The organism is Vibrio genomosp. F10 str. ZF-129, assembly GCF_000287055.2.
GTDB lineage: Bacteria > Pseudomonadota > Gammaproteobacteria > Enterobacterales > Vibrionaceae > Vibrio.
In genome coordinates, this window is record NZ_AJYQ02000094.1 from 1 (window position 1) to 57,671 (window position 57,671).

The 57,671-nt window shown below is 44.6% G+C and carries 42 protein-coding genes (1 of these 42 running past the window's edge); 15 read left to right on the plus strand and 27 right to left on the minus strand.

Annotated elements, in window-relative coordinates; all coding sequences use genetic code 11:
* The 7 genes from panC to sfsA all read right to left on the minus strand — a co-directional run.
* Window positions 1-643, minus strand: a 643-nt coding sequence (panC, locus tag A1QO_RS10780) for a pantoate--beta-alanine ligase (RefSeq protein WP_017041696.1), incomplete at its 3' end; no start/stop codon positions are given.
* Window positions 644-654: 11 nt separating this feature from the next.
* Window positions 655-1,449 carry a 3-methyl-2-oxobutanoate hydroxymethyltransferase gene (gene panB, locus A1QO_RS10785; RefSeq protein WP_017036674.1) on the minus strand — a complete coding sequence of 265 codons (795 nt, stop codon included), beginning with the start codon at window positions 1,447-1,449 and terminating at the stop codon, window positions 655-657.
* 23 nt (window positions 1,450-1,472) lie between these two features.
* Window positions 1,473-1,958 (minus strand): 2-amino-4-hydroxy-6-hydroxymethyldihydropteridine diphosphokinase, encoded by a 486-nt coding sequence (folK, locus tag A1QO_RS10790; protein ID WP_017037187.1) that lies wholly within the window; start codon window positions 1,956-1,958, stop codon window positions 1,473-1,475.
* Window positions 1,958-3,304, minus strand: a complete 1,347-nt coding sequence (gene pcnB / locus A1QO_RS10795; RefSeq protein ID WP_017036676.1) for a polynucleotide adenylyltransferase PcnB — start codon at window positions 3,302-3,304, stop codon at window positions 1,958-1,960. Before pcnB ends, folK begins: the two co-directional genes overlap by 1 nt.
* A gap of 87 nt (window positions 3,305-3,391) precedes the next feature.
* Entirely contained in the window at window positions 3,392-4,282 is an 891-nt protein-coding gene (gluQRS, locus tag A1QO_RS10800; RefSeq protein WP_017040808.1) for a tRNA glutamyl-Q(34) synthetase GluQRS, read from the minus strand.
* An 82-nt stretch (window positions 4,283-4,364) separates the two neighbouring features.
* The gene (gene dksA / locus A1QO_RS10805) at window positions 4,365-4,811 is read right to left on the minus strand and encodes an RNA polymerase-binding protein DksA (RefSeq protein WP_017036678.1); all 447 of its coding nucleotides are present in this window, start codon (window positions 4,809-4,811) and stop codon (window positions 4,365-4,367) included.
* 133 nt (window positions 4,812-4,944) lie between these two features.
* A complete protein-coding gene (gene sfsA, locus A1QO_RS10810; RefSeq protein ID WP_026027014.1) occupies window positions 4,945-5,664 on the minus strand; it encodes a DNA/RNA nuclease SfsA in 720 nt (239 codons plus the stop codon).
* Between the two features lie 20 nt (window positions 5,665-5,684).
* On the opposite strand from sfsA, the gene hrpB reads away from it, so the two are divergent.
* From hrpB to A1QO_RS10860, 10 genes are all read left to right on the plus strand, one after another.
* Complete coding sequence (gene hrpB / locus A1QO_RS10815; RefSeq protein ID WP_050990373.1) at window positions 5,685-8,192, plus strand: ATP-dependent helicase HrpB; 2,508 nt, start codon at window positions 5,685-5,687, stop codon at window positions 8,190-8,192.
* Between the two features lie 50 nt (window positions 8,193-8,242).
* Window positions 8,243-10,624, plus strand: coding sequence for a penicillin-binding protein 1B (mrcB, locus tag A1QO_RS10820; RefSeq protein WP_017040805.1), 2,382 nt, complete (start codon window positions 8,243-8,245; stop codon window positions 10,622-10,624).
* 75 nt (window positions 10,625-10,699) lie between these two features.
* Window positions 10,700-13,012 carry a patatin-like phospholipase family protein gene (locus A1QO_RS10825; protein WP_017040804.1) on the plus strand — a complete coding sequence of 771 codons (2,313 nt, stop codon included), beginning with the start codon at window positions 10,700-10,702 and terminating at the stop codon, window positions 13,010-13,012.
* A gap of 282 nt (window positions 13,013-13,294) precedes the next feature.
* The gene (gene acnB, locus A1QO_RS10830; RefSeq protein ID WP_017036683.1) at window positions 13,295-15,883 is read left to right on the plus strand and encodes a bifunctional aconitate hydratase 2/2-methylisocitrate dehydratase; all 2,589 of its coding nucleotides are present in this window, start codon (window positions 13,295-13,297) and stop codon (window positions 15,881-15,883) included.
* A 193-nt stretch (window positions 15,884-16,076) separates the two neighbouring features.
* On the plus strand, window positions 16,077-16,445 hold the full coding sequence (locus A1QO_RS10835; RefSeq protein ID WP_017040803.1) for a YacL family protein: 369 nt from the start codon (window positions 16,077-16,079) through the stop codon (window positions 16,443-16,445).
* A 220-nt stretch (window positions 16,446-16,665) separates the two neighbouring features.
* The gene (locus A1QO_RS10840; protein WP_017036685.1) at window positions 16,666-17,004 is read left to right on the plus strand and encodes a P-II family nitrogen regulator; all 339 of its coding nucleotides are present in this window, start codon (window positions 16,666-16,668) and stop codon (window positions 17,002-17,004) included.
* A 27-nt stretch (window positions 17,005-17,031) separates the two neighbouring features.
* Window positions 17,032-18,261, plus strand: coding sequence for an ammonium transporter (locus tag A1QO_RS10845; protein WP_017036686.1), 1,230 nt, complete (start codon window positions 17,032-17,034; stop codon window positions 18,259-18,261).
* Between the two features lie 267 nt (window positions 18,262-18,528).
* Window positions 18,529-19,542: a Fe(3+) ABC transporter substrate-binding protein gene (locus A1QO_RS10850; protein WP_017036688.1), complete on the plus strand. Its 1,014-nt coding sequence runs from the start codon at window positions 18,529-18,531 to the stop codon at window positions 19,540-19,542.
* A 98-nt stretch (window positions 19,543-19,640) separates the two neighbouring features.
* Window positions 19,641-21,266: an ABC transporter permease gene (locus tag A1QO_RS10855; RefSeq protein ID WP_017040801.1), complete on the plus strand. Its 1,626-nt coding sequence runs from the start codon at window positions 19,641-19,643 to the stop codon at window positions 21,264-21,266.
* Entirely contained in the window at window positions 21,266-22,294 is a 1,029-nt protein-coding gene (locus tag A1QO_RS10860) for an ABC transporter ATP-binding protein (protein ID WP_017040800.1), read from the plus strand. Before A1QO_RS10855 ends, A1QO_RS10860 begins: the two co-directional genes overlap by 1 nt.
* Before the next feature lie 19 nt (window positions 22,295-22,313).
* Here A1QO_RS10860 and A1QO_RS10865 read toward each other — a convergent pair whose 3' ends face one another.
* From A1QO_RS10865 to hemL, 16 genes are all read right to left on the minus strand, one after another.
* Window positions 22,314-22,589, minus strand: a complete 276-nt coding sequence (locus A1QO_RS10865; protein ID WP_017036691.1) for a ribbon-helix-helix domain-containing protein — start codon at window positions 22,587-22,589, stop codon at window positions 22,314-22,316.
* Window positions 22,590-22,659: 70 nt separating this feature from the next.
* Complete coding sequence (locus tag A1QO_RS10870) at window positions 22,660-23,220, minus strand: DJ-1/PfpI family protein (protein ID WP_017036692.1); 561 nt, start codon at window positions 23,218-23,220, stop codon at window positions 22,660-22,662.
* Between the two features lie 182 nt (window positions 23,221-23,402).
* Entirely contained in the window at window positions 23,403-24,815 is a 1,413-nt protein-coding gene (locus tag A1QO_RS10875; RefSeq protein ID WP_017036693.1) for a phosphoglucomutase/phosphomannomutase family protein, read from the minus strand.
* A gap of 83 nt (window positions 24,816-24,898) precedes the next feature.
* Window positions 24,899-27,304 carry a GH36-type glycosyl hydrolase domain-containing protein gene (locus tag A1QO_RS10880; protein ID WP_017037199.1) on the minus strand — a complete coding sequence of 802 codons (2,406 nt, stop codon included), beginning with the start codon at window positions 27,302-27,304 and terminating at the stop codon, window positions 24,899-24,901.
* An 86-nt stretch (window positions 27,305-27,390) separates the two neighbouring features.
* Window positions 27,391-29,310, minus strand: coding sequence for a beta-N-acetylhexosaminidase (locus tag A1QO_RS10885; protein WP_026027089.1), 1,920 nt, complete (start codon window positions 29,308-29,310; stop codon window positions 27,391-27,393).
* A gap of 11 nt (window positions 29,311-29,321) precedes the next feature.
* Window positions 29,322-30,197: an N-acetylglucosamine kinase gene (locus A1QO_RS10890; protein ID WP_017040798.1), complete on the minus strand. Its 876-nt coding sequence runs from the start codon at window positions 30,195-30,197 to the stop codon at window positions 29,322-29,324.
* 1 nt (window position 30,198) lies between these two features.
* The gene (locus A1QO_RS10895) at window positions 30,199-31,923 is read right to left on the minus strand and encodes a glycoside hydrolase family 9 protein (RefSeq protein ID WP_017040797.1); all 1,725 of its coding nucleotides are present in this window, start codon (window positions 31,921-31,923) and stop codon (window positions 30,199-30,201) included.
* 74 nt (window positions 31,924-31,997) lie between these two features.
* Window positions 31,998-32,993, minus strand: a complete 996-nt coding sequence (locus tag A1QO_RS10900) for an ABC transporter ATP-binding protein (protein ID WP_017036698.1) — start codon at window positions 32,991-32,993, stop codon at window positions 31,998-32,000.
* 39 nt (window positions 32,994-33,032) lie between these two features.
* Complete coding sequence (locus tag A1QO_RS10905) at window positions 33,033-34,016, minus strand: ABC transporter ATP-binding protein (protein WP_017036699.1); 984 nt, start codon at window positions 34,014-34,016, stop codon at window positions 33,033-33,035.
* A 2-nt stretch (window positions 34,017-34,018) separates the two neighbouring features.
* On the minus strand, window positions 34,019-35,044 hold the full coding sequence (locus A1QO_RS10910; RefSeq protein ID WP_017040796.1) for an ABC transporter permease: 1,026 nt from the start codon (window positions 35,042-35,044) through the stop codon (window positions 34,019-34,021).
* 2 nt (window positions 35,045-35,046) lie between these two features.
* The gene (locus A1QO_RS10915) at window positions 35,047-36,033 is read right to left on the minus strand and encodes an ABC transporter permease (protein WP_017036701.1); all 987 of its coding nucleotides are present in this window, start codon (window positions 36,031-36,033) and stop codon (window positions 35,047-35,049) included.
* A gap of 170 nt (window positions 36,034-36,203) precedes the next feature.
* Complete coding sequence (locus A1QO_RS10920) at window positions 36,204-37,886, minus strand: ABC transporter substrate-binding protein (RefSeq protein ID WP_017041698.1); 1,683 nt, start codon at window positions 37,884-37,886, stop codon at window positions 36,204-36,206.
* A 952-nt stretch (window positions 37,887-38,838) separates the two neighbouring features.
* Complete coding sequence (locus A1QO_RS10925) at window positions 38,839-42,225, minus strand: ATP-binding protein (protein WP_017040795.1); 3,387 nt, start codon at window positions 42,223-42,225, stop codon at window positions 38,839-38,841.
* A gap of 183 nt (window positions 42,226-42,408) precedes the next feature.
* Window positions 42,409-43,434: a 16S rRNA (guanine(1207)-N(2))-methyltransferase RsmC gene (gene rsmC, locus A1QO_RS10930; RefSeq protein ID WP_017036704.1), complete on the minus strand. Its 1,026-nt coding sequence runs from the start codon at window positions 43,432-43,434 to the stop codon at window positions 42,409-42,411.
* A gap of 79 nt (window positions 43,435-43,513) precedes the next feature.
* Window positions 43,514-44,599 (minus strand): AI-2E family transporter, encoded by a 1,086-nt coding sequence (locus A1QO_RS10935; protein WP_017040794.1) that lies wholly within the window; start codon window positions 44,597-44,599, stop codon window positions 43,514-43,516.
* 260 nt (window positions 44,600-44,859) lie between these two features.
* A complete protein-coding gene (gene hemL / locus A1QO_RS10940; RefSeq protein WP_017040793.1) occupies window positions 44,860-46,152 on the minus strand; it encodes a glutamate-1-semialdehyde 2,1-aminomutase in 1,293 nt (430 codons plus the stop codon).
* Between the two features lie 281 nt (window positions 46,153-46,433).
* On the opposite strand from hemL, the gene erpA reads away from it, so the two are divergent.
* The 3 genes from erpA to A1QO_RS10955 all read left to right on the plus strand — a co-directional run bounded on the left by erpA (window position 46,434) and on the right by A1QO_RS10955 (window position 51,125).
* The gene (gene erpA, locus A1QO_RS10945; protein WP_017041699.1) at window positions 46,434-46,775 is read left to right on the plus strand and encodes an iron-sulfur cluster insertion protein ErpA; all 342 of its coding nucleotides are present in this window, start codon (window positions 46,434-46,436) and stop codon (window positions 46,773-46,775) included.
* Window positions 46,776-46,875: 100 nt separating this feature from the next.
* Window positions 46,876-48,006 carry an efflux RND transporter periplasmic adaptor subunit gene (locus tag A1QO_RS10950; RefSeq protein WP_017040792.1) on the plus strand — a complete coding sequence of 377 codons (1,131 nt, stop codon included), beginning with the start codon at window positions 46,876-46,878 and terminating at the stop codon, window positions 48,004-48,006.
* A gap of 8 nt (window positions 48,007-48,014) precedes the next feature.
* Complete coding sequence (locus A1QO_RS10955; protein ID WP_017038644.1) at window positions 48,015-51,125, plus strand: efflux RND transporter permease subunit; 3,111 nt, start codon at window positions 48,015-48,017, stop codon at window positions 51,123-51,125.
* A gap of 204 nt (window positions 51,126-51,329) precedes the next feature.
* Here A1QO_RS10955 and A1QO_RS10960 read toward each other — a convergent pair whose 3' ends face one another.
* Window positions 51,330-52,625 (minus strand): peptidoglycan DD-metalloendopeptidase family protein, encoded by a 1,296-nt coding sequence (locus A1QO_RS10960; RefSeq protein ID WP_017036711.1) that lies wholly within the window; start codon window positions 52,623-52,625, stop codon window positions 51,330-51,332.
* 129 nt (window positions 52,626-52,754) lie between these two features.
* Between A1QO_RS10960 and tyrS the strand changes: the two genes are divergently transcribed.
* Window positions 52,755-53,942 (plus strand): tyrosine--tRNA ligase, encoded by a 1,188-nt coding sequence (gene tyrS / locus A1QO_RS10965; RefSeq protein ID WP_017040791.1) that lies wholly within the window; start codon window positions 52,755-52,757, stop codon window positions 53,940-53,942.
* Window positions 53,943-53,983: 41 nt separating this feature from the next.
* Here tyrS and A1QO_RS10970 read toward each other — a convergent pair whose 3' ends face one another.
* A complete protein-coding gene (locus A1QO_RS10970) occupies window positions 53,984-54,400 on the minus strand; it encodes a YbaN family protein (RefSeq protein WP_017036713.1) in 417 nt (138 codons plus the stop codon).
* Window positions 54,401-54,828: 428 nt separating this feature from the next.
* Between A1QO_RS10970 and A1QO_RS10975 the strand changes: the two genes are divergently transcribed.
* Window positions 54,829-55,674 carry a magnesium transporter gene (locus tag A1QO_RS10975; protein ID WP_017040790.1) on the plus strand — a complete coding sequence of 282 codons (846 nt, stop codon included), beginning with the start codon at window positions 54,829-54,831 and terminating at the stop codon, window positions 55,672-55,674.
* A gap of 117 nt (window positions 55,675-55,791) precedes the next feature.
* Here A1QO_RS10975 and dacB read toward each other — a convergent pair whose 3' ends face one another.
* Complete coding sequence (dacB, locus tag A1QO_RS10980) at window positions 55,792-57,231, minus strand: serine-type D-Ala-D-Ala carboxypeptidase (protein ID WP_017040789.1); 1,440 nt, start codon at window positions 57,229-57,231, stop codon at window positions 55,792-55,794.
* A 120-nt stretch (window positions 57,232-57,351) separates the two neighbouring features.
* Window positions 57,352-57,671: the 3' portion of a porin gene (locus A1QO_RS10985; RefSeq protein WP_017036716.1), read on the minus strand. 688 nt of this gene lie beyond the right edge of the window; the window shows 320 of its 1,008 coding nt (coding positions 689-1,008); its start codon lies off the right edge, out of view; it ends in the stop codon at window positions 57,352-57,354.

Here is a 57,671-nt window from a genome sequence, read left to right on the forward strand (position 1 = left end):
TCGCGCTACTTACCCAGCGCATCGTACGCGCCACGACAGGTGCACGTTGGCGCTCATCAATGGTCAATAGACCGTTACGGGAACTCATCGCCAAGCCATCCATTTCACGAACCGTAGGGACGCCGATGATTTGTGTATCTATGGCGAGATCGGTCGTCATTTGACGAATGACCGCCAACTGTTGGAAGTCTTTTTCGCCAAAACAAGCGAAGTCAGGCTGAACAATATTAAACAGCTTAGTCACGATGGTTGCTACGCCACGAAAATGCCCAGGGCGAGATGCACCTTCTAGCATGGTTGAGAGAGTCGGCACTTCAACAGAGGTTTGCTTGTCTAAGCCTTGTGGATACATCACTTCAGGCGTTGGGGTAAAGACCAGTTCAACGCCTTCTGCAGCAAGTTTAGCCACATCGTCTTCGAGTGTTCTTGGGTAGTTAGCCAGATCATCGGCGCGTTCAAATTGCATCGGGTTGACAAAAATACTGACGACCACAATATCGGCATGCTCACGAGCGTTTTTAACCAGTGTGATGTGTCCTTCATGCAGGTTTCCCATTGTAGGGACAAAAGCGACGCTCCGACCATCGCGTTTGTATTGCTTTATCTGTTCTCTAACGTGTGCGATTTCAGAAAAAATATTCATAGTAGAACTCCCTAGGCGATAGTATGCGCTTCATCAGGGAAAGCGCCACTTTCCACGTCACGGATATATTTTGCTACCGCTGAACGCATGTCACCAGTTTCAGCAAGGAAGTTTTTCGAGAACCTAGGCATGTAATTGGCTGAAATACCGAACATATCGTGCATCACTAGAATTTGTCCGTCAGTCACATTACCAGCACCAATACCGATAACAGGAACGTCAAGAACTTGAGTGATACGCTCAGCAAGCCCTGCGGGAACACACTCAAGCAGGACAATTTGAGCACCAGCCTGTTGCAAGGCTAGGGCATCTTTGACCATACGATCGGCATGTTCTTGATCGCGACCTTGAACTTTATAACCACCAAAAATATTCACAGACTGAGGGGTGAGGCCTAAGTGAGCACAAACAGGCACCGCACGCTCTGTCAGCATCTTAACGGTATCGACTAACCAGTCGCCACCTTCAATCTTCACCATGTTGGCACCGGCTTGCATAAGCTTTGCTGCGCTCTCACAAGCCTGTTCTGGAGTGGCATAACTCATGAATGGCATATCAGCCATTAACAAGCTGTTTGGGCTACCAGCGCGAACACAGCGCGTGTGGTAAGCAATATCTTCAACTGTGACGGGTAACGTATCACTTTTACCTTGTAAAACCATGCCCAGTGAATCACCAACCAGCAGTACGGGCATCTCTTGGCTTTCAAATAGCTGTGCAAAACTGGCGTCATATGCGGTAGAGGTTGCGAATTTACGACCTTCTTGTTTGCATTTAATTAGGTCGTTGATTGTGATTTTTTTCATCAGTTTTCCTTACAAGGCGTTGGCTATGATTGCCAAGTTCTGAGCCCGTTAAGATCCACTTTATTCAGTAGTTCTTGCAGCTCTGTCCCATCTGGGAGGGTTAAATTTGGTGCGATTTCTGCGAGCGGGTAGAGAACAAACTCACGCTCTTTCATTCCATAATGAGGAACGACAAGACGCTCGGAATCGATCACTTCATTGCCATAAAGAATGATGTCTAGATCTAAAGTTCGCGGACCCCAACGATCATCTTTACGGACGCGCCCTTGCTCTTGCTCGATTGCTTGTGTGCAATCGAGTAATTCAAATGGCGTTAATTGTGTTTCTATTGCAACCACAGCGTTGATATAGTCAGGTTGATCTTGAGGCCCCATCGGGCTGCTGCTATAAAGTTGTGATGCGCTCAGTTTTGATGAATTAGGCAGGTGCTTTAACGCCTCGATGGCGTCGTTCGCTTGGCCTACAGGGTCGGCAAGATTACTGCCGACCGCAATGTACGCGATCACCATTATTCAGGTTTGCTCTTTTTCTTACGATTATTTTTACGACGGCGATAAGGCGTTTTGGACCCTGTTTCTTCAAGTTCAGCTGCCATCGTTTGGCGGGTATTGCGACTTGCACTTTGGAAGGTTGCCCACCAAGTCGCGAGTTCTTTGGTTTGTCCTCCTTCCACTTCCCCACGCATTTCTAGGAAATCGTAACCCGCACGGAACTTATTTAATTCTGTTAATCTAAATGCTCGTTTTCCGTTGCGACGAGGCAGGCGAAGTTGCAACTGCCAAATCTCACGAATTGTTGCAGTGTGGCGTCTTGGTATCGCAATGGTTTTCACCTGAGCATCCAAGATGATATTGCTGGCTTCCATGATCGCATCATAGTGGCCCAGTTTACGCTCGCTCATCAATTGATCTGCCAAGGTATTGAGTGGATACCAAAGCATGGCCGCAAACATAAAGGCTGGGTTGATTCGTTTACCATCTTCAATTCGAAGATCGGTTGAGTCAAAGACCAGATCCAACATCTGCTCTGTTGGTGAAGAATAATCCTCAGTAAAGTGATCGGCAATAACAGGGAACATTTGCTGAAATAGGTTGTACTCACGCATCAGGTGATAGGTTTCAAGCCCATTACCAGATTGCAGTAATTTGAGTGATTCTTCATAAAGGCGAGCAGAAGGGATACCTTGTAGCAAGGGAGCCAGATCTTCGATTGGCGCTGCAGTATCTTCTTCAATATCAAAATCAAGTTTTGCGGCAAAGCGAATCGCTCGCAGCATACGCACAGGATCTTCGCGGTAGCGAACTTCAGGGTCGCCAATCAGTCGGATCAGCTTATCTTCCAGATCTTCTACACCACCCGCATAGTCATGAATGCTGTAGTCGCTGATGTTGTAATACATCGCGTTGATAGAAAAATCGCGTCGTTCAGCATCTTCATCAATGCTGCCATAGACATTGTCACGCAGCAGCATGCCTTCGTCTGACTGAGCTGATACGTTCTTGCTTGGCTCTTGGTGGTGACCTCGAAACGTCGCCACTTCAATAATATCTCGGCCGAACATGATGTGTGCTAATCGGAAACGGCGACCAATCAGACGACAGTTTCTAAATAGATGCTTAATTTGCTCAGGAGTCGCATTTGTCGCGATATCGAAATCTTTTGGTGCAAGATCCAATAGTAAGTCGCGAACGCCACCTCCAACGAGGTAAGCTTCAAAACCAGCGCCATTGAGTCGGTATAGCACCTTTAGAGCGTTGTCACTGATTTGCTTGCGTGAAATATTGTGCTCTTGTCGAGTAAGAACATTCAATGCAAGGTCTGGAAATTGGCTTGGTGTATATTCGTTATTATTCATGTGCTTCTGGCAATATTGGCTTAAACCAAGGTTGCTTTAGTTGGTGATAATTTGCCTAGTAAGGCCTAATTTGGGGCTAATAATAGCCTAAGACGCGCCGTTTGAGAATCTTGCTGTGCTTGCCATAGTCTTTGGCAGTTGCTGCAAGGACCAATTTTGGCATCCCCATGTTAATAATTCGTCTATCGTTGCTTGACGAATATGTACATCAATATCGAACCCCAAAAAGGACATTGCCTCGAGCAACGTCTCTAGTGGTTGTTGATTATTCAACGCTGGAGCATGGTTTTGCTTGGATAACTTATTACCGTGTTGATCGACGACGAGAGGTAAATGTACATAGCTGACCTCTGACTTTCCCAAAGCACGATACAGGTTGATTTGTCGACCTGTTGGCTCGATAAGATCCGCACCTCTAACGACTTCGGTCACACCTTGCTGAATATCGTCTAATACGACGGCAAGGTTGTAAGCGTACAATCCATCACGTCGCTTAATAATGAAATCTTCATCAGCCAGAGCTTGAGGAATATCAATATGACCATAGTTTACGTCAACAAAGTGATTGATGGCATGATGAACTTTAAATCGTACTGAGCACGGTTTATCGGGAGTGCGCGCTTTATCTCGACAAGTTCCAAGATAAAAGCCTCCGGATTGCTTAATCTGTTTGCGTGTGCATTGGCAATAGTAAGCCTCTTTTGAACTTAACCATTGCTCGATTTGCTGTTGATAATATGGGTGGCGCTCACTTTGATAAACAACGGTATCATCCCAATGAAGATGATAAGCCTCTAAGGTGTTTAAAATGAGATCGGAGGCGCCTGCCATTTCTCTAGGTGGGTCGAGATCTTCCATTCTCACTAGCCATTTTCCATGATGAGATTTTGCTTGAAAATAACTCCCCAGAGCAGCGACCAAAGAGCCAAAATGTAATGGACCCGAAGGGGAAGGTGCAAATCGACCCACATAACTCATCATATTCACCTGATATCAAAACCACAAAAAGGGAGCATAAGCTCCCTTTACAAACAAAGGCTAGTCGTCACAAAAGCTAGGTTTAACCTTGCATCTGCTTTTCTTTAATCTCAGACAGTGTTTTACAGTCGATACAAAGATCAGCAGTTGGACGAGCTTCTAAACGGCGTATACCAATTTCCACGCCACAAGATTCGCAAAAACCAAAGTCGTCTTCTTCGATCTTGTTGAGTGTTTTCTCGATCTTTTTGATCAAACGACGTTCACGGTCACGGTTACGAAGTTCTAAGCTAAATTCTTCTTCTTGAGATGCACGGTCAACGGGATCTGGGAAATTTGCTGCTTCGTCTTGCATATGGTGAACAGTACGATCAACTTCAACTCTCAGTTGGTTGCGCCATGCGGATAAAATTTTTGTAAAATGAGCGACCTGCTCAGGTGACATGTATTCTTCACCCTGCTTTGCTTGGTATGGCTCAACCCCTGCAATGGCTAGGATGCCTATCGCTTTTTTCTTTAATTCTGGCATGCAGCATCTCCTACTAATACCTAGTCAACTGTTTGAGCAGTCTATTTTTAGGCGGCTATCTATAGCAAAAAGAAACGGGCGACGCAAATCTTGAATAGCAAACTTTTTATCAATGTGAACATCACATCACTTTCTACTCATTATTGATAAAATCAACAGCAGAAATAAGTTTGATTCCTGATTCAGAAATCTGAGCTTTGTAGCACAGGACTTCTACACCTTGCTCTATTGCTTGGTTTAGTAAATATGAATAGTTTGCGTCTATATGGAGTGCTGCTGATACTTTTTCAATCCCTGAGTGTAAAACAGTGAATAAAAGTACTGCTCTGCTTCCATTTTTCGCCATTTCCGTGAGCTCTCTCAAATGCTTCTGACCACGAGTGGTCACGGAATCAGGAAAGTAGCCCTGCCCATCGTTATCTTCATCTAATAGAGTGACGCTTTTTACCTCTATATAGCATTTTGGCTTAGTTTCTGAATTGAGCAAGATATCGATACGACTATTTTCGCTACCGTACTTTACTTCTGTTTTTAATTCATCGTAACCAGTGAGCTCTTGAATCACGTTATTTTGAATCGCTTCAACCGCCAAATGGTTCGCTTTAGCCGTGTTGACACAAATCCAATCACCTCGCTGGGTTTGAGTGAGCTCCCAACTGTTCGGGTACTTGCGTTTTAAGTTATCCGATGTTGAATACCAGACGGTGTTACCCGCATCAGCACAGCCTGTCATGGCACCTGTGTTTGCACAATGGATCGTGCGTATCGATTGATCAGGCAGCTGAATGTCAGCCAAGAAGCGCTTGTAACGCTTGAGTAAAATCGCTGATTCAAGAGGTGGATTAAAATGCATTTTTACTGTTTTTATGTACAATGGTGCCCTCATTACATCATAAGGCGTCTCCATTGTCTTCATCGATTCCATTGCCGATAGAAAGTGTGATCCCTGAATTGCTCTCAGGCCTTCAATCACACAATCAATTGATTCTTAAAGCGGCCCCTGGCGCGGGTAAATCCACGTTTTTCCCACTGCAATTAATTAAAGCAGGGGTGTTTTCGCGCAAAATCATCATGCTTGAACCTCGTCGACTAGCGGCGAGAAATATTGCAGGCTATCTTGCCCAGCAATTGGGGGAAAAGGTCGGTGAGCGGGTCGGGTACCGTGTACGTGGGGAAACGAAAGTAAGCCGTGATACTCAACTGGAAATCGTGACCGAAGGGATCATGACTCGGATGTTGCAATCGGACCCTGAACTTTCTGGAATTGATTTACTGATATTCGATGAATTTCACGAGCGAAGTATTCATGCTGATACATCATTGGCCTTGAGCCTTGAGGTGCAAGAAGCGTTAAGGGATGACCTTCATATTGTGGTGATGTCAGCAACGCTCGATCAAACAGCGTTAACCACTCTGCTTCCTCAGGCGAAATATGTGGAGTCGCATGGGCGAAGCTTTCCTGTTGAATATCGTTATCATGATTTAAAACCCCACGATTACCTAATTCCAACGATCGTTAAACAGATACAGCATTTAATGGCCACTGAGCAGGGCTCTTTGCTGGTTTTTCTGCCTGGACTATCAGCCATAAAAAATGTGGCTGAAAAACTTGGCGATCTGGCCAGTGATGTGTCTATTTTTCCGTTGTATGGTCAACTTACTTTCTCTGAACAGCAAAAGGCGATAGCCCCCTTGAATGGGAATCAGAGAAAAATCGTATTGGCGACGAACATTGCAGAAACCTCGCTAACCATTGAAGGGATCCGCTTGGTTTTGGATTGTGGCCTCGAGCGCGTCGCTAAGTTTGATCTTAAAACTGGGATCACTAAGTTAGAGCAAGTCAGAATAGCGCAGTCCTCCGCAGAGCAACGAGCAGGGCGAGCAGGGCGATTAGAGCCAGGGATTTGTGTGCGGCTATACAGCGAGGGGCACCTCAATCAACAGCCTGCGGTTCCTGTTGCTGAAATTATGCACTCGGATCTTTGTCCATTAGCAATGGAACTTGCACAATGGGGTGCGTATGAAGCCAGTGAATTAAAGTGGCTCGATGCTCCTCCTGATGTTGCGCTGACACAAGCTCGGCAGTTGTTAGTATCGCTTGAACTTATGAATGATCAGCGTCAGCTAACATCGCTGGGAAAACAGGCTCATCAATTTGGTTTGGAGCCAAGAATTGCAAGTATGTTGGTGAAGTCCCTACAAGGCGATGAAGCGCTATTCCAGACGGCCATCATCGTTGCAGCCTTAATTGAAGAGCCCGAGCGAAACATATTAGATCTGCAAGACAGCCTTTATCGTCTAAAGCAAGGAAGCCACCAAAAAGCTCGAACCATTTTGAAGCGAGCAGATCAGCTTGCCGCTAAGTGCCAACAGCGCTTTTCTTTACCGAGGGTTGAAGAGCGTTTTGTCGCCATCGCTCTGAGCCTTGCCTTTCCCGATCGTGTCGCTCAAGCGCGTACCATAGGAAGTGGAAAATTCGTTCTTGCGAATGGTCACGGGGCTGAAGTGGATCAGGCGCACAGCTTGTCGGATAGCGAATATCTAGTGGCCATAGATTTAATGCGCAGTCAGCACAATTCGAGTCGAATCTTTTTGGCGGTGGAGCTTGATATCCGTTTGTTACAGAAGCAATTTCCTTCGATGTTTGTCGCTCAAGAAGTAGTCGAATGGAATGAAAACAAAGGCCGATTGATTGGCGAAGAGCAAGTAAAGCTTGCGAACTTGGTGATCACTCGACAACCGCTGACTCAGTTGGATAAACAAAAAATGACCGAAGCATTACTTGGTTATGTAAAGCAAAAAGGGCTTTCGGTATTAAATTGGTCGCAATCGGCTAACGATTTATTGGTTCGTATTCGCTGTGGCGCAGCTTGGTTACCTGATCTTTCTTGGCCTGCAATGGATGAAGCGAGCCTATTAAAGGAACTCGATGTATGGCTGGCACCTTATATGGTAGGAGTGACTTCGTTAAAAGGCTTAAAGGGCATTGATCTGGTGCCTGTGTTATTGGCAAGACTCGGTTGGCCTTTGAGTAAAGAGATCGATCAGTACTTACCCGTTTCTCATCAGTTACCCACCGGAACCAAGAAGAGGATTCGTTATGAAGTGGGTTGTGAGCCGATATTGTCGGTCCGAATGCAAGAGATCTTTGGTGAGCACGATTCCCCGGTTATTGCCAATGGACAAAAGAAAATTGTTTTAGAACTCTTGTCTCCAGCTCAGCGCCCCTTGCAAGTGACTCAAAATTTGGCTTCTTTTTGGGCCGGTTCATACAAAGAAGTACAAAAAGAGATGAAGGGTCGATACCCCAAACACGTGTGGCCAGATGATCCTGCCAACCATGTCGCGACTAGAAAAACAAAACGGCACTTTAATTCATAACGAAAGAGCAATGTCGTAAAAGCAATAATTAAAAGCAATGATGGACAGTAATGACGGATAAAAAGACCCCAACCAAGAAGTCAACGACCAAAAAGGCCACTTCAAAAAAGAAAACGTCAGCAAGGAAACCTGCTGCGGGTAAAGCGACGCGCAAGAAAAAGACCGTGAATCAACGCTCATGGCTAAAGTTGCTGTGGAGCTTTGGTTGGAAAGCGAGCCTTGCAGGGTTGGCACTGTTGATTTTTGTCGGCGTGTATCTCGATAGCGTTGTAAAACAAAAATTTGAAGGACAGCTATTTAGCTTACCCACGGTTGTGTACGCAAGGATTATGACCATCACGCCAGGATCGTCAGTATCGGTTAAGCAGTTAAGTAATGAGCTGGATGTACTCAATTATCGTAAGGTGAGGCAGCCGCGACACCCTGGGGAATATTCTTCGTCTTCAACCAAATTAGAGATGATTCGTCGTCCGTTCGAGTTTTCTGATGGACCAGAGCCGTCACGCCACGTCATGGTGCATTTTAACGACAGTGGTGTGGATCGCATTCAATCTTTGGAGAAAAACGGCAATTTAGGTTACCTGCGCATCGACCCTAAGATGTTAGGAATGTTAGAAAAAAACACGGATGAACAAAGACTCTTTCTAAGGCGGAATCAATTTCCCGAGGTGATGGTTGATGCTCTTCTTGTGACCGAAGACCGTCATTTCTATCAACATGATGGCGTCTCTCCTGTGGCGATTGCACGAGCGATGGTGGTGAATGTTAAAGCCGGGCGAACGGTGCAAGGTGGTAGTACGTTAACGCAACAGTTATCTAAAAACCTGTTCTTATCGAGCGACAGAACCTTATGGCGTAAAGTGAGAGAAGCGTATATCGCGCTGATTTTAGATTATCGCTACAGCAAAGATCGTATTTTAGAAGCGTACCTGAACGAGGTGTACCTTGGGCAAAGTGGCGGTGAAGCGATACATGGATTTGGCCTTGCTTCTCGTCTTTATTTTGGTCAACCCATTGATGAATTAAGAATCGATCAACTGGCACTGTTGGTTGGTATGGTAAAAGGTCCGTCGTATTACAACCCTATCCGCCATCCCGAACGAGCAAAAACGCGCCGAGATTTAGTGCTGAGATTGATGATGCAACAGGATATTTTAACCGCACAGCAATACGATCAGGCGGCCAGTCGACCGTTAGATATTCAAGATAACCCTAGAATTGCGAGTCGTCAGCCTGCGTACTTCCAACAGGTTAATATTGAGCTTAAAGAAAAAGTGGGCAGTGCATTTCAGTCTCAAATGGGCTTACGGGTATTTACATCACTCGATCCTGTGTCTCAGAAAGAACTGGAAAAAGCGATAGCAACCAAAATCCCTGAACTGGCTAAAAAAGCCGGAAATTCTTTAGAAGGCGCGGCCGTCGCGGTCGATCGTCATAGCGGAGAAATTCGAGCCATGGTGGGGGGGAAGCGAACGGGTTACGATGGTTTTAATCGCGCACTGAATGCCAGCCGTCAAATTGGTTCATTGGCTAAGCCAGCTGTGTATCTAACGGCTTTAGAAGCGCCTGAACAATACAATCTAGCCACAACGCTTCAAGACAAGCCCATCAGCTTAAAAGGCAGTAAAGGCAATGTCTGGTCACCGAGAAACTATGATCGCCAATTTAGAGGTGAAGTACCACTGTATGAAGCGCTGTCTAAGTCTCTCAATGTTCCTACGGTTCAATTAGGGATGAAACTCGGTATTCCAGCCGTCATGGATACACTAGAAAAACTGGGGGTCGACCGCTCTGAAATTCGCCCCGTTCCATCGATGTTCTTAGGGTCGTTTACGTTGACGCCTTTTCAAGTGGCGCAAATGTACCAAACCTTGACAAACTCTGGTAAAAAAGCGCAATTATCAGCACTGAGATCGGTGTTAGATCAGGAAGGAAACGTACTTTATGAATCGATTCCAAGGGTTCAGAAAAGAGTGTCTCAGCAAGCGGCGTGGCTCACTACTTATGCCATGAAGTTGGCCGTTGTTGAAGGCACAGGGCGGTATTTGCATGGGCCGTTTTCTTGGGCTGCGTTGGCTGGAAAAACAGGAACCAGTAACGATACTCGCGATAGCTGGTTTGTTGGGGTTGATGGCCGAGAAGTGACGGCGATTTGGCTGGGTCGAGATGATAATCAACCAACAAAACTGACGGGTTCAAGTGGGGCGCTGCGAGTGTACTCGGAGTATTTAACGAACCGTATTCCTGAGCGTCTCGTCTTACCCTGGCCCCAAGAAATCAGTACGATTGGTTTTAATAAAACGCCACAGGGGGCATTAGAGATTGAGTGCAATAGTGACTTTAAATTACCCATGTGGGATCCCAAAGGAATCATCAAGCAAAATTGTGGAAGCAAACCTGCGGGATGGTTGAAAAAGATATTCACATGGTAGCTTAATCGAGTAACATCACTTTAGCCGTCTCTGTTTCCAGTTCAAGCTCTCACCAGTAATTAAAGGATTAGTGTAGTGCGATACTTTGTTCGATTTTCAGTTCTATTCGTGTGTTTCGTAGGGCCGCTTTCATGGGCGGATGAAGCGGCACGTATTGATAGTGATAAACAGCATGAACGACCTAAAATCGCACTTGTCTTAGCGGGTGGAGGTGCGAAAGGTGCGGCTCACATTGGTGCATTAAAAGCGCTTGAAGAGCTTAGAATTCCTGTTGATATCATTACTGGCACCAGCATGGGGGCGTATGTCGGTGGGTTGTATGCTTCTGGAATGAGTGCCAATGAAATTGAGAGCTTAATTTATTCGGTTGATTGGAATACGGGCTATCGAGATCGGGTTGATCGAAGCCAAAGACGTATCCGTGACAAAGAATATGAAGATCGTTATCAAATAAATACCGATCTTGGCCTACGTTGGGGGGAGCTTAAAGCGCCGAAAGGTGTGGTTCAAGGGCAAAATATGCTGCGTATTTTGCGAGAAACATCGGGTAACTTACCTAAGTTAGAGTCGTTCGATGACCTTGTTATTCCTTACCGTTCGGTCGCGACTGACATTATCGATTTGAAGCCGGTTATCATTGGTGAGGGGTATCTGGTTGATGCGATGATGGCCAGCATGTCTGTGCCTGGCGTTCTTCCTCCTTATGAAATTGATGGTAAGTTGCTGGTGGATGGCGGTGTGACCAATAACATGCCTGTTGATGTAGCTAGAGAGCTTGGCGGCGATATTGTGATCGCCATTGATATTAGCAGTGACTATTTAAATGAAGAGGATTTCAGTTCATTTTTAACCGTGGCAGATCAACTCTCAAATTACTTAGTACGACGGAGTACTCTTTCTCAGCAAAAAACGTTGACCGATAAAGACATCCTTCTTCAGCCTGACGTGGGTAAAATGCAAACAACGGAATTTGATAAAATGCCGGGCGCGTACAAAGAGGGATATAAAGCGGCGATGGAGAAATCGTCAATGCTGTCCCACCTAGCCTTATCAAGCAGCGAATATCAAGCCTACATCGAAAAGAAACAAACAGCGCGTAAAAAATTACCGTATGGAGATGAAATTTCTGTCGAGCACATCGTCATCAACAATAATACCCATTACAGCGATGAGCTATTGCGTTCGCGCCTTGGTTTAGAAGAAGGAAAAGCGTTAAGTACGGAAGAACTTGAGCAGAGTGTTCAAGACCTTTACGCGTTAGATCGGTTTGAATTGATTACTTATCAATACGAAAAAGATGAATTCGGTAACGATCTATTGGTGATGGATGTCAATTCGAAAAGTTGGGGGCCAAATTACGTTAATTTTCGCTTTTTCTTAGAGGATGACTTCACTACCGATAGCCAGTATTCCTTAGGGGTGTCGAGTAACTTTACCAATCTTAACTCTGATGGAGCAGAACTGTTGCTCAACCTTGAAATGGGTACGGATAAACTGATAGGCGCTGAACTGTATTCGCCGTTTATGTCTAGCCAGCGAGTCTTTACAACGTTAGGGGGGAGTTACAGCAACGACAAGCGTAATATGCCAAGCAATGGGATTAATAATCCAACGTTAAGCGCATCCGAAAACTACCTGCCCGTAACTTATCGGGAATGGACAGGAGAGCTGGCTATCGGGTATCAAGAAGCCTTGTGGCGAGAGCTTAAGTTAGGCTTACGCTACATACAAGGCTATGCCGAATTATCAACCTTGCCGTCATGCGGTGATTTTAGCTTTACCCGCCAAGGTGTTTTTACGGGTTATCGCTATGATACGTTAGATGATTTTAGTCTGCCTCGCTCTGGTATCTATGCGGATATTGAGTATTGGATCTCGCAAGATGAAGTAAGAGGGCAAGAGCGGTGTTTTGCTAGTTCTGCTAACCACGCAGAAGATACTGTTGACGAAATTCGTGCAAAATTCATAGGGGCTTATACCTATGATCGTCATACTTTAGTCGCGAATATGGATCTGGGGTTAACCAAGAGTCAAAATATGGTGTTGCCTGTCGATCCGAAAGAAATTGGAGGCTTTCTCAAGCTGTCTGGCATCCCAAGAGACAGTTTGATTGGGCAAAATATCGCTTTCACCAGTTTAGTCTATCGATATCGTTGGTTTGATAATGATTTTGGTTTGTTTAGCTCTCCATTTTATGTGGGTAGCTCCATTGAGTATGGTGGGGTATGGTCTGATCCTAATATTAAGATTCAAGATGCGCCGTTGTATCAAGCGGCTTCTGTCTTTGTTGGCGTTGACTCCCCCATTGGACCTATTATGTTTGGTTATGGGTTCACAGAAGAACAATTCAATTCCGTATATTTAATTATTGGAACCACATTTAAGTAGCAAATATGCGAAGTTAATTTCTTAAAATCGTCCAACTTTAGTCTTAACTTGCTATGTTGGTCAAAATGATAAGATTTTAATTTTAAGTTAAATTTGCTATTCTACCGCCCACAGTTTGGCCTCTCTGGCGCTGCTTGTTTATCTTCTACATCATCATTATGTACATAGATAAACAGCTGAATTGGCAATGGAGAGCCAAGTTTCCAAGGATGTTCACTCCATCATCGATCTAAATAGATAAGTGATAATAAATGGAGGAACCGCAATGAGAGGAAAAAAGTCGTGCTTGAAGCCTACCGTAAACACGTCGCAGAGCGTGCTGCCGAAGGAGTTGTTCCTAGACCATTAAATGCCGAACAGGTTGCTGGCCTAGTTGAACTTCTTAAAAATCCGCCCCAAGGTGAAGAAGAGTTCATTCTTGACCTATTAGAAAACAGAATTCCCCCAGGCGTTGATGAAGCCGCTTATGTAAAAGCTGGTTTTCTAACCGCCGTAACAAAAGGCGAAGTCGAATCCCCTGTAGTAAGCCGAGCAAAAGCGGCTGAGCTCCTTGGTACAATGCAAGGTGGCTATAACATCGAATCGTTAGTGTCCCTTCTTGACGATGCAGAGTTGGCACCTATCGCGGTTAAAGCCCTGTCTCACACTCTATTGATGTTCGACGCGTTCTACGATGTAGAAGAAAAAGCGCAAGCAGGTAATGCATCTGCGCAGCAAGTGCTTCAATCTTGGGCTGATGCTGAATGGTTTACAGCTAAAGACAAAGTAGCGGAAAAAATCACCGTTAAAGTATTCAAAGTCACTGGTGAAACCAACACCGATGACTTATCTCCAGCACCTGATGCTTGGTCTCGCCCTGATATCCCAGTGCATGCAAAAGCAATGTTAAAAATGGAACGCGAAGGCATCACTCCTGACGAACAAGGCAGTGTTGGCCCAATCAAGCAAATCGAAGAACTTCAGAAAGATGGTATTCCACTGGCTTATGTAGGTGATGTTGTTGGTACGGGTTCGTCTCGTAAGTCTGCAACCAACTCTGTGCTGTGGTTTATGGGTGAAGACATCCCTTACGTACCAAATAAGCGCACTGGTGGTGTTTGTTTAGGCGGTAAGATTGCGCCTATCTTCTACAACACAATGGAAGATTCAGGTGCACTGCCGATTGAATTGAATGTACAAGACATGAATATGGGTGATGTGATTGATATCTTCCCTTATGAAGGCGTTGTGCGTAAAGACGGTGCAGAGATTTCTAGCTTTGAGCTTGGCAAGGTACTGTTAGATGAAGTTCGTGCTGGTGGTCGTATTCCACTGATTATCGGTCGTGGTCTAACGAGCCGTGCTCGTACTTCTCTTGGTCTTGAAGAGACAGATCTGTTTGCTAAACCGATTGATCCTTCTGCTTCTGATAAAGGCTACACATTAGCTCAGAAGATGGTGGGTAAAGCATGTGGCGTTGAAGGTGTGCGTGCAGGTCAATACTGCGAACCTAAGATGACGACGGTCGGATCTCAAGATACAACCGGCCCTATGACGCGTGATGAGCTAAAAGATCTGGCTTGTCTTGGTTTCTCTGCAGACCTTGTTATGCAGTCTTTCTGTCATACCTCTGCATACCCTAAACCGGTCGATGTAAACACTCACCATACGCTTCCTGATTTCATCATGAACCGTGCTGGTGTATCGTTACGTCCGGGTGATGGTGTTATTCACTCGTGGCTAAACCGTATGCTTCTTCCTGATACCGTAGGTACAGGTGGTGACTCGCATACCCGTTTCCCTCTTGGTATTTCATTCCCAGCAGGCTCTGGCCTTGTTGCCTTTGCGGCAGCAACGGGTGTTATGCCACTTGATATGCCTGAATCAATTTTGGTTCGCTTTAAAGGTGAAATGCAACCGGGCATTACACTGCGTGATCTCGTACATGCGATCCCATATTACGGCATCAAGCAAGGTCTATTGACGGTAGAAAAAGCGGGTAAAATCAATGAATTCTCTGGTCGCGTACTAGAAATTGAAGGTGTTGAGCACTTATCTGTAGAGCAAGCGTTTGAGCTGTCAGATGCATCAGCGGAGCGTTCTGCGGCAGGTTGTACGGTTAAGCTTTCTCAGGAATCTATCGAAGAGTACTTAAACTCGAACATCACCATGCTTAAGTGGATGATCGCCGAAGGTTACGGTGACGTACGCACGATTGAGCGCCGTATTAAGGCGATGCAAGAGTGGTTAGCTAACCCTGAATTGCTGACTGCGGATTCTGATGCTGAATATGCGCATGTTATCGAGATTGACCTGGCTGAAATTGACCAACCAATCTTGTGTGCACCGAACGATCCTGATGATGCTCGTCTGCTGTCTGATGTTCAAGGCACAGAAATTCAAGAAGTGTTTATCGGATCGTGTATGACGAACATCGGTCACTTCCGAGCGGCGGGTAAGATGCTAGAAGAGTTTAATGGCTCTTTGAATACCCGTTTATGGGTTGCACCACCAACGAAGATGGACAAAGATCAACTGACTGAAGAAGGCTACTATGGCATCTTCGGCCGAGCTGGGGTTCGTATTGAAACTCCGGGTTGTTCACTGTGTATGGGTAACCAGGCACGTGTTGCAGACAAGTCTACAGTGATGTCTACATCAACGCGTAACTTCCCTAACCGTTTAGGTAATGGCGCTAATGTTTACCTTGCTTCGGCAGAGCTTTCAGCGGTTGGTGCGATTCTTGGTCGTATCCCAACAAAAGAAGAGTACTTAGAGTTCGCTCAGAAGATCGATGCCACAGCGGCAGACACTTATCGCTACTTGAACTTCCATAAAATGGGTCAGTACACTGAAAAAGCAGACACGGTTATTTTCCAAGAGCCTGCTTAATGCTCATTGATAAGCGTGATTAATTAACGCTTATTTATTCATGATACATTCAAAGCACTTACGAATTTCGTAAGTGCTTTTTTATTATCAGAAACATTCTTTTTATGGCTCACAATATGATAGCCCTAGAGAGTTTCCCATTCTCTCTATATACTCTGCGCCATTCTTAGCCCACTAATTTATCGGAGTTTGTATGGAATTTGAGTTCACACGCAATACATTAATGGGTGAGTACTATGTTAAGTGCAGTATGGGGCATGAAATAGTCGGTCGTTGGTTACAAGATGAGATTGGCCGTTCGCGAGAAAAAATAGAAAACGTTGAGCAGCTAATTGCGCAATCTAAAGCATTACCCTCCAAAGAACATAAGTTACTTGGCCATGAGATCTCTATGACCATTTTAGCGGACGAAGTGCTCATTCAAGAAAATGTTTTAAGTCATGGGGATGAATTGGACGAAGAGAGTGAATATCACTTTTATAATAGTGAAAGTACTGCGGGATGTGGTATCGATGATTTCGAGATCTTAATTGAGCGTTGGATTGATTTTTTGGGTTTTTAAGCATCAGAATGAAACGAATTCTGGCATTTGCACCGTAGTGGTGAATTGATATGTTAATGCATTGTTATTGTGAAAATGGCGCACCAGTATGGTGCGCCATTTTTGGTTTAAAGACTCTAAATTGGATCTAGTGCTTTAAAAACAATGGGTTAAATAGTTGGCACGTACTTTGGATTATAAGAATCAACAGTTAAAGGATTAATGACTTAGAGAGGGTACGATGAAACTAATTAACGCAATAATCAAACCATTCAAACTTGATGATGTACGCGAAGCTCTGGCTGATGTAGGTATCGAGGGAATGACAGTATCGGAAGTGAAGGGCTTTGGCCGTCAAAAGGGACATACAGAATTATATCGAGGCGCGGAATATCAAGTTGATTTTTTACCTAAGGTCAAACTTGAAATAGCCACTCAAGCAGAAAATGTAGACCGCGTAATTGAAGCCATCACTAAGGCTGCTCAAACTGGAAAAATTGGTGATGGAAAAATATTTGTGTATGACTTAAGCCAAGCGGTTCGTATCCGCACTGGTGAAATGGACGCAGAAGCACTTTAATGATCTCAAGGACTGGAGAGTAATATCATGGATTTATTAACAACGGTAACAGAACTACGTTACGCACTGGACACTTTTTTCTTCCTCATTTCTGGCGCACTGGTTATGTGGATGGCAGCGGGTTTTGCAATGTTAGAAGCGGGTCTGGTTCGTTCAAAGAACACGACAGAAATTTTAACGAAGAACATTTGTTTGTACGCCATTGCTTGTACGACGTTTTTAGTCGTTGGCTACAACATTATGTATGTAGATAACGGTGAAGGTGGTTGGTTACCTTCATTTGGTACGCTAATTGGTACTCAGGGTGAAGGCGCTGACCACTCTTTAGAATCGGATTTCTTCTTCCAAGTTGTATTCGTTGCAACGGCGATGTCAGTGGTATCTGGTGCCGTGGCTGAGCGCATGAAGCTTTGGTCTTTCCTCATCTTCTCTGTTGTATTAACGGCCTTTATCTATCCAATGGAAGGTTACTGGACATGGGGTGGTGGTTTCCTTTCTGAAGCAGGCTTTAGCGACTTCGCAGGTTCAGGTATTGTACATATGGCAGGTGCTGCTGCAGCACTAGCGGGTGTATTGTTACTGGGTGCTCGTAAAGGTAAGTACGGTAAAAAAGGTGAAATTTACCCAATTCAAGGTTCAAACTTACCACTGGCAACACTGGGTACGTTCATCCTTTGGTTTGGTTGGTTCGGCTTCAACGGTGGCTCACAACTGATGCTTTCCGATTTTGAAAATGCGACAGCAGTTGGTCAAATCTTCCTAAACACTAATGCTGCTGCTGCCGCTGGTGCCATTGCTGCCTTACTGGTGTGTAAGACGACATGGGGTAAAGCAGACTTGACGATGATCCTTAACGGTGCGTTAGCCGGTTTGGTAGCGATTACTGCTGACCCACTATCTCCATCACCTTTATATTCAGTCGCGATTGGCTGTGTATCAGGTGCATTGGTTGTGTTTAGTATCATCGCATTAGACAAAATGAAGATTGACGATCCAGTTGGTGCTATTTCAGTACACGGTGTGTGTGGTTTCTTTGGCCTGATGGTTGTGCCACTGAGTAATGGTGATGCGACATTTGGTGCTCAACTGTTTGGCGCTGCCGTAATCTTTGCGTGGGTATTCGGTGCAAGCCTAGTGGTTTGGGGTGTGTTGAAAGCAACAATGGGTATTCGTGTTACTGAAGACGAAGAACTAGAAGGCATGGATATGCATGATTGTGGTGTTGGCGCTTACCCTGAATTTGTAACGGTAAAATAGTTAACCTTAAATAATCGACTTATCGGTGAAGCGAAACCTGTCATTTGTTGGCAGGTTTTTTTTGTATCAAAGAAAAGCGCCTAATGTGACTTATCATCCATGTGGTTTTATATCATTAAATTTATGAAGAAAATGGTTACAAAACAAGAGAGAAAAAACTTTTACGAATATCGGTTTTTTTTAACTAATATTATTGTAATAAATGTATTCATGCATATAATAATGCAACTGATAAACATTATCATTACGATGTAAAGGATTGAACTAATGAAAAAACTGCTTACTCTTTCTGCACTTGCTTGCAGCGTTCTAGCCCCAACAGCAATGGCCGCTGAAGAAGTTAACGTATACTCCTACCGTCAACCTTTCTTGGTTGAGCCAATGTTTAATGAGTTTACAAAAGAGACTGGAATCAAAGTAAACGTAAAGTTTGCTAAAAAAGGTCTGGCAGAAACACTAGCACGTGAAGGCGACCTAAGCCCTGCTGATGTGATTCTAACGGTTGATATTAGTCGTCTCGCTGAGTTAACGAATAAAGACTTGGTTCAAGCGGTTGACAGCACAGTCTTAGAATCAAATATTCCAGCTCAGTATCAAGATGCTGAAAACGAATGGTTTGCACTAACAACTCGTACACGTTCAGTGTACTCATCTCGTGACCGTGTTGGTCGTTTAGGTGATGACTTTACTTACGCTGATCTAGCAAAACCTGAGTTTAAGGGTAAAATCTGTACTCGTAGTGGTAAGCACCCATACAATGTTTCTCTTGTTTCTTCAATGATTGCACACCACGGTGAAGCTGAAACGAAAGAATGGCTTGAAGGCGTGAAAGCAAACCTAGCGCGTAAGCCTCAAGGTAACGATCGCGCACAAGTGAAAGCGATTAAAGAAGGTTTATGTGATGTTGCACTTGGTAACAGTTACTACCTAGGTAAGATGGTTAATGATAAAGAGCAAAAAGCATGGGCTGACTCTGTTTACATTAACTTCCCGAACCAAAAAGCCGAAGGTACACATGTTAATATCTCTGGCATGGCGATGGCTAAATTCTCACCAAATAAAGATAACGCTAAGAAACTAATGGAGTTTTTAAGTGGTGATAAAGCGCAAAGCATGTACGCTGAAGTGAACTATGAGTACCCAGTGAAAGCGGGCGTTAAACGTTCTGAACTGGTAGCTTCTTGGGGCGATTTTAAGTCTGATGATGTTTCTTTGGACGATATTGCCACTTATCATTCAGCCGCAATTCGACTGTTAGATGAAGTCAAATTTGACCTTTGATAAAGAGTAGGGGTATAAAGTACCCCTGTTTTTTAAAAGGATATGAGATGTATTTGTAATTGCGTTTATATTTCATACATCCTTGTTGTAGTTAGGCAATGAACGAAAAAAATACTTTATGGAAAACCAGTAGTGCAGGCTTGGCCCTGCTACTGGTTTTGCCGATCTTAGCGATCTTCTATACCTCAATGGGTGACACCGATGAGGTATTTTCACATCTGATGTCGACGGTTATGCCTACGTATATTTACAATACGGTGGTACTGACGTTTGGCGTGATGCTACTGTCTTTGCTCCTTGGTATTCCGAGTGCATGGTTTATGGCTATGTGTCGTTTACCCAGCGAAGGCATTTTACAATGGGCCTTAGTGCTTCCCTTAGCCATGCCTGGTTATATTATTGGATATATTTTCACTGACTGGTTTGATTTTGCTGGACCTATTCAGATCTTACTGAGAAACCTAACAGGGTGGGGACCTGGTGAATACTGGTTTCCTGATATTCGTACCTTAACGGGTGCAACGGTTGTGCTTTCCTTGGTGTTGTACCCATACGTTTATCTGTTGTGTCGCGCTGCATTTATGGAGCAAAACGCCTCTCTGCTTCAATCGGCGAGACTGCTAAAGTGCACACCTTGGGAAAGCTTTAAACGCATTTCTTTACCTCTTGTTCGCCCTTCAATAGCGGTGGGTTTATCATTAGTTGCGATGGAAACCATTGGTGACTTTGGAACGGTAAACTACTTCGCAGTTAGCACGTTAACCACCGCTGTTTATGACACGTGGTTAGGGTATTCAAACCTGAATGCCGCTGCAAAAATTTCAGCATTAATGCTCGTGATGGTAATTTTACTCTTGAGCACCGAGCGTTATAGCCGGAGAAAGCAGAAGTTATTCCAAAATCAATTCAGTAGCCGAGAAGACATACGCTACCAGTTAAGCGGGTGGAAGAAATGGGCGGCGCTAAGTTGGTGCTGGGGACTCGTGTCTGTTGCTTTTATCTTACCGCTATTGCAGCTATGTATTTATGCGTTTAAATACTTTGAGCAAAGCTGGAGCTCAGAATTCAGAGGGTACGCGATCAACAGTTTACAAGTATCAGTGATTGCCGCCATTTTAGGTGTCTGTATTGCTTTGATCGTCAACTTTTCTCATCGAGTCAATCCTGGTCGTGGCAGTCTTGCGTGTATGCGTTTATCCTCTATGGGGTATGCGGTTCCAGGAACGGTATTAGCCATTGGGGTTCTTGTACCTGTGCTCTTTATGGACCACTTTGTGAACGACATTGCTCGATTGATGGAGTGGCAGCGCCCTGGGTTGGTTTTCTCAGGATCGATGTTTGCTTTGATTGCAGCGCTGGTCGTTCGCTTTTCTGCGGTCGCTATTGGCAGTGTAGAGAGCAGTTTAAGCAAAATCCCACCCTCATTAGACATGGCGGCGAGAACAATGGGCTGCAACTCCAATAAGATGTTATGGCGCGTGCATTTTCCATTGGTGCGTCGTGGGGCTTTAATTGCCGGTCTATTAGTGTTTATTGAATCAATGAAAGAACTCAATGCTGCAATATTGTTGAGGCCGTTCAATTTTGAAACGTTGGCAACTTATGTCTATAACTACGCTTCAGATGAGCATTTAGAACTAGCAGCAATGCCTGCTGTATTGTTAGTCCTTGTGGGGCTTATTCCCCTTGTTATTGTCAATCGTTCGTTGGAGAAAACACACTGATGAGTTGTGCGTTGTCGATTCAAAATTTAACGTGTAAGTACGATACTCAAACAGTGCTTGAGCAATTATCTTTAGAAGTGAAGCAAGGTGAAATCGTCTGCTTACTAGGGGCGAGCGGTTGTGGCAAAACCACACTACTAAAAGCGATCGCGGGTTTGTTGCCTTTAAGTTCAGGTGAAATGAGCCTGAACTGCATGACCATTGATGATGGTAAGAATTGGCTGCCACCGGAGCAGCGTAATATTGGAATGATTTTCCAGGATTATGCTCTATTTCCTCATTTAACCGTGAGTGAAAATGTTGGCTTTGGGCTGAGAGACCAATCTAAGCATGACAAAGTTCATAAAGTAAAAGAGATGCTGGATCTTGTTCACTTAGCTGGATACGAAGATCGCTTTCCTCATCAGCTTTCTGGTGGGCAACAACAACGCGTTGCGATCGCTCGTACGTTAGCTTACAAACCCGATTTACTTTTACTGGATGAACCCTTTTCTAATATTGACACTCAGGTTCGTCATGAGTTGATCGCTGAAATTAGACGTATTTTTAAATCCCAAGGTGTGACGGCCATTTTTGTCACTCACAGTCGGGAGGAAGCGTTTGCTTTTTCCGATAAGATGGCGGTTATGAATCATGGGATTATTGAGCAGTATGGAACTGCCACCGAACTGTACTACCACCCATCAAGCAAATTTGTGGCTGATTTCCTAGGTGGTGGAAGCTACTTACCTGCGGTGCGCTTGTCTAAAGGCGAGTTTGAATCGGCGCTCGGTGTGGTTGCGGCAACAGCAAGGCATACGATTGATGTAGGTAGTGATTGCGAACTATTGCTGCGTCCTCAGCATGTTCAAATTGAAGCGGCTGAAGAGAGTGATGTGAGAGTCCTAGAGCAGCACTTTATGGGTGATCATTGCCGTTATATCGTTGAAGTGAAAGGCAACAAGTTGCTAGCAAGCTCGGTTCAGGCGCTTTCGATTGGACAGCCTGTTACCGTCGCATTGCATGATGAAGGCATTTTAGCGTTTTAACGAAATATGTTCCCTTGGCTTATAAGCGTATTCTCTTACCGCCATTGAGGTACGTTGTGCAGGCGACTCGTAGCAAAGAGGTGAAGTTACCAAGTTCACCTCTTCTTTGAATAACCTCACGGTAGATTCGGGTTAGGAATTCAGCAACCGAGATATCAGATTCTCCGGCGATATCTTCGATCACTTTCCAAAATACAGCTTCAAGCCTGATACTGGTAACGACACCGTCGATTCGAACAGAACGAGATTTTAGTTCAAAGAGCGTGTCTTCTGCACCCGAATATATCTCACACATTTTGTTCTCCTCCGATAATGACACCGTATCAGCTTAATGGTTTCTCCAGACAAATCACTACATCTTTAGTCTAAAGCAACTGTTGATTGAATTGTGCCAGCCAAGCGGGATGAGCTGGCCATGCTGGTGCAGTAACAAATATACCATCAGTAACTGCCTGATCCATTGGGATATCCGCGTAGTGAGCACCAGCAAGTTCAACTTCAGGAGCACAGGCAGGATATGCAGAGATAGATTTACCTTGAATGATGTTGGCGGCGCTCAGTAATTGGGCGCCGTGACATATGGAAGCGATTGGTTTTTTCTCATTGGCGAATGCTTGGATAAGTTCAATCACACTGGCATTCATGCGTAAATATTCTGGGGCTCTTCCTCCCGGGAGTACTAACGCATCGAATTGTGATGAGGAAGCACCGTCGTAATTCGCATTGAGTGTAAACAAGTGGCCTGGTTTTTCAGTATAGGTTTGATCCCCTTCAAAATCATGGATGGCCGTTTTAATCGTGTCGCCAACTCGTTTATCAGGGCAAACAACACTGACGGTGTGCCCAACCATACCTAACGCTTGAAAAGGGACCATTAGTTCATAGTCCTCTACAAAATCACCAGCCAAAATGAGTATACGTGCCATGTTCAAATTTCCATATTGAGTTGAATGAGGCTCTAAGTTAACAATTCGTTTACATTCTGTGGTAGTAGTCGGTTACTACATTATGGAAATCGACAAAAAAGCCCGGCTTTCGCCGGGCAAATGTGTTCTTCACCTATAGGGTGCTCAATTTGAGCGTTAAGTAGGTAAAAGTGTTTACATCATTAAAGTGATAGAAACTCTTTCACCTGTTGAAGAACACGTTCTGCAGTGTCTTTGTCTTGCATTTCTGCAAAAATTCTTAATAAAGGCTCTGTGCCTGAAAAACGAGCAATGACCCAACCGCCGTTCTTAAAGTAGACTTTGGCACCATCGTCATAGCTGACTTTTTCAATCTCGTATTCGAATTCTGGCAGCTGCTTTTCAACGTATATTTTGTTGTAAAGCGCTTCTTTTTCAGACGCCTTGAATGTACAGTCGCCCTCGGCCGTGTAGGCGTATCCGTATTTGCCGTAGATCTCATCAAGCATTTCTGACAATTTCTTGCCTGTCACTGAGATCATTTCAACTAATAAACTCGATGCAAACACGCCATCTTTACCAAGAATGTGACCTCGAATGGTCAAGCCACCTGAGCTTTCACCACCAATCAAAGAGTCATCCGCTTCCATCTGTGAGCTAATATGCTTAAAGCCGACAGGAACCTCAAAGCTTTTCTCCCCGTGGTCTGCCGCAATTTTATCCAGAATGTGAGTCGTTGCGATGTTGCGAACCACAGAGCCTTTCCAGCCCTTGTACTCAAGTAAGTAGTAATAAAGCAGGATAAGAACTTCATTAGGGTGGATGAAGTGACCTTTTTCATCGATGATGCCCAGTCTATCGGCATCGCCATCGGTACCAATACCAATGTCGTAGCCTTCCGCTGCCACCAAATGTTTCAGACGATAGAGTGTTGCCGCATTCGGCGAAGGCATTAACCCACCAAAATCCGGGTTCTTACCATCATTGATAACGTCTACATCACAGCGACCATTAATAAGCACCGTTTGAAGTGCGTTTTTAGCCACACCAAACATCGGGTCAATGAGCACGCGTAGGTTGGCTTTTTTTATCGCTTCAATATCAATAAAATTAATAATTGAATCAACAAATGCGTTCATTGGATTGATAATGACCACAGACTTATCATTCAGAGCTTGTTCAAAATCGACCGACTTCACATCAGCTAGAGTCAGTTGGCTGATTTGGTCTTCAACTTTCTGAGTGATGATCTCATCCGCGTCTCGTCCACCTTCAATGAAGATTTTGATGCCGTTGTAATCTGCGGGGTTATGCGATGCCGTGATACAGGCTGAATAAGCACAGCCGATTTCTTTCGCTTGGAACATAACGATAGGGGTTGGGACAAATTTATCGATAAAGCTGACTGGAATATTGTTCGCTGCTAATACTTCAGCAAACCAACGACCGGCTTTATCCGAAAGAAAACGACGGTCATAGCCGACGATGAACCCTTTGTCTGCGACCTGTTCGTTATTAATGATATTTGACAGTGCTTGTGCAACGAGACGAACGTTGTCTTTGGTAAACTCTTCGCCAATAAATGCGCGCCAGCCACCAGTACCAAATTTGATCATGATTGAATCCTTTTAGATTCTGAACATACCTGCCTCTAGTATTGGAGGCAGGTGATGATCAGTCACGAGAGTGAATCTAGCGATTAGCCAAGAGTGACGATAACGTCGTTAACACTGCCATCTGCTTGAACTGGGATTGCACCTTCAACAGGTTGACCGTTAAGTGTCATTGACTTAACCCCTTTGCTTACTGAGCTTGGGTTTTCAACTTTGATGTTGTAAGTGGCACCGCGCCATTGGCGAGTCACCTCAAATCCAGGCCAGTCAGTTGGAATACATGGATCAACAGTCAGACCCTCATAGCCCACACGAACACCGAGAATAAAGTTGGTCACTGCGAAGTAAGCCCAGCCAGAAGTACCCGTTAGCCAAGGGTGATTCGCTCGACCGTGATCTTGGTGATCGCGTCCCATGATAAACTGAACGTATGAGTAAGGTTCTGCGATACGCTTATCGATCATGTCGTTTTGGTTGTATGGGTTAAGTGCATCGTAAAACTTCATTGCACGGTCACCACGACCTAGCTTCGCTTCTGCAACCCATGCCCATGGGTTAGGGTGAGAGAAGATAGCACCGTTCTCTTTAACGCCTTGGTAAACGCGTGTGACAAAACCGATGTCGTCGTTTGGTGTTGCGAACGAAGGTGCGTTTAGGTGCAAGCCATACTCTGAATATAGGTTCTCATCAACCGCGTCCATGGCTTTTTCACCACGCTCTTGAGACACCGCACCAGATAATACCGCAAGGGTATTTGATTCAAGGTGAATGCGACCTTCTGTCTGCTGAGCAGTACCGATCTTCTCACCGTTCTTAGTCAAACCACGAATGTACCAGCCACCTTCGTCATCCCATAAGTGAGTTTCACAGGCTTCACGTACGTTCGCAGCCATTTCGGTGTATTTAGCCACGTCAGCATCGTTACTACGGTATTTTGCTAAATCGAGGAACTCTTGCAGTGCCCAGAAATGTAGGAACGAAACCATTGACGACTCGCCACCACCTAAGTTCAAGCAGTCATTCCAGTCTGCACGCAGACCTTTACAGATACCTGTTTGACCCACGTATTCAGCAGAGAAATCAAGCGCTGCTTTCATATGTTCATAAACGGTTGCTTCGCCGCCATCTGCGTATGGAATCACTTCGTCAAAGAAGCTCTCTTCGCCGGTTTCCATTACATACTTACAAATCGTTGGAACGATCCACAGGTGATCATCAGAGCAGGTGTCATCAATTCCGTGGATCTTGTCATCATCTGATGGCGTAGGAACGACCGTAGGTGATTTTGATGGTTCAACATCGGCTTTCTCAGGATCAAACCAATCTGGATCAAAGAGGTGCAGACCGTAGCCCGCTTTGACTTGACCGCGTAATAGATCAACCAAGCGCTTGCGCGTCATTTCTGGGTTAGCATGAGGCACCGAAATCGCATCTTGCGCGGTATCACGGTAACCAAGACCTGTACGCCCGCCTACTTCAATAAATGAAGCAAAGCGAGACCAGACGACACATGTTTCAGCTTGGTATAGGGTCCAAGCGTTGATCATGGTATCTAGGCCTTCATTTGGCGATTTAACTTGGAATTTTTCACAGCGTTCATTCCAGTGATCTTTAATACCAGCGAAAGCCGCATCAACATTGGCAACGTCTTGGTATTTTTCACGTAGACGATCGCCATTGCCTTTACCAATACCCAGGATGTAAGCAAAACGAACTTCTTCGCCTGGTTGAATCGTAAACTGCTTATGTAACGAGCCACAGTGGTTGTAACAAGTTTGAGCACTGTTTGAGCATCGACCGTTTTCTACAGCAATCGGGTTCGCTTCATCACGGTAAAGACCTAAGAAGCTATCGCGTTGGCCATCGTATGAATCTGGGTCAAAGGTAGAAGCAAGGTAGTAGAAGCCTTCAAAGTCGTTGGTGTTGTAATACAGATCGTATTCTAGAACGCCATCTTTATATGCAGTCCCAGCAGAGTAAAGAGACATCTGGTGGTTTTGGTTATCCGATTGAATATGGCTAAATGAGAACTCAACAAACGAGAACGCGCTGATGGTACGTGGCTTGTCAGACGTGTTTTTAATCACCACATCCCAAACCTCTGCGTCTTCGCCTTTAGGTACAAAGAGCGTTTTCTCAGCAGTAATGCCGTTGTATTCACACTTGAATTTAGAGTAAGAAAGACCATGACGAACCTCGTAGTTCGCTTCGTCTAGGCTTTTAGCAACAGGCTGCCATGAAATTGACCAGTAATCACCCGTTTCATCATCACGAAGGTAAACATAGTGCCCCGGGCGATCAAACGATGCATTGGGTCTAAACTTAGTGACTCGGTTGTATTCCGGTGAGTTGTAGAATGAGTAACCGCCTGCATTGTGTGAAATAACAGTACAGAATTTTTCAGTACCTAGGTAGTTAGTCCAAGGTGCTGGAACGTCAGGTCTAGTGATGACGTATTCACGATTCTCATTATCGAAATAGCCGTATTTCATGGTTCTATCCTTTTATATAAGCTGTAAACTTAACAGCTAAACATCATGCTAGTGAAAGTGGTTAAGAGTCATGGTGACTCATCGATTTAGTCTTTTTTCCACGGTGAGCAATATTGAATGCCGTGCTTATTAAGCAAGGGTAATTGCCCTTTTAACCGGGTTAGATAATTATTCCAATCTCGTTGAGGTTTGTTGGTCCAACACGCTTCAGCCATAGCGGTTAAACGTGGGAATATCATGTAATCCATGCGTTCTTGAGTGGTGACAATTTCACACCAAAGTGCACATTGAATACCGAGTATGCGTTTCTTTATTGGGTCGCTATCAGGAATTTCAGCCAGTGGCTCATAGCGGTAAGCTTGCTCTAGTGGCAGAACATTTGCCCAGTCGACACCGGGTTCTTCTGGCGCGTAATCTTGTGCCATATCGAGATAGGTATGTTGAGCTGGTTGTAAAACAACATCAAACCCTTGCTTAGCACATTTCAGCGCCGCTTCTTCACTCAACCAAGAATAAATAACGGTTTCTTTACTGACTTTGTCCCCATGCTGAGCTTCTTCCCAACCCACCATTCTTTTTCCTAGTGAGCGTAGTTTCTTTTCAGCAAAACGAAGTAAGTGCCCCTGTAATTCTTTCGTGTCGGTATAGCCTTGCTGTTTCATTAGTGCTTGGCATTTTGCACTTTTTTCCCATACACCATGAGGCACTTCATCGGCGCCAATATGTACCCATTTTGATGGAAACAGTTCAGCCACTTCTTCAAGCACTCGCTCTAAGAACTCATAAGTCCCCTCTAGGCCGGGTGACAGCACGTTATCCGTATAGTTTTGAATGCTGCGATATTGAGATTGATCAGCACTGTCAACAAGAAGATCTGGCAATGCTTTGATGGCAGCACGGCAGTGCCCAGGAACATCAATCTCAGGGATGATGGTAATGCCACGTTGCTCTGCAAAGGCGATGACGTGTTTGATCTCTTCTTGAGTGTAATAACCACTATAAACTTGATCGATGTGACTAAATTGAGGCTCTAGAGCTGACTGCTGTGACCGACTTGCCCCGACGTCTGTTAACTGTGGAAAAGCCTTAATTTCAACGCGCCAACCTTCATCATCGGTAAGGTGCCAATGAAAGGTATTAAACTTATAGTGAGCCAGTTGGTTAATCAGCCGTTTGACTCGTTCAACGGGGTGAAAATGACGCGAGCAATCAAGCATCATGCCGCGGTATTTAAAGCGCGGTGAATCGCTGATTTTTACGTAAGGCGCGCTGAGTTGGTTATCTTCACTCGTTGCTTTTAAAAGCTGCATAAAAGTGGCGCTGGCATGCACAAATCCAGACGCTGAATTCGCTTCTAAACAGGCACCTGTTTGGTCAATGGTCAGCTGGTAATTACCCTCGTCAAGAATCGGGTTTGTTCTATATCGAATATCGCCTTTGCCAATAGATTGCATACTAAAATCAAACAGCGTATTGAGCTCAACTTGCAGCCAAGTTGCGGCTTCTTCTGCTCGGCTAGTGAGAAGTGTAATTTGACTCTTTTTATTGAATACGTAATGACCCGGTAAAACGTCTAACTTTACGGGCTGTGGAATGATCGCGATCTCCGCAGCAGCCACGTCAGGCATGTCAGCGCGTTTTCTGTGTGGTGAAGCCAGCGCGATAGGGGTTATAGCAACGCTATGGTGCTCATCTGTTTCGGCGTCAATGAGCACCGCACCTTTAAGGCCATCGGTATAAAAACGAAGTGGGGCAGTGTTGATGCTAAATTCACAATAAAAGTGTGCATTCGCTTTGAGGGTTTCTTGTTTTGGTGTTAACACACAGAAACTGCCAATTTGATTCAATACCCCATTGGACAAACTATCAGGCTGGATAAACCGATCCATAATAAAATTGAACGACCAATTGTTGATGTCTTGATCACTTAAATTGTGTAGCGTAAGTCCAAATCGGCAAAACTGTTTTTGCTCCGAAAGTACTGCTAAATCGACGCGGTAACTCATCATGTGGATCCTCAGTACAGGTTGTGCTTAGTATTGCCAGCAAACATTAACGCCCCTTCGATAGCATCAAACTGTGGCTCAACGATCCACTGCTGAACAGGGGGGGACAACCATGCAACGATACGCTGTGCGATGCTTCCCATGAGGCAAATTTGATTTGCTCCCTTTTTGTTCAGTGCGATTAAGAACATTTCTATATCGTTGGCTGTTTGTCTGAGCATCTCGATGGCAAGTTCATCGCCTTCATTTGCTAGCTGGAAAATAACCGGTGAAAACTGACCATAATCCTTTGGAATTGCGGTCTTTGACCATTCAACAATTTGGTCTACGTTGTTATTAAAATGCGACATAACATGTTGAGATAGTGCGGTGTCAGGGCGAATGCCATCTTGAGTCAAAAGCACTTGTTGAATGAGCCTTAAACCCATCACCGCGCCTCCCCCTTGATCTGAAATGGGAAACTCTCGACCTCCAACTACATGTTGCTGGCCATCCTTTAACAAAATGCCACAAGAACCCGTGCCACCAATCATGATCGCACCGTCTTTACCGTTATGAGCACCGACGCAAGCTCCGTACGCATCGGTGTTTAATGTGATGCTGGCAAATGGGTGTTCCAGTGCCATGAAGCTCTGCCAAGCCGATTTTTGTTCTGCACCAGCAAGGGCTAAGCCGACATGCATTGATGGGTAGTCGGCGTCAGTTAGCCCACCTTGCTGAGCCGCAGCTTCAATGGCATGCATAATAGAGGACATCGCGACATCAACCCCTAACAGGATGTTGGCACTGCCACTTTTTGCCTCTCCGACAAACTGGCCGCTTTGAGTGCGAATACGCGCACGACATGACGTACCGCCACCATCAATACCAACATAGAAAAGCGTCATATTATTTCTCTCCCGTTTTAGAAACAAAGTGCTTATATTGGTTGATTATGGCGAATAAATACCATGCTCCGTGTGGGATCCATTGTTCTCCCCAGCGCCAGTTTTGTAGCATGTCATCCTTTTGGCCGTCGGGATTGAAGGCGATGTCTTGTTCGTTATCAAAGCCTGCTGTGATGCCATTGCATACACCGCCTTTGGCATTGAAAAAGCCTAAATGAGGTAAGTAATCTGGATTATTGTGACCGTGACCATCCAGCATGCACATGTTGTAAGGGTTAAGGCCAACGACCCAGTTTATTGCGTTTTGTGCGTAGTCAGAAAGCTGCTGTTTGAGTGCGCTATCGTCGATGTGTTGCTGTGCCATAAACGCCATGCTAGCCAAGGATCCTAATCGAGCATTTTCACCTTGCCACCAGTAACCACTTTCATTTTTTTGTGCCACGAAAAACGCATCACGCTTCTCACCGTCGACCGATTTCACATACTGTCTTGGGTAACCAAATGGGTTAGACACTTTAGTGGATATAGTAAGCTCAAACTGACAAGCTCGGTGAATGACGTGCTTAATTTGTTCGATAAACTCGCTATCCGTTTCTATGTCAAGATATTCACATAATGCAATAACGGGAAGCCCCGCTTCAGCGGCATGGAAGTATGGTCGTGATGCATCTTGGTTTGCAGACCAGAAATATTCGATGTGCTCATCTGAGTGCTGTCTTGCGATCAAACGCTTTGCCCAAGCTCTCGATTCTGCGAGGTATTCTTGCTTATCTGTCGTGCGGAAAAGCTCGGTAGCAGCGACCAGTGCACAGTATTCATCAATAATATTTTCTTCACCATCATTGATGTATTGAGTGTTGTATTCGGTTAAGTGCCAGTAAGCGCTTTCTGCTGCCGCTAGGTAGTCTGCTTGTGTGAATTCACCGTGAATCTCCAAACGAGCCGCTGCCGCTAACGCCGCGATAGAGATGCCGCCGCCTTGACGAAAGCCTGCTTGATAGTCTTCACCTTTGTGCCCATCTTGAGTCTCGTAGGCACAAATTTCACGTTGCTTGACGTCTTTGCTCCACTTGTCAAAAACAGTCATGTAAAAAAATCCCTCAGAGTTTTGCATCCGAACTAAAAAGTCAGCACCAAACAAAGCCTCTTCCTTAAGGCGAGTGCGAGAAAATGGATCAAAACCTGAGTGATCTTCTAAAAGAGTTAACCCTTTCAACATGTTCCATACCACCATGGGTATTTGTTGAGGGTTTAAGTAGTTAGCGTAAGAGAGGTGGCTTAAATACTTGCTCACGTCTCCAGAAGCATCGTACCAGCCGCCATGCACGTCGGCAGTGACATTTGTGCCTAGCAGCGGTACTTGCTTATCTTGCTGATCATAAATTCCACCACAACGTTGGGATTTAAAGTAATGCAGTACATCTGAAAATGTACGTTGCATCAGAATCCCTTCCGATATTTCAAAGCTTTCTGACTGAGTGCCTTCAAACTCGATGTAGTAGTGCCCAGGAGTAACACATTCAGAGAAGTCGATAGTGTAGAAATAGCCTTGATGCCATTGCCCGCAACGCTCCCCGTTACTCACAGAAAGAGGTAATACATTTTGATGATCATTTGTACTCACAAGAGTGGCGGTCATTGAAGACAGCGTTGAAGCTGTTGTCATAATGATCGCTTGCTTGGCACCCTGTGTTTCATAACCGATATGGTTAGTGAGTAACTGCATCAAATATCTCCGAATTTACAATGACTATTTTGGTAGTAAGTTGAGCCTAGTGCGAACACCAGGCTGGATTAAGATTACGATTCAAATAAATAGCAACGGACAAAGTGATTGTCTGAAAGCTGAGTGACTTCAGGCAGGTGCTCTGTACATTTTGGCGTAGCATGAGTACAGCGGCCTGCAAATGGGCAACCAACAGAAGCCGGTGTCCAAAGAGGTATCTCACCCTTGTTGCCTTCTAACTTGGTATGGATCGATTTGCTAGGATCCGGCACGGCTGAAATAAGCAGCTTAGTGTACGGGTGCTGAGGGTTTGAGATAACTTCATCGGTATCGCCCCACTCAACCATGTGACCTACGTACATAACGGAGATATCTTCAGCAATGTAACGCGCTGTAGCGATATCGTGCGTGATGTAAAGAAGAGACATTTGTTTTTCAAACTTCATCTCTTCCATCAGGTTCAAAACACCAGCACGGATTGAAACGTCAAGCATAGATGTTGGTTCATCCGCGAGTACAACTTCAGCACCAACGGCAATGTTACGCGCAAGGTTGACACGTTGACGTTGACCACCAGAAAGTTGATGCGGGAATTTAGCCGCGGTTTCTTTTGGTGGAATCAGTCCAACTTGCTGTAAGAGGTCATGGACACGTTCTTCCAGCTCTTTCTGATTACCCGGCGTTACCTTTTTATGAATCAGCAACGGTCGAGCGATGTGGTGAAAGATGTTGTGAGTCGGGTTTAAAGAACCAAACGGGTCTTGCCATACCATTTGCACACCTTCACGGTAGTGCATCAGATCTTTTCTGGCGGTGATTTCTTGAATATCACGACCTTTATATTCGATCACGCCATTGCTAGGTGCGTACATTTTCGCGATCATTTTTGCTGTTGTTGATTTACCCGAACCGGATTCACCGACAACCGCTAGACCTCTTCCTTTGTACATTTTGAAAGAAACGTCGTTAATCGCACGCATTCTTGATTGTTTTATGGAGTTACTGTTTAGAGGGAAGTCTTTAACGACATTTTTCCCTTCAATTAGTAAATCACCGTATTGTTTGCTCATAATTGTCTCCAGAAACTTTTTTATTTTATCTTTTAATGCTTAGGCTTTAGCTTGAGCAATAGGCTCACCGTATAGGTGACAATTTGATAAACGATTAGGCTCTATTTGACGAAGCGACGTCGGTACCTTGGTACAGGCTTCGTGGACACGATCACAACGAGCTTGGAAGCGACAACCTTGCGGAATTTCTAGCAAGTTGAGTGGGCTACCAGGTATACCCGTCAATTTCGTTTTAGGGCCAATTAATGGAGGGAAAGAGCTAGATAACCCTTTAGTATAAGGATGGTAAGGGCTTTCCAGAATTTCTTTTGATGGCGCGACTTCAATCAGTTCACCTGAATACATGATGCCAATGCGGTCTGAGAATTCGACCATCAACGAGATATCATGGGTAATGAACAAGATAGCGAAACCAAACTCATCTTTAAGTGCATAAATCTTTTGTAGAATCTCACGCTGTACCACCACATCGAGAGCGGTTGTTGGCTCATCCATGATGATCATCTTCGGGTTTAATGCGAGTGCAATCGCAATAACCAAACGCTGACGCATACCACCAGAGAACTGGTGAGGGTAATCATTCAAGCGACTAGGGTGAATATCTACGATTTCCAGTAAACCTTCAGCACGACGTTTCGCTTGCTCGCGAGTCATGTTGGTGTGACGCATAATCACGTCGCAAAACTGCTCTTCCATGGTCAGAACAGGGTTCAGTGCGTTCATTGCACTTTGGAACACCATTGACATCTCACTCCAGCGGAATGCTTGCATGCGCTCGTCGCTGTATTGAAGAATATCTTCACCGTTGAAGATAACCTCACCACCGGTTATGAAAGCGGGCGGCTTGTGAAGGCGCATCAGCGAGAATGCAACGGTTGATTTACCACAGCCGGACTCACCAGCTAGACCAAATACCTCACCTGGTGCGATATCGAAGCTAACGTTATTACAAGCGCGAACATCGCCAGCATCTGTAATATAGTCAACACATAGGTTACGGATAGAAATGATTGGTTCAGTCATAATTATTTATCTCCGCTCCAAAGTGCGTTTTGTGGTGGAAGGTCTGGTTGACGCTCGGTTTTGTCTTGCTTAGCAAGTTTCTTCCAGCGTTTCATGCCTTTGTGTGAACGTAGCTGAGGGTTAGCAATTTCATCCACTGCGAAGTTAAGCAGCGCAAGACCAGTAACCAGTAATGTGATAGCGACACAAGGAGCCAATAGTTCCCACCAAGCGCCGATAAGCATTGATGAAGAAGTTTGGACGTTGTAAAGCATGATGCCCCAGCTGATGGTGTTTGAATCACCTAAGCCTAAGAACGACAACGTTGCTTCCATCATGATTGCGTACATGACAGAGCCGATGAAACTTGCACCTACAATGGAAACTAGGTTTGGAAGAATCTCAACAAAGATGATACGGAAAGACGATTCGCCCAACACTTCAGCTGCTTTAACAAATTCTTTTTCACGCAGTGCCAAAGTTTGCGAACGCACGACCCTTGCACCCCAAGCCCAGGACATAAAGCCGATGACTAAGGTTATGGTCATTGGCCCTGCCTCACCAATAAATGCGGCGACCACGAAGAGTAATGGATACTGAGGAATGACCAGCATGATGTTCATTGCTGCAGTCAGTACGTCATCCACTCGGCCACCAAAGTAACCCGCAGAGACACCAATAACTGTCGCAAGGAAACACACGGTAATACCCGCACCAAACCCTACCGCTAATGATACTCGTGCACCGTAGGCGACTTGTGACCAAACATCTCGGCCCATACGTGAAGTACCTAGTACATGGTCAGCCTTCTTAGACATGATCATGGTACGGCGATCGGTGGCTAGATTTTCTGCGACCCAACCATCTGGGTTTGCTTGTGCACTTTTGACAACGAAGCTTGGGTATTCATGTGGATTACCGGTTCGCTTGTCAGGAGCGTGTTTAGTGATTAACGGTGCAGCCAGTGCAATGAAAATGAACAGACTTAAAATAACGACACCGGTTAGCGCCATTGGATTGCGCCAAATGAGTTTTGCAAATTCTTTCATGATTATTTACCACCCTTACGTAGGCGAGGGTCTAAAACAACGTACAGCATGTCAGCAACTAGGTTAAAGAACAGCATGAATAGCGTCATGATAAGCAGTTGTCCTTGAAGAACCTGGTAATCACGAGCGTTAATAGCGTTGAATAGCACGCTGCCAAGACCTGGATAGTTGAAGATGATTTCGATGATTAGTTGACCACCGATAGCCATACCTAAAGACATAGATAATGCGGTAACACTCGGAAGCAGTGCATTTCGAGCCGCATAGTTAAAGACGACGCGGTTTTCTGAAAGACCTTTGCCTTTCGCCATCGTGATGTAGTCTTCAGCGAGAAGGTTAATCATGTTGTTACGCATGTTGACTAGGAAGCCACCAATTTGAACAACAGAAGCACAAATCAAAGGTAGAACAGCGTGGTAAGCCACATCTTTGATGAACTCCCAGCTTGTCCAGTCTGGTAATGTGCCTGCGGTATATGCGTAGCCTGTTGGGAACCACTTTAAGCCAATTGCAAAGGTAAATAGTGCAATCATCGCAATAACAACCTGAGGAACCGCTTGTAGAATAAGCATGCCTGGCGTAACAAAAGCATCGTATTTACTACCGCGTTTCCACGCTGCGAAGATCCCTAGAATCGAACCTAGTGAAAAAGATAGAATTACCGCAGTACCAGCTAGAAACAGTGACCAACCGAATGCGCCACCTAGCAGTGTATTTACTGATAATGGATAAAACTGGATGGATGTACCAAGTTCCCAGCTAAGAATGTTCTTCATGTATGCTGCGTATTGGACTAGTAAGCCTCCATCAACGAAGCCTAAAAGTTCTTTCATCGCTGCAATACGTTCAGGAGTAACTTGAACAGAAGCGTTTGCAAACATCATGGTAACAGGGTCACCAGGCATTGCTCTTGGAATAATAAAGTTTAACGTCGCTGCAACTAATAGTGCGACAAAATAAAATGACAAACGTCTAAAAAAATAACCCATAACTCACACCTTACTCACCCAGATTGTTTCCCTGTCTCTGGATTCAGGTCGCTCCTAGCGAAAATTTAGAGCGAAAAATCCCCTGACGACGAGCGCCATACTGTTCAACACAGAGTGGGGATTTTAGTTGGCGACGAACGGGATGTTCGCCGCTAGAAATGAACTTCTACTTATTTAACTGGTTTTAGGTCCAGTACGTGAAGTAGACGCTCAGGGATACCAGCCCAAATGTTTGGACGGCCTTTAGAGTTCTCTTCGTTCCACCAACCTGTGAAGCGAGTAGTATTGTATTGGTACATGTAAGCACCAGACAGTACAGGAACCGTTACTTGGTCAGCAGCGATGATTTGTTGGATACCGTGAGCGATAGCTAGCTGCTCATTCTTATCAGCTGTTTTGTAGAAGCTGTTAAGTAGGTTATCTAACTTCTCATTTTTGTAGAAGTGCATTGCGAAACGTGGCATACCTTCACCGTTTTGCAACGCTGAGTTATATGCACTGTTCCAGTATGTGTACGGATCAGCACCGTGGAAGTAGTTTGTGTAAGCTACATCATAAGTACCTTCAAGCATTGCTTGGTTGTACACAGAGAAGTCAGGCGTACGAGCACGAGCTTGGATGCCAACTTCAGTTAACTGCTCTACCGCTAGTTGAACCGTGTTGTTAAAGTCAGTCCAGCCATTTGGAGATTGAATCAGTAGTTCAAAAGGCTTACCAGAAGGAGTGTCAACAAAACCATCGTTGTTTACATCTTTAAAGCCTGCTTCAGCAAGTAGCTTCTTAGCGCCTTCAACGTTGTATGTGTTGTAACCTTGGTATTTCTTGTGTGTTGCTTCGTCAGACCAAGCTTCGAATGTGTAACCGATGCCTGAAGCGAAATCGTTCACAGTACCGCCGCCGTAGAATGCGATATCAATGATAGTTTGACGGTCAAGAGCCATAGAGAATGCGCGACGGAATTCAACGTTGTTCAACGCTTCGTTCTTAGCTGCATCTGGGTTTTTGAAGTTCAGTACGAACGCTTGAGTACCTGATGGCGGGTACCAGTAGTGATGCTCTTCGCTTGCTGCAGCGTATGTGCGATCGATGTCTGGAATGAATGAAGAAGTCCAGTCCATTTCGCTGTTGATGACTTTACCTAGGAATTGGTCGTTGTTTGCAATTTGTGGAACACGCAAACAATCAACGTCTAGGTTGTCAGCATCCCAGTAATTTGGGTTAGCACATTGAACGTAAAGTTGTGGAGTAAACGTATCAACAACAGTAAACGGACCTGAACCTACTGGGTTTTCGTTAGTAAATGTTGCTGGCTCTTTAACGTCTTTCCACACGTGCTCAGGAACAACAGGTACTTTTACGATTTCGTAAGGTACGTTTGAGTTCGCTTCGCTTAAGCGGAATTTAACTTGGTATTCATTCAGCTTTTCAACACCAGTGATCCAAGCGTTGATACCACTTTGGTCTAGTTCTGGTTTTGATTTAACTAGGTTGAATGAGAATACAACGTCATCTGCAGTGAATGCTTCACCATCTGACCATTTCACACCTTTACGGATGTCGAACGTTACGCTCATTAGGTCATCAGACATTTCAAAACCAGTCGCTAAACGGAAAACAGGCGTGTTGCCGTGCATTTCGTTAAAGACAACTAGAGGCTCATACATGAAGTCTGTAGTGGTATGTAGGTTAGTCGCACCTAGGTACGGGTTAAAGTTACGTACAAAAGTCGTAAACTCTTTTGGGTGAACGGTTAGTTCACTGCGCTCAGCAGCAGTAGCTACTGATGCAAAACCCGTTGTCGCAGTTGCAATAATTGCAGTTGCTAGTACTGTTTTTTTTATATTGGCAAGCATAGCTGTTCCTTACTATTTGCTTTCGTTTCACTGTGGAAGGAATGTTATCAATTGATTAACACTCTCTAAGACCTACCTCCGTTCATCATTTATTAATCGGAGGAATCAATAAATAGGAGTGGCCTGTAGGCCTTAGGCACAGTAAGAAGACACCGTAACGACAAAATTAGCAATTACGATTCCCGTTAAAAACGTTAAAACCCAAACTCCTTACGTCATAAACGTTAAATTATGCGCTTCTGCTATAAAATTGAACAAATAATAACAGTCGATCTAGGTCTCATTTTAACGAGGGAACCAATAATAGGTTAGTGTCCACTATCAATTAATAGCCTATTTATATTGGTGTTTTATTGTGGGGTTTGTTTGTGAGATCAGGGTCACTCGTAGAATGTTACGTCAATTTCGTGTGAAAAATTATTATGACGATTTGTTGTGATTCAGTTCGCAAATTGAACTGTTATTTTGATTTTTAACTGTATTTTATAGGAAATAAGCTGTTTTTAACTCGTTTTATATCGAGAGTTTCATGATAAACCGGTCTTAATTTATGATAAGAAAAAACAATAATTAGACAGTGTTGTTGCTTTTTGTCGGCTCTAAATTTACGCCTAGCTCAGGCTAACGAAAGGTATGACCTAGAAGCGACTTATACTCTTGTTTGCGTGTCGCAATCGGTGTAGCACGATTTAGGCAAGGCAAGGAGCAGGTATTCTTATCTGATGATTAACCGAAGGGCGGCCCAGGGTTAGTTACCTCAAACGACGCCATACACCTCATAGATTGGCCTTTGCGACTAAGAAGCATATGTACACGAGAAGCCGAGATTGAATAAGAAAAGATGAGATTGAATAAGCGCGATAAAACATGCTCTGTTAAAAATGGTCAACAAAAAAGGCCTGCGAATGTGCAGACCTTATAAGGGTAGGTTATTGGGTTAATACAGGAGAAGCTAGCTGGTTAAGAGGTGTTGGAGCTTATCTCTTAGCGCAATGATGTGTGTTCTCTCTGGGCTTTGCTCCTGACAGTGCTCCAATATATATTCAATTGAGCTTAATACCGTTCGCCACCTTGGTGTCTTAGGCAGCGTTTCTTGGCGCAAGTACTTATCCAAAGTTCGAGTTTGTAACGTGCTTCTGTCTAGATAGACTCGCCATAGGCCGCTTTGTTCGGCGAATGCAAATTTGCTCTGCCCTGTCACTCTCTCCCAATACTCAATCGCATTGGTCATCGCTTCGACTAAGACTTCCCTCATTATATCTTGTTTAGATTTGTTCTCGCCCCCGACCCGATCGGCAATGCGAGTAAATTCACCACCAAGCTCCTTCAGTTGCTGCAGTTTATCTTTATCCCCTTCAAAGGCATAACTTGAAAGGGCTTCAACAGCGGTTTCTAGGTTGCCAATGCGTGCCGCGTTCACACTGCCCCCAACGTTAAAGATATACATCGCTTTTAACCCAGACTCTTCGGGTAGTTTTAGTATGTCTGTCGAAATGTTTTGACGGATGTCCTCAACATAAATATCAATGTTGCCGCAATAGTGTTCTAGCTCAACGGTAAGGTATTTCGGGGCGATCATTTCATCAGCGTTTGACCGTTTTAATTGCTCGGGGCTTCGTCTGAACAGCTTTGAAGCCGCTTCGTTAGCAAATCGCACCTTATTGTCGTCCCTCACACATAAAATGGCTTCCGGGGCCGATTCTAATTGTTCTAGTAGGCGGCCTTGAGTCTCTAACAAGCTCGCTTCAACCATCGCACGTCGTTTTAATTCAACTTGAAGCTGATCGTTCTCGATACGTCGTTTTTCAGCTTGGCTCGCCGATAAGTGGGCGGTAATTCGAGCCGCCAGCTCTTGTTTGTTAAAGGGTTTAGACAGATAGTCGTTTGCACCGGCATCAAACCCTCTGACACGATCGTCGGTTTGGTTAAGGGCCGTTAACATAATGATAGGCAGCTCTGAGTGATCGTATTGCTCACGAAGCTTTTCACATACGCTGTAGCCAGATAGCCCAGGCATCATAACATCTAAGAGTAACAGTTCTGGCTTCTCTTTCTGCACTTGCTCTAGAGTTTCATGGCCATCTTTTGCTGTCCTGACTCGGTAGCCTTCAATACGTAGAAAGCTATCGAGAATACGTAAGTTTACCGGTTCGTCATCTGCGACTAGTAATAAAGGTCCTTGTGGGTTTTCAGGCAAGCTACTTTGATCGGGCAATACCACTTCGTTGAGATCCGGTGCGTGGAAGTGGCTGGTTTCACCTAAACCTGCAGCTTCTATTTCATGGTCAAGCGCCAATGGAAGGGTAAAGCTAAATGTAGTGCCGACCATGGGTTGGCTGCTGACATACAAAGAACCGTTCATAAGCTCAATTAACTGGCGGCTTATTGATAAACCAAGTCCTGTCCCTTGACGGTAACGGCTAGAGTCGCTTCCTGCTTGAATTAATGGTTCAAAAATATGCTCGAGCTGATCCGCTGGGATCCCCTGACCGGTATCAACGACCTGGACACGAAGATTGTCATCGACCACATTCGCAGAAATAACGATTTTACCTTCCGAGGTATACTTAATCGCATTACCGATAAGGTTATATAAGACCTGTTCTAATCTTTGTGGATCGGCAGAAACCCAAAGGAGTTCTTCCGGTACTTGGTTAATGATTCGGATCGGCTTATTGCCAAGCAAGTGGTTAGATAATTCTAGAACCAGTCGAGTTGCGCTAGAAAGATCGACGGCACTGCAATGAATATCTAGGTTTCCATAGCGCATTTTATGGTAATCAAGAAGGTCGTCGACCAAGGTTGCTAGGCGTTGGCCGCTACTGATGATGATATTGAGCTGGTACTTATGATCAGCGGTAATTGGGCCATTGGCTCCAGACACCAGAGACTCAGCAATGCCGACCATGCCATGCAGTGGAGTACGAAGTTCATGAGACGTTGTGGCTAAGAATTCGTCTTTAAGCTTATTGGCTAAGTGGAGCTCTTCATTCTGCTTTTTAATGAGATGAATGTTGCTTTCTAATTCGCTGTTTTGAGATTTAATGAGCTTCATTTTTTCCCGAATCGATCGTTGCATCCGTTCAAAGCTCACCGCCAATCGGCCAATTTCGTCTTTTCGCTCAGTATTGATCATCGTTTCATCGAGATCACCGGCGGATACTTTCTCTGCCGCCCAAGTCAGTTTTAACAGGGGTGATGTAATAAAATTCGACAAATAATGCGAAGCGATAACCACTAAGACTAATGCACTGAACATAGCGATAACAAACAACTTCTCTAGCTGATGTACGCGAGCAAACGCTTCTTTTTCCGGTACTTCGACAACGATAGCCCAGTTGATGCTTTTAAACGTGATAGGGCTATAGGCCGCTATGGTTTTCTCATCTTCAGTATTGGTATACGTTCCAACCGCGGTTAAACCTTTGAGAGCGAGATCAATGACTTCAATACTGGTTTTGATATCTTCCTGCTGGAAAGCCATAGAGCGACTCTGGTGATCCTGCCCGACTAGTAAGGTTCTCATTGATGAGGTTTTATTAGTATCGGCAATCAGCTTGGTTATGCCGTTATTGGGAAGGCGAAACATAGCATAACTGTGTAAATAGCCTTGCTGAATAATAGGCGCACCTAACCAGGCTACAGCTTGTCCGTCTGCAGAGGAAAAGTCAGAAAGGATAACTGGTGTGAAATCAACATTGTTTGATCGTTTTTCTTTGACCAGCTCTTTTAGTGTTTGAAAAGTCGTTCCTAAGTTCGAGTTTTGATATTTTCCGCTCAGTAGGTTGGTGCCGTAATAATCATTTTTTAGGATGGAATAGGTGACATTACCGGTGATATCGACAAGCAGGATGTCATCAAAATCGGATCGTTTAAGTAACTCTTGATAGGCCCAGTGGTATCTTTTATGCAGTAGACGATAGCGCTCACTGCCGATGTAAGCACTGGATTGTGGCAGAATCGATGTTCTAATTTGATCGCCAGAGCCTTCAATGTATCGCTGCTGGGCATGTTGGCGAGCCTGTTCGATGTCGGCGCCTAAGTTTTGGAAAGCGTTGACCAAACCATAAAAGCGCCCGCCACTGGCATAAGCGAGTTCTGAACGAACAAAGCCCATCACTTCTGACTCTTGCGCATACAGATAATCAACCACTTGCTTCTGTTTTGTATCACGGACCGACGTCACATGAGACGTACTCTGTTCTTGTAAGTCTGTACTGTGAGAATGAATGAAAAACAGTGCCACGACGGTAAGAGGAGTGATACTCAAGACTAGAAACGCCAACATCAAGGTGTTTTGGAGACGTTTGAATTTCTGTTTACGATAAAACCTGAACATAATAAGACGTTACTTTCCCTAAGGCAGAGTGATGATCGTTAAAATCATCGAGCAAAGTAAAAACAGTTAAAATGACAAAATTAACGAGTTTTTTTACTTTGACAAGTAAGTCGCTACTAATTCGTGTTCAAAGGCGCAGAAAAGTGCCGCTGCGCACAGTTTGGAGTCTCGATTTCATCGTACTTAGACTTTGCTTGCTTTGTAGATAGCAAACTTACTGGTCTTATTTAGAGTCTCGCAATTATGGAATGCTTGTTGAATGATCGGTGGGTATTTAAGAAAACTGTTCGCAACAATAAAAAGTTGTCCTCGTTTTTTTAGTTTTTTCGGGGCGTCAGCAAGCAGTGTTTCTGTCGCGCTATAGCTGGTCTCTAACCCTGAGTGGAAAGGGGGATTACTGATTATAAATTGGTAATCATTCGCGCAGTCTGAATAAACATCGGAGGCGAATACGTGACCAGAAAGACCATTAGCGATCAGCGTTTGTTGTGTCGATGCGACAGCAAGTGCACTGATGTCACACATTTCCAGGTTAATCTCCGGGTTAAGCGTTGCCATCACCGCTCCGAGGACGCCTGCACCACAACCAAAATCGAGGACTTTTCCCTTTAATGAGGGAAGTGTATCGAGGAGTAATTGACTGCCAATATCAAATTCACCATGACTAAAAACACCCGGCAGACTTTTTATGGTGAGGTTTTGATCGTTATAACTGACCTGATAGGTTTTGAACCATTCGTTTAAAGAAAACGTCGCGGGTTGCTCGGTGCATTGCCCGAAGTAAAACGAGCAGCGTCTTGCTGAATCAAATTTGGTGATTGGGCCATAAGGTTTAAACATCTTTTCGATACTTTTAACCCCTGAGCGATTTTCTCCCACCACAACTATTTCCGTTTCCTTCCCAAGTTTACTCATCAACATAGAGAGTAAAAAATCCGCTTCAGCCTTGGCTTTGGGCCAATAAAGCAACACCATATCCGCTTGAGTCTGCTCAGTTAATTCAGCACCAAAATAGCAATTAAGTTTGTCGTGGCGTTTGGCTTGTCGATAGTAACCATAGTTGGTGGTGTAAATCGACACAGATTCACAGTGGTCTGTCAGTTCAAGTGGAAAAAGATCTTCCGCTTCGCCGGCAACAAGGACGTGCTTTCCTTTGAAGTAAGCGAGTTGACGTTGAGCAATTTGACTAGGGGCGGTATAAGCAGACATGGTTGAATTCAGTAATAGATCAAGTGAGGGCTGATCTTCTCATAATCTGCCCTCAGCTAGAAGTGTTTCGTGTTCAGGGTTAGCTATTATCTTGTTTTGTTAAAAAGCCTTTGAAGTCTTCTTCATAGATAGTAAACAGTACCATGGTGATAGCGAAAATAAGAGGGCCATAGATAAGGCCAATCAAACCAAAGAGTTGTATGCCACCGAGTAATGAAAAGAAAATCATCAGTGTGTTCATGCCTGCGCTACCTTGCATCAGTAGCGGACGCAATATGTTATCAATCGATCCAACAATGGCGACGCTCCATATGGCTAAGAAAATTGCCCAGTTAGTATCACCGGTTAAGTAAAGGTAGATGGTGGCAGGAATCCAAATCAGTGCGGTTCCTACGACTGGAATAAAGGAAGCAAACCCCATCATGGTTCCCCAGAATAAGCCCGGGAAGCCCGCTAGCCACATACCTAATCCGCCCGCAATGCCTTGTGCTATGGCGGTGAGAAACGATCCCATAACCGCAGATTTAGAAACCTGTTCAATCTCAGCGAGTAAGCGATCTTCTTGGCTACGAGAGAGAGGTAATATATGACGAATCGCCCTGATGATTTTGTCGTGATCGCGCAGCAAAAAGAACAGCACAAACAACATTAAAAAGAAGTCCATTAGGAAACTTGTGGCGTCACCTAAAATTTTAGCGCTAATACCGACGATGTTCGATCCTAGTGATGTTGCAAATTGCCCAACTTTTGCTGCTATTTGTTGAGGATTAATTCCATCAAATGGTAGATACGTGTTAGCAAAAGCGAGGGTTTTTACCACCAGAGGGTGATCGAATAATGTGTTGATTCCCCCGTGGGTCACCCAGTGGTAAGTACTTTGGGAAAATGTCGATCCTTGCTGAACAATGGCGGCAAAAACCACCATTAAAGGCAGTACAATAATAAAGGTTAAGATGATACAAGAGAGTAGAGAAACGGTATTTTTATGTTTAGGGAGCTTTGTTTCAAGCCAATCGTGGATAGGGAACATCAACAGTGAAATAATAAAGGCCATCACGATTGAATTGACGTAGGGTTGAATCAGTAAATAGCAGGCATAGGCTGAGGCGACTAATGCTGCAATAAGTACCCAGTGGCTAGAATTTATTTGGACTTTGTCTTTCACAACGATGACCTATCTCTTTATGTGTAGAGAGCCATAATGACGTTAAAGCAGAAGGTTATCAACGGAGAACATTCAGTTATTGTTTGGAGGTTAGGTGAATGGGGTGTTGTAATAATAGTGAAAGTGATAAGTCTTCCTGTAAAAAAGGGCGACATATTCCTTGGTTTACGCTCACGTTAATGGCGTTGTTACTGCTCGTTGTTTTGAATTGGCAATAAAAAACGAGCCGTCATCAGCTCGTTAATTATGGTGCTAAATCATTACGCTTCTTGTGCAATGATGGCAAAACAGCGATCAGCGGCTTCGAGTGTCGCTTCAAGCTCTTTAGAGTCGTGGGCTAATGAGGTAAAGCTAGCTTCAAACGCAGAAGGGGCTAGGTATACACCGTGCTGAATCATCAAGTGGAAGAATCGTTTAAAACGTTCTACATCACACTTAGTCACGTCTTCATAGCAGGTTACGGTTTCTTGCTCAGTAAAGAAGAAGCCGAACATACCGCCTACTTGGTTAACCGTTAGGGGAATACCGTGTTTGTCAGCCAAAGATTTAAAACCATCAGCAATGTATTTGGTTTTGCGAGCTAGGCGCGCTTCGTTGCCCTCTTCCTTTAATAGATTAAGGCATGCGAGACCAGCGGCCATTGCGACTGGGTTACCAGAAAGCGTACCAGCTTGATAGATCGGCCCTGTAGGAGCAATATGCTGCATGACTTCTTTAGAGCCACCAAACGCGCCTACTGGCATACCACCGCCAATCACTTTACCCAATGTCGTCAAGTCTGGTTTGATGTTGTAGTACGCTTGAGCACCACCCAAAGCGACTCTGAAACCGGTCATGACCTCATCAAAGATAAGTAGTGCACCTTCTTGATCACAGATTTCTCGTAGACCTTCATGGAAGCCTTCAACCGGTGGAATACAGTTCATGTTGCCAGCGACGGGTTCAACAATAATACAAGCTATTTCACCTTTATTGGCGGCAAATAGCTCTCGTACAGAATCAAGGTTGTTAAAGGTTGCTGTTAGAGTATGTTTAGCGAAATCTTCAGGCACGCCAGGAGAGCTAGGTTGACCCAGCGTCAGTGCACCTGAACCAGCTTTAACAAGAAGGCTGTCAGCATGACCATGGTAACACCCTTCAAATTTAAGAATTTTGTCTCGGCCTGTATAACCACGAGCAAGACGAATAGCGCTCATCGTCGCTTCTGTTCCAGAGCTAACCATGCGCAGTTGTTCCATCGACGGAACCAGTTCAGAAACCAATTCAGCCATGTGGATTTCTGTTTCTGTTGGAGCACCAAAGCTTAAACCGCGGTGAGCTGCGTCAATGACTGCATCACGTATAACACTATGGTTATGGCCAAGAATCATTGGCCCCCATGATCCAACATAATCGATGTAGGCTTTGCCATCAGCATCAAAAATCAAAGGGCCATCTGCTCTTTCGACAAAAATAGGCGATCCACCCACACCGTTGAAGGCTCGAACAGGAGAGTTAACGCCGCCTGGAATGGTTTTTTGTGCCTTTTGATAGAGTTCTGCTGATTTGGTCATTGGTACATCCTCATTTGATTATTAGGACCAAGTTGCCTCGCATTGTACCGATCCAAATTCAAACTAGAAATCTTTTGCTGATTTTTCTGTTCTTTTTCACATCTTAAAACGTATAGGTAGAATATTAACTTATTGAATCCGTGATTCTTGTTGTGGAGTACTTGAACGAATCAGTCAGGTATTGGATAATCGCGAGATTATTAAAAAAGATACACCCACTCCCTACTTCATTGCCGCATAATGACGTGGATGGGGATTTACAAGAAGTAAGAGAGGTCGTCGTGAGCGAAGTAAATGTACCATTGTCTTTTTCTGATGCAGCAGCAACGCGTGTTCAGACATTGATTGCAGAAGAAGAGAATCCAGAACTAAAACTCCGAGTTTATATTACAGGCGGTGGTTGTAGTGGTTTCCAATACGGTTTTACTTTTGACGAAAAGGTAAATGATGGTGATACCACTATCGTAAATAGTGGTGTGACTCTGGTAGTTGATCCGATGAGCTTACAATATCTCGTTGGTGGTGTGGTGGATTATACAGAAGGGCTGGAAGGTGCGCGCTTCTTTATCGATAATCCTAATGCAACAACAACTTGTGGTTGTGGAGCATCATTCAGCGTTTAGATATTTTTCGTAGTACAAACACAATGATGCAGTTAGGTGAAGCACCTAACTGCCGCCTGCGAGTGAGGAAGTATCGCGGGACATAAAAAAAGGATGTTATATGCCGAACTTTCCTGTCGCTCGCTTTTTCTCTCAGCGTCCGTGGCTTGTCTCTTTAATTCTCATACTATTATTGACCGCATGGCTTGGATTAGGCTCACTCAAGGCTGAAGAGAGTGCCGCTAAGAATGCCAAACCGACCATCCCACTAGCGAAAGTTGTCTATCAAACCTTTACCGCTGAGCAAACCCCAAAGCGCATTGATCTTTATGGTCGAACTGCGCCGGATAGAGAAGCAAGAATAGGTGCCGAGATAGCCGGTAAAATTGACAAGTTAATCGTGCGAAAAGGCAGTTCTGTGAAGAAAGGACAGCTCATTGCCTCGATTGACAAAAGCGATTTGTCGATTCAACTTGAGCGTGCTCAAGCGATGCTAAAAGTGAAAGAAAAAGAGTATAAAGCTTCCCAGTCTTTGAAGAAGAAAGGTCTGCAAGGCGAAGTTGCTTTTGCCAATGCTGAAGCTTCTTTAATCGAAGCCAAAGCCATGGTGAGTAATGTTAAAGTTGCTCTCGATAACACGCAAGTGACCGCGCCGTTTTCAGGCATTGTTGATCATCTGTTTATCGAAGAAGGGGATTTCGTCGGTATTGGCGATCCTGTGGCAACGGTTATCGATCTGAGTCGACTCGTTATTGAAGCGGATGTCAGTGAACGTCATATTCAAAAACTGACGGCAAAGCAGCCTGCCAAAATACGTTTTATTGACGGTACTGTTGTTGAAGGTACAGTGCGCTATATCTCCCGTGTTTCTTCCAGTTCGACGAATACCTTCCCGCTCGAAATTGAAATCGCGAACCCGAACCAACGAATTCCTGCCGGCATCAGTGCCGAAGTTGAATTGACGCTCAATGAGCAGCTCGCCGTGAAAGTCACACCTGCGATGCTAGCACTCGATGCCGTAGGCAATTTGGGTGTTAAAACGCTTGAAAATAACATTGTCCGTTTTGTACCGATTCAGCTAGTGAAAGCTGAACAAGATGGGGTTTGGCTTTCAGGCCTTGGTGATGAGGTGGATATTATTACTGTTGGACAAGGTTTTGTTCGTGATGGAGATTCAGTCGAAGCGATTGAGTTTTCACAGCATGAACTGGCTCTGAAAGAAATCTCTCAGCAGCCTGATACTCAGCAGTAGGAGCAACTATGTATTCACTAATTGATGCCGCATTGTCTCGTACTCGGACAATGATGAGTCTGCTGATACTGATACTTATTGCCGGAGCTGGCACTTACGTTACGATTCCCAAAGAATCGAGCCCTGATATCACCATTCCAATCATTTATGTTTCTATTGGCCACCAAGGTATATCACCGTCGGATGCCGAGCGATTGTTGGTCAGACCAATAGAGCAAGAGCTTCGAGCGATTGAAGGGGTGAAGGAAATGACCTCAACCGCTTCGGAAGGTCATGGTTCTGTTACGTTAGAATTTAATGTTGGAGCGGATTTAGCCAAGGCTATGGCCGATGTTCGCGATGCGGTTGATCTTGCCAAACCTAAATTGCCAGCAGACAGTGATGAGCCGACGGTCAACGAGGTAACTTTAGCGTCTGAAGAGCCGGCCCTTTCGGTTGTACTTTATGGAACGGTCCCTGAGCGTACGATTGTGCAAATTGGTCGTGAGCTGCGTGACAAGCTAGAAAGCTACCGACAAGTGCTCGAAGTTGATATTGCGGGTGATCGCGATGACATTGTTGAGATCATCGTCGATCCGTTATTAATGGAAAGTTACGGGCTTGATCAAGCCGATATCTATAATCTTATTGCTCTGAACAATAAAGTGGTTGCCGCGGGTTTTGTTGATACGGGGTATGGCCGATTCTCAGTCAAAGTGCCTTCGGTATTTGATTCACTTAAAGATGTCTTAGAGTTACCAGTAAAGGTGGATGGGAAACAAGTCATCACTTTCGGTGATGTAGCAACAGTGCGACGCGCTTTTCGAGATCCAGAAAGTTACGCGCGTTTAGACGGCAAGTCTGCGGTGATTTTGGATGTTAAGAAACGAGCCGGTGAAAATATTATCGATACGGTCGCCCTTGTTAAAGCCGTAATGACGGAAGCACAGAATCGTCCTGAGTGGCCAAACAACTTGTTGGTTAAATACACGTGGGATCAATCGAAAGACGTTAAGCAGATGCTTAATGATCTTCAAAATAATATTCTCTCTGCGATTATTTTGGTAGTGATCGTTATCATTGCCATTTTAGGTGTACGCACCGCACTTTTGGTGGGTATCTCCATTCCAGGATCCTTTTTAACCGGTTTGCTGGTCTTGTCGTTATTTGGTCTGACGATCAATATTGTTGTGCTGTTCTCACTGATCATGGCGGTTGGCATGCTGGTGGATGGTGCGATCGTTGTGACAGAATTTGCTGATAGGCGAATGCAGGAAGGGGCACCAAGAAGACAAGCGTATCGTGAAGCGGCGAAGCGAATGTCGTGGCCTATCATTGCTTCCACGGCAACAACACTTGCGGCTTTTGCTCCGTTACTATTTTGGCCCGATATTACTGGTGAATTTATGAAGTACTTGCCACTGACGTTGATAGCGACTCTATCAGCATCACTGGTTATGGCTTTGTTATTTGTTCCTGTCCTGGGTGGTTTGATTGGCAAGCCGCAAAATGTCACCAGTGCCAGTCGTCAAAAGATGGTGGCATTACATGACGGTGATTTCGATAAAGCGGAAGGATTGACGAAGCTCTACTACCGAACTTTGGCTATCGCAATCAAGCATCCATTGAAGATTTTACTTTGTGCGATTCTTTTGTCCGTAGGGGTAGGGTTTACTTACTCGAAAGCCGGTTTAGGTGCAGAATTCTTCCCTGAAGTGGATCCGCCATTTTTTACCGTCAAAGTTCGTTCATTTGGCGATCTCTCGATTAATGAGAAAGATGTCATTATGAAAGAGATCGAAACGGTGATGTTGGGTAACGATGAGTTTGAAAGTGTTTACACTAAAACAGGTGGAACTGAAGAGATCGGTCAAATTCAGATAACGCCTGTGGACTGGCAATATCGACGTCCGGTAAAAGATATTATCGAAGAGTTAAAACTCACGACCGATCAATTTGCCGGTGTTGAAATCGAATACAAGTTCCCTGATGCGGGGCCTCCTGTGGCTCATGATCTCGTTATCGAGATGTCTGCGCGAATTCCTGATGAATTAGATTCAGCGGCTAAAATGGTACGCCACTGGGCTGATAATAATCCGGCGTTTACCAATATCAGTGACAGTTCTAGTAAAGATGGTATTGATTGGAGAATTGATATTCGGCGAGATGATGCTTCTCGTTTTGGTGCCGATGCGACGGTTGTAGGTAATACGGTTCAGTTTGTGACTAATGGTCTTAAAATTGGTGACTACTTACCCGATGACGCGAATGAAGAGGTGGATATTCTGGTTCGTTATCCAGAAGATAAGCGTGACATTGGCCGATTCGATCAGCTCAGAGTGAAGACGGCGGCAGGGCTTGTGCCTATTACCAATTTCGCTCAAATCGTTCCCGATCATAAGCAAGATACTATTCAGCGTGTTGATGGTCATCGAATCATCAACATTATGGCTGATATTGGCGAGGGGTATAATTTAGCGCTGGAGCTGCCTAAAATCGAGCAAGCGATTAACGAACTGGGCTTACCTAACGGGGTTGAATTCAAAATCCGTGGTCAAAATGAAGAGCAAGAAAACTCTTCAGCCTTCCTGCAAAATGCCTTTATTGTGGCACTTGCTGTTATGGCGCTGATTTTGGTGACGCAGTTCAACAGCTTTTATCAGGCTTTCTTGATTCTAAGTGCCGTGCTCTTTTCTACCGTGGGCGTCTTTGCTGGGCTACTTATTTTCCAAAGACCATTTGGCATTGTGATGTCAGGAATTGGTGTCATTGCGTTGGCTGGTATTGTGGTGAACAACAATATTGTATTGATTGACACCTTTAATCAGTTAGTTAAACGCGGCCTGAGCCGACAAGAAGCGATCTTACGTACTGGTGTACAACGTCTGCGACCTGTATTACTGACAACTGTAACCACCATTTTAGGGCTATTACCTATGGTGCTGGAAATGAACATCGATCTTGTGAATCAAAAGGTTGAGTTTGGAGCACCGAGTACACAGTGGTGGTCTCAGTTGGCGACAGCGGTTGCGGGTGGGTTGACGTTTGCTACCGTCTTAACCTTAGTGTTGACCCCATGTCTACTTATGCTGGGTAAAAAGCACAAGCTAGAAGAGAAAGAGCCAGAACCGACCGAGTGAGTTGATGAGGGCAAGTAACCTGTATTGATGCCGGAACCAAGCGTCAATACAGCCAAACCATTTTCCTATCTTAAAGACGGATAGTAAATAGTAATAGCGGTATTAACGAAAAACCCATCAATGGTAATTGATGGGTTTTTTATTGGGTAAAGGGATCGTGGCTAACTCAGGGCCTAAACGAGCAACGGTAACTTAAGCGGGCAACTAATTATGACTAGCAAAAAGAAGTTCACTGTAACGGTCTAGTTTTGCTAATCGTACCTCAGCATTGGCTATAAAGGTCGCTTTCGCTTTACCCGTTAGCGATTTAGATTCAGGAAGCTTCACGGTACGAGCGTTTTTATGTACCCCGTTCACAAGAAACTCATAGTGCAAGTGAGGGCCAGTAACGCGCCCGGTTCCACCCAATGTTCCTATGGTTTGCCCTTGCTTTACTCGATCGCCTGTCTTCACTCTTCTTTTTTGGAGGTGCAGGTATTTAGTGATGTAGGTGTTGCTATGACGAATGAAGACATAATTACCGTTGAACTGGTTATAACTCGATTTTTGAACAATACCATCACCAGCAGCCCAGATTGGCGTGCCGACAGGTGCCGCGTAGTCGGTTCCTCTGTGAGCTCTTACTTTACCTGTGACTGGGTGGCGACGATTAGGGTTAAAGTTCGATGTTACCCGACGAAAATCGACAGGCGATCGTAAGAATGCTTTTTTCATCGCTCTGCCATTTTCATCGTAATAGTTTCCGGTATTGTCATCCAAAATAGCGGTAAAGGTATCGCCTTGGTTTTTGAATATAGCGGCAATAATCTTACCTCTACCGATGACTTCACCTTCCACGACCTGTTCCTGATAAAGCATCTTAAATTGGTCGCCACTGCGTATATCCAGTGCGAAGTCGATGTCCCAACCAAAGATCCCGGCTAACTCCATGATTTGGTTAGCAGTTAAGCCAGCATTGACACCTGCATTCCAGAAGTTAGAGGTAATGTCCGCTTCGGCGTAGTTGTACTGATACTGAAGTTCTTTTTTATCAAACGTAGATTCAAACCCGTCACTTGTTTTGGAAACGATAAAGGTTTCGTAAGCACTGAGTTTTCGTTTCAATTGAACCAATTCATTGTTTTCATCAAAACCAAATTGAAAGACATCACCAGGTTTAATGCGAGTGAGTTGTTTCTCTATATCATCATTGGTGGTGGTCAATTGATAGAGAAGGCGAGAAGAGAGGCCGAGCCTTTGAAATAAAATAGCCGCACTTTCGCCAGATCCAATCGTATGTTTCTCCCAGCGTAATACAGCAGAAGGAGAAATAGACGCACCTGGAGAAAGTGCCTCGGCATTCATCGTGAGCGGATAATGCCGGCCTATCTCGTAGGTGTTTTTCTCCTGACGTAAATCTTTAGGATCGGGAAGAAAGAAAATAGCAATGGCCACAATGGCACTAAAAAAGGCAATTAGCGCTCGGTGAACCCATGGAAGACGATTGAAAATAGACAGCATTTTAGCGTTCGTTCTATAAAAGTGAATAAAATAGCTAGCTGTTTAGTCTAACTGGTTTCAAAAAACATCGCTATTCGCGTAAGATGGCAAACTATAAAATTTTTGCCAAATCTGTGGGAGTGAACAAGAATGGCGAGTATCGAAGCTGCATTGGCAGAAATAAAACGTGGTGTTGACGAATTAATTCCAGAAGAAGAGTTAATTGCGAAGCTAAAAGAGAACCGACCACTAAGAATTAAACTGGGTGCGGATCCAACGGCGCCTGATATCCACTTGGGCCACACCGTTATCTTAAATAAACTGCGCGCGTTCCAAGAGCTAGGCCATGACGTGACTTTCTTGATTGGCGACTTTACAGGGATGGTTGGTGATCCAACGGGCAAAAATACAACTCGCCCGCCACTGACTCGTGAAGATGTCCTTCGCAATGCGGAAACGTATAAAGAACAGGTGTTCAAAATTCTCGATCCAGCAAAAACCAAAATTCAGTTTAACTCTGAGTGGTTATCTGAGCTGGGCGCGGAAGGTATGATTCGTCTTGCCTCAAACTTAACGGTTGCTCGTATGCTTGAGCGTGACGACTTTAAAAAGCGTTATGCAGGTGGTCAGCCAATTGCGATTCATGAATTTATGTACCCACTACTGCAAGGTTACGACTCTGTGGCAATGGAAACAGACGTTGAATTGGGCGGTACGGATCAGAAGTTTAACCTGCTAATGGGTCGTGAGCTTCAAAAAGGTCACGGTCAGAAACCACAAGTTGTGTTGACGATGCCTCTACTTGTCGGCTTAGATGGCGAGAAAAAGATGTCTAAATCTGCCCACAACTACATCGGTGTAAGCGAAGCACCGAGTGAGATGTTCGGTAAGATCATGTCTATTTCAGATGTACTGATGTGGAGCTATTACGAGCTTCTGTCTTTCCGTCCATTAGAAGAAATTGAGCAGTTTAAAGCGGATGTTGAAGCAGGGAAAAACCCTCGTGATATTAAGGTACTTCTTGCCAAAGAGATCATTGCGCGTTTCCACTCTGAAGCAGATGCAGATGCAGCCGAGCAAGAGTTTGTTAACCGATTTGCTAAGAATCAAATTCCTGATGAAATGCCTGAGTTTACCTTCGAAGCGGGATTACCGGTCAGCAATATTCTAAAAGAAGCAGGCCTTTGTGCATCAACGTCAGATGCGATGCGTATGGTTAAGCAGGGCGCAGCTAAGATTGAAGGTGCGAAAGTAGCAGACGCTAAGTTCGCTCCGGAAGTAGGTACTTACGTATTCCAAGTGGGCAAGCGTAAGTTTGCTCGTATTACCATCGCGTAAACTGTGCGATAGCAATACGTAGATAGTGATAGATAAGCGCCTTAGGGCGCTTTTTTTGTGCAGGTTTTAAACCGTAAGATAAACCAGGTCTCAAATAGTAACAGTGTGATGATCGCATATTGCCAGTGCGTGCCATAAGCGATGAAGTATAAAACGCTGCCCATAGAGAGCCAGATAACAACCAGAGATTGTGTTTTTTCTGTCGGAGTAAGCCCCTGATTTTCTTTTAATCTGCGAGCGAGAGTACCGAGTCTTGGGTGATTGAGAAGCCATTGTTGAAATTTGGGTGAAGCCGAACCAAAACAATAAAGAGCCAGCAAGATAAAAGGAACAGTCGGCAGTAGTGGGACGGTTACGCCAATGGTTCCAAGAATCACACTGGTCCACCCTATACAGATGTAGCCTTTGCGTTTTATGTACGCTTTGGAAAGTGGGCGACGTTTCCTTTCATCTGTCATTATTCACCTAGCATATTGTTTGGTTATTGTTATTAGAGTATGGGATGAAACAATTTGAATTGGCAATGAATCAACCATGAATTTTTAAGTGAAAAAGAGAAATAATCGAAATTTAGCTGACCTGTTTGCATAGGTTTGATACCATTTGCCCCGCTGCTGTTAGAGCAGTTTATTCGGAGCTAACTATGAACAATACCGACCATCCTCCTAGTATGAAGGGAGAAAAGTAACCACTTCGGTATTGGCGATCTCCGCACCTACCTTTGTGGTAGGGCATGTTTCATCTTCCCCCTGTATTTTTCTCCATCTCTTTCTAGACACCATAAGCTTGCAACGCATTTGTGTTGTAGGGTTTTTTATCGCTTTTAACAATAGCTATAAACACTTATGCGTGATGGTCGTTACCTTTGCCAATCGGGAGATTCGCCATGACGGTAATGAACAATACTTACATTGAAGACACACCTCACTTTTCTCATGAAGAGATTGGTGCTGCGCGTAACGCTTTTTTGCAATATGACCAAGAGAAGCAGTTACATCTTTTAACGGTCATGCCCATTGAAGAAGCGGTGGCGATATTGCATCACTGCTCTGTGGGTTATGTGCAACAACTTATCAGTTTGCTAGAAGGGGAAGGGAACGACAAACGAGCCAGACACTACGCTCACCAGCTGGGCATGATTCATTCGGAAGTGGAAACGGCTGAAGGATACTTAACCACCAGTGTGATGGAGCATGTTAAGCAACGTATTGGTTGGATCATTGCTCTGGCTTTATTGGGCATTGTGTCAGGTTTAATCATTGCACAATATGAAGATACATTGAGTCAGTTGGTATTACTGGCGATATACATGCCGGTTATCGCTGCTGCGGGTGGCAATACTGGGACTCAAGCTGCAACCCTAGTCATTCGAGCTCTAGCTACCGGAGAGCTTAAAAAAAGACAATGGTTAGCGGTACTTTGGAAAGAAAGTCGTGTGGCCGTTTGTTTGGCCTTGGCGATTTCCATTGTGATGGTTGGTCGAATCCTGCTGTTTAGCGATCCGGCGTCTGCAGGTGGCTTTGACCTAAATGTCATTGCACTGGCGATTGCTGTTGCGCTGTTTATTCAGGTGACCTTATCAACCACACTCGGTGGTGTGTTACCTATCGTAGCAAGAGCCGTTAAGCTCGATCCTGCGGTTCTAGTTAGCCCGGTACTCGCGTCAATTGTCGATATTTCAGGAATGTGGATCTATTTCACTGTCGTGAATTATTTTCTAGGTATTGCCTAAGAATGGTAAGACCTTAATACGCATTTAGCCCTTATTGCTTTGTTTATCTATTGTAGGACGAGACAAGCAAGGGCTAAATACGATTCCTGGTTAAACTTAAAAGTAAGGTTCACCTTGTTATGGCTTGGACACTTGCTGGCTGAATGAGACGATATCTTTGTAGAAATATTGCTCAAATTGAGTAATAGGAGCGATAACAGGTTTGTTGTTATTTGATTTTATTGGGTGATAGTCAGTGACGAACTGAACGAATAACGAGCTAGGCTTCCCTTTTTTATCCAACCCGTACCCTGCCATATTATAACTGCCGTACACGGAACCACTCTTGGCAATGATCTGCCCTTTAATCGGTGCTTTACGCATACTGCTGCGGTATTGCAGCGTTCCTGTTTTTCCTGACGTTGGCATGGCTTGAACAAGATTAAGTTCATCATCATGTATCCAGATATACCGTAATATCGACGCCATATCTTGACTGGTGAATCGATTGTTACGAGAAAGCCCAGAGCCATCGACCAGCCGTGCTTGTTCCAAATTAATCCCAGTCTTAGCCCAAATAATTTGTTTCATGGCTGACGTTCCATTACTGAAACTGCCTGGCTGGAGGTAGAAATGCTGACCAATGGTTTTGGTTAAGTTATCCGCAATTAGGTTATCGGATTTCTTGAGCATGACATCGAGCAGTGCGGGTAGTGTTGCCGACTTATGCTGCGTCAAAAGTGTTGTTGCAGAAGCATCAAATGAAGAGTCTGGTCGCCCTATTTTTATTGAACCGTAGAGTTCAATATTCAGTTGGTTTAAAAGGGTGTAGACCATGCGTGTGGTGTATTGCTCTGGGCTTTGTACAGCAAATTTAAGTGGAAGAGGTTTACTTCGCTCCACTAAGCAACCGTTGAGTTGGTACTGATTATTACTTTTCGCAAGGAGTTCTAGGTCGCATTGGCTGCTTTCTTGCTCTACTTTGCTGACGGTCCGCGCTTTAGTAGAGACATGAATAGGAAACTGCTCGGGAACGTATACTCGTGTTAAGCCAGTATCCAACGTATATATGGACGCTTGAACACAGTTTTCATCGAGAGTGATGGCACTGGCTGGTGCGCTGTAGCACACCCCAAGAATATCCCAAGGCCATCCTACCGCGCGATCGTACCCAGAAAAAATTGAATTATCGAGCCAAATATCCCCCTTGATTTGGTGAGTTCCCCTGGTTTTGGCGCTTTGTAGCATGTCGCGCAGGTTTTGCGTGGTCAGGGTGGGATCGCCTGAGAACTGGATAATTAAGTCGTCTTGATACCTTAAAAGTGAGGTTTGGTAATGGAAGTTATCGCCAAGTTCCAGTTTGGCTGCGAGCGCAGTGACCAGTTTTAAGGTACTGGCTGGTGGGAATAGTTGCTCGGTGTTTTCTGACAGAGAAGTTGCTTTAGGGCTAGAGAGGCTTTCTAATATCAAGCTATTTCTGCTACCCGCTGGGAGTGCTGACGTAGGAGAATACGCAAGGCTGCTACTAGAGAATAGAACGGCAATAATAAGGAAAAGGAAATGAATATTAGAGAGCATGATAGAAAAACCTAGCCTGATGTTATCTGTAAGAGAATACAACAATGAAGAGTGAGTATAGCGAGATAAAAAAATGCCTGCTAGGTGCAGGCATTTTAATTGACCATTTATGGAGAAAACTTAGAAGTCGTAACGTAGACCCAGTGCAAGCTCATCTTCGGATTTAACTTTACCTACTTTATCGGAATCAAGCAGGTTGAAGTTGTATGAGATGTAGCTACGGAAGTTCGGCTTGAAGTAGTATGTTGCATCAACGGCTACGTTATCCGCAACATCTGCAGAAGTGCCTGAGGATTTTGCTTCTAAGTAGTTGTAGCTAGTTGTAAATACAGTCTTACCCATAGTGTAAGCAGCGGCGAATTCGTAACCAGTGTTGTCTGTTTTAGATCCACTAACCGTTTTATCTTGCCCATCAACGAAAGTACCAGCGAAGTATAAAT

What these genes read in the sequence shown, in the direction of transcription:
- A1QO_RS10925 (WP_017040795.1), bottom strand. Translation starts at nt 42,225, where the DNA reads ATGTTCAGGTTTTATCGTAAACAGAAATTCAAACGTCTCCAAAACACC.
- hrpB (WP_050990373.1), top strand. Translation starts at nt 5,685, where the DNA reads ATGGTGCCCTCATTACATCATAAGGCGTCTCCATTGTCTTCATCGATT.
- panB (WP_017036674.1), bottom strand. Translation starts at nt 1,449, where the DNA reads ATGAAAAAAATCACAATCAACGACCTAATTAAATGCAAACAAGAAGGT.
- A1QO_RS10850 (WP_017036688.1), top strand. Translation starts at nt 18,529, where the DNA reads ATGAAAAAACTGCTTACTCTTTCTGCACTTGCTTGCAGCGTTCTAGCC.
- A1QO_RS10960 (WP_017036711.1), bottom strand. Translation starts at nt 52,625, where the DNA reads ATGCTGTCTATTTTCAATCGTCTTCCATGGGTTCACCGAGCGCTAATT.
- mrcB (WP_017040805.1), top strand. Translation starts at nt 8,243, where the DNA reads ATGACGGATAAAAAGACCCCAACCAAGAAGTCAACGACCAAAAAGGCC.
- A1QO_RS10915 (WP_017036701.1), bottom strand. Translation starts at nt 36,033, where the DNA reads ATGGGTTATTTTTTTAGACGTTTGTCATTTTATTTTGTCGCACTATTA.
- A1QO_RS10855 (WP_017040801.1), top strand. Translation starts at nt 19,641, where the DNA reads ATGAACGAAAAAAATACTTTATGGAAAACCAGTAGTGCAGGCTTGGCC.
- tyrS (WP_017040791.1), top strand. Translation starts at nt 52,755, where the DNA reads ATGGCGAGTATCGAAGCTGCATTGGCAGAAATAAAACGTGGTGTTGAC.
- A1QO_RS10835 (WP_017040803.1), top strand. Translation starts at nt 16,077, where the DNA reads ATGGAATTTGAGTTCACACGCAATACATTAATGGGTGAGTACTATGTT.
- dksA (WP_017036678.1), bottom strand. Translation starts at nt 4,811, where the DNA reads ATGCCAGAATTAAAGAAAAAAGCGATAGGCATCCTAGCCATTGCAGGG.
- A1QO_RS10865 (WP_017036691.1), bottom strand. Translation starts at nt 22,589, where the DNA reads ATGTGTGAGATATATTCGGGTGCAGAAGACACGCTCTTTGAACTAAAA.
- A1QO_RS10880 (WP_017037199.1), bottom strand. Translation starts at nt 27,304, where the DNA reads ATGAAATACGGCTATTTCGATAATGAGAATCGTGAATACGTCATCACT.
- A1QO_RS10970 (WP_017036713.1), bottom strand. Translation starts at nt 54,400, where the DNA reads ATGACAGATGAAAGGAAACGTCGCCCACTTTCCAAAGCGTACATAAAA.
- A1QO_RS10905 (WP_017036699.1), bottom strand. Translation starts at nt 34,016, where the DNA reads ATGACTGAACCAATCATTTCTATCCGTAACCTATGTGTTGACTATATT.
- A1QO_RS10890 (WP_017040798.1), bottom strand. Translation starts at nt 30,197, where the DNA reads ATGACGCTTTTCTATGTTGGTATTGATGGTGGCGGTACGTCATGTCGT.
- dacB (WP_017040789.1), bottom strand. Translation starts at nt 57,231, where the DNA reads ATGCTCTCTAATATTCATTTCCTTTTCCTTATTATTGCCGTTCTATTC.
- A1QO_RS10840 (WP_017036685.1), top strand. Translation starts at nt 16,666, where the DNA reads ATGAAACTAATTAACGCAATAATCAAACCATTCAAACTTGATGATGTA.
- rsmC (WP_017036704.1), bottom strand. Translation starts at nt 43,434, where the DNA reads ATGTCTGCTTATACCGCCCCTAGTCAAATTGCTCAACGTCAACTCGCT.
- A1QO_RS10875 (WP_017036693.1), bottom strand. Translation starts at nt 24,815, where the DNA reads ATGATCAAATTTGGTACTGGTGGCTGGCGCGCATTTATTGGCGAAGAG.
- gluQRS (WP_017040808.1), bottom strand. Translation starts at nt 4,282, where the DNA reads ATGAGTTATGTGGGTCGATTTGCACCTTCCCCTTCGGGTCCATTACAT.
- A1QO_RS10885 (WP_026027089.1), bottom strand. Translation starts at nt 29,310, where the DNA reads ATGAGTTACCGCGTCGATTTAGCAGTACTTTCGGAGCAAAAACAGTTT.
- A1QO_RS10950 (WP_017040792.1), top strand. Translation starts at nt 46,876, where the DNA reads ATGCCGAACTTTCCTGTCGCTCGCTTTTTCTCTCAGCGTCCGTGGCTT.
- A1QO_RS10900 (WP_017036698.1), bottom strand. Translation starts at nt 32,993, where the DNA reads ATGAGCAAACAATACGGTGATTTACTAATTGAAGGGAAAAATGTCGTT.
- A1QO_RS10870 (WP_017036692.1), bottom strand. Translation starts at nt 23,220, where the DNA reads ATGGCACGTATACTCATTTTGGCTGGTGATTTTGTAGAGGACTATGAA.
- A1QO_RS10955 (WP_017038644.1), top strand. Translation starts at nt 48,015, where the DNA reads ATGTATTCACTAATTGATGCCGCATTGTCTCGTACTCGGACAATGATG.
- A1QO_RS10975 (WP_017040790.1), top strand. Translation starts at nt 54,829, where the DNA reads ATGACGGTAATGAACAATACTTACATTGAAGACACACCTCACTTTTCT.
- A1QO_RS10895 (WP_017040797.1), bottom strand. Translation starts at nt 31,923, where the DNA reads ATGCAGTTACTCACTAACCATATCGGTTATGAAACACAGGGTGCCAAG.
- A1QO_RS10920 (WP_017041698.1), bottom strand. Translation starts at nt 37,886, where the DNA reads ATGCTTGCCAATATAAAAAAAACAGTACTAGCAACTGCAATTATTGCA.
- folK (WP_017037187.1), bottom strand. Translation starts at nt 1,958, where the DNA reads ATGGTGATCGCGTACATTGCGGTCGGCAGTAATCTTGCCGACCCTGTA.
- hemL (WP_017040793.1), bottom strand. Translation starts at nt 46,152, where the DNA reads ATGACCAAATCAGCAGAACTCTATCAAAAGGCACAAAAAACCATTCCA.
- A1QO_RS10845 (WP_017036686.1), top strand. Translation starts at nt 17,032, where the DNA reads ATGGATTTATTAACAACGGTAACAGAACTACGTTACGCACTGGACACT.
- sfsA (WP_026027014.1), bottom strand. Translation starts at nt 5,664, where the DNA reads ATGCATTTTAATCCACCTCTTGAATCAGCGATTTTACTCAAGCGTTAC.
- A1QO_RS10910 (WP_017040796.1), bottom strand. Translation starts at nt 35,044, where the DNA reads ATGAAAGAATTTGCAAAACTCATTTGGCGCAATCCAATGGCGCTAACC.
- pcnB (WP_017036676.1), bottom strand. Translation starts at nt 3,304, where the DNA reads ATGAATAATAACGAATATACACCAAGCCAATTTCCAGACCTTGCATTG.
- A1QO_RS10860 (WP_017040800.1), top strand. Translation starts at nt 21,266, where the DNA reads ATGAGTTGTGCGTTGTCGATTCAAAATTTAACGTGTAAGTACGATACT.